Below are 57334 nucleotides of genomic sequence, written 5' to 3'. Positions count from 1 at the left end.
TGGTCATCTGGCCGAACGGGATGCCGGCGAGGCCCATGAACCCGAACGTCCAGACGATGGTCATCCCGAGGGCGACCAGTCCAAGCAGCAGGTCGATGGGGTCGCGATAGGCGAACAGCATAAACACGAGGATGAGCACGAGCGCGGCGGGCACGACGATGGCGAGCGAGTCACCGATGACGCCCGACAGTTCGCCGGAAGTGATGCCGCTGCCGAACACCGTGAATTCGCCGTCTGCGGCGTTTGCAATGTGTTCGACGCTCCGCTGGATGTCGGTGAGCGGACTCGTCCCGCTCGTGCCTGCCGACGAGGACACCCCGCCTGGAACCTCGTGGGTAACCGCACCGATTGTTGCGGAGGCGGTCGCCGCTTCGGCGTTGAAGTCGGTGCTCAGAAGTGAGGCGAATCCGGGCGCAGCGGCCGCCCGTTCGACGGCGGCATCGACTTCGCCGGGCGTCGCCAGTCGAATTGCCTCCTGCTGAGCCGACAGTGTCGTCGCGTTCGGGTCGAGTTGCCGGGCAACGATTTGCGCCGCGCTCGACGTCCCCGTGACCCGGAGGTCCTCCTGGGCTGCGATGCGCTCCTGTAGCGCGAGCATCCGGAGCAGTGCGGGTTTCGAGAGGACGTTTTCGCTCCGCTGGATGAGCTGGGTCGACCCGGTGTCCGTCTCGAACGCGCCCGGCCCGAACTCCTCGTTTACCTCCTCGAAGGCTTCCTGTGCGGGCACGCCGTCGAGGAACTGGCTCGTTCCGGCGTCGGTGCTCACGCCGCCGAGTCCGGCGGCGAGTACCGCTGTCACGAGAAGGAAGGCGACGACCACCGTCTTCGGGCGGTCGACGATCCACCGGTCGAGTCGTTCGAGAATCGAGTCTACAGACACCATCTATCGGTATCGCGTGTAGGCGAAGCCAATCGCGCCGAGTAACACGACGGCCACGCCGCCGATGAGCGTCATCGAGACGCCCCCATCGTCCGTGGCGGCAGTCAGCCGAATTGGCACCTGGTAGGTGTCAGAGAGGCGGGTGTCACCGTCCGGCTCGTCGTACTGGAAGTCGAGTTTGAGCGGGTAGGCCCGCTCGTCGGCGTCTTCGGTGGCCGAAAGCTCGAACTCGACGGTCGTCGATTCACCCGCTGCGAGCGACGGCACGTAGGATTCGTCGCTGTCGGCCGAAATCGGGTCGTCGACGAACGCTTTGGCGTTGATGTTCGTGAGGTTCTGGTCGCCGTTGTTCGAGAGACGGAGGGTGACGCTGTCGCTCGAACCCGCCGCGAGCGAGGTGTTGACCGGTTCGACGCTGAACACGTCACGCTGTCCGGCGACTGTGACCTGCTCGCTCAGCGTGCGGCTCTTTCGTTGCTCGCCGTCTGCGTTCTGGTACTGCACGACGACGGAGAACTGTCGGGGGCCGGCCTCACTGCCTTCGCTCACGGAAACCGGGAAGGAGAACGAGGCCTCTCCACCGGCTTCGAGCGACCCGACGGCGTACTCCGGGGATTGGGTGCTGATGCCCGTTCCAATCGGCTGGAGGACCACGACGGCGTTTTCGACGCCAACGGGTCCGTCGTTCACGAGCGTTCCCTGCACTCGTCCTTCGGTGTCCACGCGGAGGTTTGCAACGACCGAATCGAGCGCGAAGTCCTGTTCGTCACCGACCGTGACGCGGGTCATGAGCGGTGACGTCTGTCGGGATTCGTCGTCCGCGTTCTGGTAGTTGACGACGAACGAGAACTGTCGCGGGCCGGGTTCTGCGCTCTCTGCGACGCGGATTGGGTACTCGATGGTCGCCGATTCGCCCACGTCGAGCGTGCCGAGCGGCTGGCTCGGCTCGACGGGCACGACCGTCTCACCGTTCGGTTGCATGGCGATGGTGGCGTCGTGGAGCGGATTCGGCCCACGATTCGTCACCGTCGCGGTGAGCGTCCCTTTCTCACCGACGAAGAGGCGACTCGACACGTCGGTGAGTTGGGCGGTCTGTTTTCCGGCTGGCGTCACGCTCGTCGTGAGTTTCTGTGAGGTCTGTGTGATGCCGTCTTCCGTCTCGTAGGTCACGGTGACGTAGAGGGGCAGCGGCCGGGTTTCCGCGTCGGGAGTCGCCATCCCCTCGAAGCTCACCTGCTTCGTCTCGTCGTCGCCCCATTCGCCGACGTAACGCGAGGCGCTGGCGCTGTTGCCAAAGGCGATGGTCGGCGAGCCAGATTGCACCTCGACGACGGCCGAAGTGACCTCGTCGCCGACGTTTTCGAGGTCGAACGTGACGTCACCGCGTTCGCCGACGCTCACGTCGGAGCGAACGTCGTTCACCTGAAAGCGCGCCCCGTTTGCGACTTCGACTTCGATTTCTGGGCGAGCGGTTCTCGTGACGGTCTCGCCGTCTGCGTTCGTGTACTCGTAGCGAACGTCCACGTCAACGTCGTAGGTGCCCGGTTTCGCGTCCTCGTCTACGGTGATGGCGAACGTCGCGGGTATCGTCGCGCCGTTCGGGACCGACCCGAGTGGAATCGTCCCGGTCTTCACGTCGATGGGCGCGCCATTCTCGTCGAGAGAGACGCGGACGTTCCGGGCGGTTCCCGAGGCGTTACCCGCCCCGCTCGTGGCCGAATTAACGAGTTGGACGCCGAGTGAGGTCTGCGAACCCGGCTGGACGGTGTTGTCCGGTGCGTACGCAGAAAAGCCCGGTTGAAGTGTGGTCGCCGCCCCGAGCCCGGTCGCGCCAAGCGCGGACCCGACCAGCAACAGGACCAGGCCGACCGCAGCCGCCCGTCTCATCGATGGTGCCTCCGTATCGCCGACGAGGAGGAACCAGTTCTCGCCAGCACGTATGGGCTGAACATTTGTTCAATTCGTGGCTAACGGTCCCATCGCTAAAAGTGTTTGTACTATCCTACAAACAGTACTGGATTCCAGTATTCGGCCTTATGGTGTCGATTTTTCTCCGGAAAATTCGTTACTTTGACCGCGATACGAGCGGTGGACTTATCTTGACCGAGTGTTCAGTTAGGGTGTGCTATCGTCTCGCTTCTCGACCCAGTCGCGTTCGCTCGGGAGGGGCCGACTCCGCCCGCTGCCGCGAGCGGCCAACGCAGACACATGAGCGACCCAGATGGTCTCACGGCACTGCGCCGCCTCGGTCTGTCCACCTACGAGGCGAAGGTGTTCGTCGCCTTACAGCGTCTCGGTCCCGCGACCGCGAGCGACATCGACGCGACGACCGACGTTCCGCGCTCGCAGGTGTACGGCGCGGCGGACGACCTCGAAGCGAGAGGCCTCGTCGAGGTCCAACAGGAGACGCCAAAGCGGTACCGTTCGGTGTCGCTCGACGAGGCAGAACAGCGACTGAGAGACCGCCTCGACGTGGAGACGAATCGGGCCTTTTCGTACCTCGAAACCGTTCAGGGCGAGGGCGCTGGGGACGAAGCCCACCAGGAGAACATCTGGATGCTCCGGGGGTCGGCCACGATAACCGACCGCATCGAATCGCTGATTCGTGAGGCAGACCGACAGGTCGTCCTCGCCGTCGGCGAACGCCTGCACACCCCTGCCCTCGAAAACGCCCTGGCCGCGGCCGTGGCCCGTGGCTGTGTGGTCACGGTCATCTCGGAGGACGAGTCAGTCATCGAGTGGGCTGAGACAATCGCCGACGTTTCGGTCCACCGACCACCCCACGAAGTCGACACGGAGTCGACGATTGCCGGTCGCTTCCTCATGGTGGACGGGCGCACCATCATGATTGGCATCCTGAACGAGTCGTTCGGGAACCCCCAGGAGACGGGAATTCTCAGTTCGGATTCGGGTTTCGCCCAGATTTTCATCGGGCTGTTCGAATCGCATCTGCGCGGGTGACACACCGTTTTGGCTCCTCGCACGGGAAGGACGCACGAAGCCGTACGCTGCGAGAAAGACGAGTGAGCACGGCGGAAATCTGGCGGCGAAACGCTATTTCTTCACTATATTTCTATGTTGTCTTCATATAAAATTCAAAATACTAATTCGCTAAAATTTCTGGCGAAGCTTCGATGCCCCCGACAAATCAACCCAACGCCAGCGAAGACGAACCGGACGACGAACGACGCACCTTCCTCAAGACAATTGGCGGTACGGCGGCCGCAGCGACGACACTTGCTGGAACCGTGAGCGCAGAGCAGACCGGGGCGGACACTGTCCCCCTGACCCATGGGGTCGCGGCAGGCGACGTAACAGCCACGACAGCCGTCGTCTGGGCGCGGGCCGCAGACGAGGGCGTTCTTCACGTCGAATTCAGCGTCGACGACTCGTTCGACAGCGCACGCGAGCAGCGAACGACGGTCGATTCGACAACCGACTACACGGGGACCATTCGTCTGAGCGGACTCCAGTCAGGGACGCGCTATCATTACCGAGCGTGGGCGACGAACCGGAACGAGTCCGCCTCGGACGCTCCCGCCTCCGCACCGACTGGCACCTTCGTCACGCCACCGAAGGAAACTGACGCTGCGCCAGTCACTTTCGCCTGGACTGGTGACACGTGGGGGTACGGCACTAACCCTATCGAGCCGCCGTTCACGGGGTTGCAGACGATAGCTGATCTCGATCCCGAGTTCTTCCTCTACCTCGGTGACACCATCTACGCCGACGCCGACACGCCGGCCGGGAAGATTACCGACAACACGCCTCCCGGCGAAGCTCTCGACATCTACCGGGGGAAGTACAAGGAGATGCGCGACCCACCCGCTGAGATTGCAGACCGGTCTAACCTGATGCGATTGCTCGAATCGACGTCCGTCTACACCGTCTGGGACGACCACGAGGTCATCAACAATTTTGCGGGGCCTATCGAACCGCTCATGCCCGAGGGCCGTCGGGCGTTCGAGGAGTACTGGCCACTCGACCGAGGTGGGCGCGGAAAGGGTTACGAACACCGCCTCTACGACTCGTTCCGCTGGGGCGAGCACATGGAACTGTTCATCCTCGACACCCGCCAGTACCGTGACCCAAACATCGACCTCGATTCGAAGACGCTACTCGGTGCGGAGCAACTCGCCTGGCTGAAGGACGCGCTCTCCGACTCGGACGCGACGTGGAAAATCCTCGCCTCGCCCGCGCCGCTCGGCTATCCGTCCGACTCCTGGGCGACCGAGACTGAGCGGACCGGCTACGAGGCCGAACTCCTCGACGTGGTTGAACACATCCAGACCGAACCGATTTCGAATCTCGTTGTGGTGGCAGGCGACGTTCACAAGTCTGTCGTCGGCGCATACGACCCTGACGACGACGGCGAATTCGAGTTCTACGAAGCCATTGCCGGCCCACTGGGCGCACCCTCCGGCGAACCGGACGACCTGTACGCCCCGCTCAACCCGACGAAATTCTTCGCGAAAGGCGGCTACCTGAACTTCGGGACCATCTCGATTGGAGAGTCGGGTGAGACGCTCACCGTCAGCATCTTCGACGAGGACGGCGACGAGCAATTCGAGAAGACCATCGAGGCGTCAGTCCTCGAACCCACCGCGGTTCCGGCCCGCATCGAGAGCACCTTCGACGACGACCCAGAGGGCTGGCTCGTCTCGAAAAACGGCGGCAGCGACCGACCGGAATATCACGCCGAGGGCGGCAGCCCAGGCGGGCACGTCAGCGACGAGGAGAACCAGGGCGGCGTGGCGTGGTACTATCAGGCACCGTTCAAATTCCTCGGCAACCGGGAGGCGTTCTACGGTGGCACGCTCTCGTTCGACATTCGCCAAAAGCAAACTGACCAGCAGTTCGACGCCGACCCAATCGAAGGAGGAGATATCCTGCTCCAGAGTGGCGACCGCAAACTCGTCTACGAGTTCCGCGGGCCCGACTCGACTCCGGAAACGGAGTGGACGACGCTCGATGCCCCGCTTACCGCAGCAGCGACGTGGGTAGATATGCAGAGCGAGGAGCCACTCGCGACCGAGGAGGCGTTCCGCGAGGTGCTGTCGAATCTCGAATTGATTCGGATTCGGGGTGAGTATCGTGCTGGCGACGACCGAAGCTATCTCGACAGCGTCGTCCTCGAACGGGACTGAGCACCGTACCCAGCACACGCAGCTTTTCGGTCGGTGAGACAGGGCTAACCGTTCATCACGCTTACCTCAGTGAGGTGAAAGACGATGGATATCGCTGAGGTCATTTCGTCGGAGTTCGTCGAGTTCGATATCGGCGCGCCGCTTTCGAAGGTCGCTGGTGCGTTCGCAAATCAACAGCTTGACGCGGTCATCGTGACAGACGGAGACGAATATTGGGGCATCGTTACCCGCCGTCAACTGGCAGCGTCGTCCAATCACTCGTCAGCCAAAGTGGGGTCACAACTCCACCACGTGCCGACCGTCGAGCGGACGGAGGACGTCCGCGAAGTCGCCCGCCTCATGATCGGAAGTGGCGCGAAAACGCTCCCGGTGGTGGAGAATGACCACATCCTCGGCGTGGTAACCGCGAATGCGGTGCTCGAAGCCGTAAAACCGTTCCTCGACGTCGTGACCGTCGACGACGCCTACTCTGAGGAACTGTTGCGTGCAGCACCCGATACCACGCTTGGGGAGGCTCTCAACACGCTCCGCCGAGCCCGTATCACGCATCTGCCGGTCACCGAAGCAGGAACACTAGTGGGGATGTTGAGCCTGTACGATGTCATCGAGTTCACGACGCGCGGCGGGCGCAAGAGCCAGGGTGGAACGGCTGGTGATTTCGGTGGGCGCGGTGGTGGCGGGCAGAAAGCCGGTGGTACCCACGGTGGGTTCGGTGCACGCGAAGGTGATACAGACCGTATGCTCGACCTCCCCGTGCGTGATTTGATGACTGATGGAGTCGTTACGGTGAGCCGCGATGCTACCCTCGACGAAGTGGTCGAAACGATGTTCGACCGAGAAACCTCCTCGCTCGTCGTCACGGCTGACAGTGCGACCGAGCCGGTTGGAATCATCACGAAGACTGACGTCATCGAGGCGCTCACCTGGGAGGAAACGGGGCGACGTGGGGTGCAGGTCAGCGGCATCGAACTGCTCGACGACATGGACTACGAGGAGGTCTCGACGCTAATCGAGGGTCTCGACACAAAGTATCGCCAGATGAATGTCATCAAGGCGAGTATCGAACTCAAAGAGCACAAAGAGATGAGTCGGGGCGTGCCGCTGATTCTCGCTCGGATTCGATTGGTCACCGATAGGGGCTACTTCACGGCCGACGGCGAGGGCTACGGTGCGTCACACGCCATTCGCCTCGCGGCAAACGCCGTCGAACGCCAACTCCTCAAGGGAAAGACGTACGCCAGTTCGAAAAAACACCCAAGCCTAGCCGAGCAGGAGCGTCTCTACGGCTGGTGGCTCGGCGGTTGAGTGACCTCACGGCAGGGGAGGACGCCTCCTCTGCCTCATGTAGCCATCGTGTAGATTCGAGCCAACCGGTTCATCCCGCTCCTGCTGTGCGTTCTCTACCTTCACAATTGTTCATACAGTCTCATACAGCCCGTGTACTGCATACACACGGGTCATAACAACATTTTAACCCATAATCGCGTTTCGTGTGAACATGTCTCGCAAGAGGTGTAAGCAATGAACATCGTGGAACGACTCCGGGCAATCGGTCCCGGGGCGATGGTTGCAGCGGCATTCATCGGCCCCGGCACGGTCACGACGGCCAGCGTCACGGGTGCGCGCTTCGGGTACGCGCTCATCTGGACCATCGCGTTTTCGGTCGTCGCGACCATCATCCTCCAGGAGATGAGCGCCCGTCTGGGCCTCGTCACCCGCGAAGGACTGGGCGAGGCGCTGCGAAACCGCTTCGACAATCCTGCGCTCCGCTACGCGAGCATCGCGCTCGTCGTGAGCGCCATCGGCATCGGGACCGCCGCCTACGAGACGGGCAACATTCTCGGCGGTGCAGCGGGCCTCGAAACCGTGACCGGCGTGAGCGCCTCGCTCTGGGGACCGTTGATGGGCCTCATCGCGGGGGCGCTGCTGTGGACGGGTAAGTACAAACTCATCGAACGGGCGCTCATCGCGCTCGTGGCCATCATGGGCGTCTCGTTCCTCATCGACGCCATCCTCATCGGCCCGGACCTCGGCGCAATTGCGACCGGGTTCGTCCCGACCGTCCCCGAGGGCTCTGCATTCCTCATCACGGGCCTCGTCGGCACCACCGTCGTCGGCTACAACCTTTTCCTGCACGCGAGCAGCGTCCAGGAACGCTGGGGCGGCCCCGAGGACCTCGCGGCGTGTCGCACGGACACCATTGCCTCGATCGTCGTCGGTGGATTCATCACGCTCTCGATTCTCGTTTCCGCGGCCGCCGTCTTCCCTGTCGGGACGGAAATCTCGGACGTCGGGACGATGGCCGAGCAACTCGAACCCGTCGCAGGCACCTACGCGAAGGTGTTCTTCAGCATCGGCCTGTTCGCCGCCGGGTTCACCAGCGCGACGACCGCGCCGCTCGCGGGTGCCTACGCGACGGCCGGTGCTCTCGGCTGGGAACGCGACCTCACCTCGCGAAAGTTCCGCGCTGTGTGGATGACCATCCTCGCGACTGGTATCGTCTTCTCTGCCATCGGGCTCAGCCCCGTCAGAGCCATCCTGTTCGCACAGGTCGCAAACGGGATTCTCCTCCCGATCATCGCACTCTTCCTCATCCTGATAATGAATGATCGCTCCAAACTCCAATCCTACGTCAATTCGACTGCACAGAACGTCCTCGGCGGACTTGTCACGCTCATCGTCATCTGGCTCGGCGTCCGCAGTCTCCTCTCGCTCGCGGGGGTATTCTGAATGAACACGGGGGGCAACCAGCCGCCAGAAACGACCGTCGGCGTGGACGTCGGCGGCACGTTCACGGACGTGGTCCTGCTTCGCGGCAACGACCTCATCACTGCGAAGGTGCCGAGTACCGCAGACCAGAGCGTCGGCGTGATGAACGGCATCGAGAAAGCCTGTGAAAAGGCGGGCATCGCACCCGGCGACATCGACGACTTCGCCCACGCCATGACCGTCTCGGTCAACGCGCTGCTGGAAGAAGACGGCGCGAAGACGGCGCTCGTCACTACTGAGGGCTTCCGCGACGTCCTCGAAATCGGCCGCCAGGACCGGCCATCTCTGTACGACATCAACGCCGACAAGCCAGCGCCGCTCGTCCCACGCCGCCGTCGATTCACGGTCGGCGAACGCGCCACGACCGAGGGCGTCACCCAGTCGGTAGACGCTGCTTCGGTCCGCGAGGTGGCCGCCTCGATTCGAAACTCGGGCGTGGAGGCCGTCGCGGTCTGCCTGCTCCACGCCTACGCACACCCCGAAAACGAGTCGGCCGTCGCGGAGATTCTCGAAGGCGAACTCGACGTTCCCGTCTCCGTCTCCCACGAGGTGCTCGCAGAGTTCCGCGAGTACGAACGCACCTCGACGACCGTCGCAGACGCATACGTCACCCCGGCCATCGACGCCTACATCGGCCGGTTGGTCGAAAGAGCCGCGGACGCCGGCGTGCCCGAACCGCACGTCATGCAGGCAAACGGTGGCATCACCGACGCCACGACGGTCCGCAATCACGCGGTTCGGACGTGTATGTCCGGGCCGGCCGCCGGCGTGGTTGGCGCTCGGGCGAGCGTTAACGACGTCGCCGCAGACCGCGGTCTCGAAGGCCTCGTCACCTTCGACATGGGTGGCACGTCCTCGGACGTGAGTCTCGTCCGCGACGGCGCGGTGGAGCAGACCACCAACGCCAAAATCAACGGTCGCCCCATCAAGACGCCGATGGTCGACGTGACCACGGTCGGTGCCGGCGGCGGCAGCAAGGGCTGGGTTGACCCGGGGGGTGCGCTCCGCATCGGCCCCGAATCGGCCGGCGCGAACCCCGGCCCGGTCTGCTACGGACGCGGCGGCACCGACCCGACGGTCACCGACGCGAACGTCGTCCTCGGCTACATCGGGTCGAGCACCAGCCTCGGCGGCGAACTGTCCATCGACGTGGACGCCGCCCGCGACTCGCTCGCAGAACTCGCAGACGAGGCTGGCCTCGACGGCCCGCTCGCGGCCGCACAGGGGATGTACCGCGTCGCCAACGCGACGATGACTCGCGCCATCCGCGCGGTCACGCTCGAACGTGGCTACGACCCACGGAACTTCGGCCTCGTCGCCTTCGGCGGTGCCGGACCGATGCACGCCGCGGCTCTCGCAGACCGCCTCGACATCGGCACGGTGGTCGCCCCACGCGCCTGTGGCGTGCTCTCTGCGTTCGGCCTGCTCGCCGCAGACGAGAAACACGACGTGGTGCGGACGAACCGCCGACCGCTCGACGCAATCGACGTAGACGAGATGGAGGCCACCTACGCCGACCTCGAAGCGTCGGTGCGCGACGAGTGCAGCGACCCGGACGCGGCCGTCGTCACCCGCCGGGCAGACCTCCGGTACGCAGGGCAAAGTTTCGAACTCACCGTCCCCGTCGATACGCCGTTCGACCCCGAGGCCGCCGCCAAGCGATTCCACGCGGCCCACGAAACGGCCTACGGCTACCGGATGGACGAGGCGGTCGACCTCGTGAACGTCCGTGCCGAAGCAGTCGTCGAACGCGCAGACCCAGCAGTCACCTACGACGCACCCGGCGACGCCGTCGTCGACGAGCGCGAGGCACACTTCGCGGACGGAGCCTACACGACCACCATCTACGACCGGATGCGCCTGCCGCCGGGCGAGACGGTCATCGGCCCAGCAGTCGTTGAACAGGACGAGAGTACCGTCGTCGTGCCGCCACGATGGGAGGCGACGGTGCGCGTCGATGGAACCCTCGTCCTCACGGAGGTGGACCAATGACGAACAACGCCGTCCCTTCGAACGATGGTGCTGACATCGACGCCGTGACGCTCGAAATCCTCCGCAACCAGCTCGAAAGCGTCGCAGAGGAGATGGGTCAGGTGCTCATCACGGGGTCGTACTCCCCGAACATCAAGGAGCGCCAGGACTGCTCGACCGCGCTCTTCGACGCCAAAGGCCGAATGATTGCGCAGGCAGAGCACATCCCGGTCCACCTCGGCGCGATGCCCGAAGCCGTCGACGCCGTGCTGGAACGCGACCCCCAGCCCGGCGACGTGTTCATCCTCAACGACCCGTTCGACGGCGGGACGCACCTGCCGGACGTGACGCTCGTCTCGCCGCTCGCGCCCCGCGGTGAAGTCGTCGGATACGCTGTCTCACGCGCCCACCACGCCGACGTGGGTGGGATGACGCCGGGCAGCATGCCTGCCGGCGCGCGCGAAGTGTACCAAGAAGGGCTCAGACTACCCCCAACCCGACTCGTGTCAGGCGGCGAGGTCAACGAGGACGTGATGGGGCTCATCCTCGCGAACGTCAGAACGCCGGACGAACGTCGGGCAGACCTCCGTGCGCAGATTGCGGCGAACGACCGCGCCGAGGAGCGCCTCGGCGACCTGCTCACCGAACACGGCGACCTCGTGCTCGGGGCGTTCGACGCCGTTATCGACTACTCGCGCGACCGCATCGCCGCCGAGATTCGCGACCTGCCGGACGGGACGTACGCCGCCCGCGACGTACTCGAAGGTGACGGCGTCCTCGAACACCAGTCGGACGTGGATCCGGAAACGGTCGAAATCCCAATCGAGACGACGGTCACCGTCGACGGCGACGAGATTATCGTCGATTTCGAGGGGACGGCAGCCCAGGTGCCGGGCAACCTGAACGCGCCGCTCGCGGTCGCGAAGTCAGCGGTCTACTTCGTGGTTCGCTGCGTGACCGATCCCGAGATTCCGCCGAATCAGGGCTGTTACGACCCGGTCACGCTCAACGTACCCGACGGCTCGGTGCTGAATCCGAACCTACCGGCGGCCGTCGTCGGCGGGAACGTCGAGACCAGCCAGCGCGTGACCGACGTCGTCCTCGCCGCGTTCGCGGAGGCTGTCCCAGACCGCGTGCCAGCGGGCGGGCAGGGGACGATGAACAACCTCATCATCGGCAGTCGCACGGGGTCGTTCACCTACTACGAGACCATCGGCGGCGGATTCGGTGCCCGCCCGACCAAAGACGGGATGGACGGCGTGCAGGTCGGCATGACCAACACGCTCAACACACCCGTCGAAGCGCTGGAGACGGCCTACCCGCTCCACGTCGAACGCTACGGACTTCGCGCAGGAAGCGGCGGCGACGGCCGGTTCCGCGGGGGACTCGGCCTCGAGCGCTCGGTCACCATTCAAGAAGACGCCACCGTCTCGCTGCTGACCGAGCGTCGGCGCATCCCGCCGAAGGGGCTCGCCGGCGGCAAAGACGGCGCGGTCGGCCGCAACCTCATCGACGGCGAACCCGTCGCCGCGAAGACCTCGGTCGACGTGGACGCCGGAACGACCGTCACCGTTCTCACACCGGGCGGCGGGGGCTACGGGAACCCGGACGACCGGGACCCGGCACTCCGCGAACAGGACCGCCTCGACGAGAAGGCGGACGGAGACGAATGATGAACGACCCCACGACCCACGGCGACCGCCTGAAACTCGGCGTCGTCGTCCCATCCTCGAACACGACGGTCGAACCGGAGTTCGCCTACTGGACGCCCGCGGACGTGTCGGTCCACGCGGCCAGAATGCCGCTCGTTGACGTGACCGTCGAGGGGCTGGATGCAATGGCCGACGACGCCGTCGCCGCAGCCGAGCGACTGGCTGACGCCGAAGTCGACGCCATCGCCTACGCCTGCACGACGGGGAGTCTCGTCCACGGCCACGGCTTCGACGCGGACTTAGAAGCGCGACTCAGCGAGGCCGCAGGCGTGCCTGCCGTTGCGACGGCGCTCTCGGTGCGCCGCGTGCTCGACGCACTCGACGTGTCGCGAATTGCGGTTGCCACGCCGTACATCGCGGAGCTGAACGACCGAGAACGCGACTATCTCGACGAAGCCGGATTCGACGTGCGCCACCTCGACGGCCGGGGAATCGAGCGCAACACCGACATCGGGAGACTCACCCCGGCAGACGCCCGCGAGCAGGCGTCGGCGGCGCTCGAAGTGGCCCCGGACGCAGAGGCGCTGTTCATCTCGTGTACGAACTACGCGACGCTCTCGGTCATCGACGAACTCGGAGCAGGCGGCGTCCCCGTCTTCTCCAGCAATCTCGCGACGCTCTGGGACCTCGCCCGCGTTTCCGGCCTCGCCATCGACGGGTTGCCCGGTGGGCTTCCGGCTCCAGACGCTCGGTAAGCGTCCCCAGGGCTCCCTCCCCTCTCGCCTTCTTCCTACGAAATCGACCCTTTTGGCCGCTGTCCGCGCAACTCCTCGATTGTTTCGTCGTCGATGTACGTCTCCAGTTCCTCCCGCCGCAGATTTCCGAGGAGGTACTGCAACACGTCCGTCGCCGCGGGCGAGTAGAGCGGTCGGTTGTCGTTTCCGCAACGAACGTCCATCGTGCAGGCCGGACAGCCCTCGTCGCGGCCGCACGAGCAGTCGGCGATGAGGTCGTAGGCGCGACGCGCGACCGCCTCGAAGTGGTCGTAGATGGCGCGCGAAAAGCCCATCCCGCCCTCGACGCCGTCGTAGATGAACCAGCCGCTCGATTCGGGTGTCCCGGGCAGGCGGTTGGTCGCGAGGCCGCCGAGGTCGGTGGCGTCCACCTTGAGTTCGAGCGGTGCGACGCCAATCATCGCGTGTTCGACGGCGTGAATCCCGCCGAGGTAGCCGTGGAGGCGCGGCGGCAGGTCCGTACACTCGGGATTCTGGTAGTCGCTGTGCTTCGAGAGCATGGCGAGTTCGAGTTCGTCGGGGACTTCGACCCAGCACAGTTGGGTGCGCATTTCGAGCGGTGGAAGTCCCGTCTCGAGGCCGATGTCGTGGACGTCTCCCGACCCGATGTCGCGTTTCAGGTAGGAGGCGTAGTGGACCGACACCGTGCCGTAGCCCCAGTTGAGCCTGAACGGGCCAATCATCCGGAACTCTTCGACCTCGGTGTCGAAGATGTGGACCTGTCCCTGCGATTCGGTGTAGTAGCCGACGTTCACGGGTTCGAGTTCGACGAACGGCTGGGGTACGTCCTCTCGGAGCGTCGTGACCTGGTACTGGTCGCCCTGGTAGAGGACGGTCGCGCCCTCGTGGTAGTCCCGGTAGGCGCGGTCACGGCCGATTGGCTGGTGGTCGAACGACTCCCGTCTCGGACACCGAACGTCGAAGGCGTTGCCGCCCGAGGCGTAGAGGCTCACCGCGTCCTGCGGGCGGTTGCGGTGGGCGTACATGACCCCGCCGTCGAGCGTGCCTTCGAGCGTCCCGGTTCGTCGGCAGTACTCGACGGCGCGTTCGAGTCGCGACTCCCCACCAAAGCGGTCGGCGTCTACCCACGTCAGTGGCAACTCCTGGGCGGCGCAGTTGACGTTCTGAAGGTAAACCGGATTGTTTTCCAAATCGACGACGGCGCTCTCGTGGTCTTCCTCCAGCACGTACTCGGGGTGGTGGAGGATGTACTGGTCGAGCGTCGAGTGGTTGGGGACGAACACCGAGAGCGCCTCGCGCTCGTCGCGTCCGGAGCGGCCGATTCGCTGCCAGAACGACTGACGAGAGCCGGGATAGCCCATGAGCACCGTCCCGTCGACGCCGCCGATGTTGATGCCCACTTCGAGGGCACTCGTCGTGGCCACGCCGTCGAGCAAGCCCTTTTTCAACTGGTACTCGGTCGCCCGGCGCGACTCCTTGCCGTGGCCGGCGTTGTACGGTTCGAGCGCAGGCAGGTCGTCCGCCAGCGGGTTCGCCTCCCGGAGGAAGTTTTTGCCCCTGTCTACGGCGAGTTCCGTGAGTTTTCGCGAGGGACAGAACAACAGCGACTGGACGCCGCCGGCACAGAGGTGCGCCCAGACTTCGGGGGCTTCGACGGTCGCTGGCCGTTTCGCGAGCGGCGTCCACCCGGAGTCTTCGAGTCCGCTATCCGACTCACTCCCACTCTGTGGTGGGTCCCAGAACACGAGGTCGCGCTCGCCGCGTGGCGACCCGTCTTCTTCTACGACGGTTGCCGGCTGGCCGGTCAGGGCATGGGCGTGGACAGCGGGATTTCCGATGGTCGCCGTCGTGAGGGCGTACTGCGGGTCGCCGCCGTACCAGTCGACGACGCGCTGGAGGCGACGGAGAATCCACGCGACGTGCATCCCGCTCAGGCCGGTCCAGACGTGGGCTTCGTCCACGACGACCAGTTCGCAATTTGCGTGGAAGTCGGCCCACAGATGGTGACCTTCGAGGTACTGGTTGAGGCCGACGAAGTTCGTGATGACGACGTTCGCCTCCTCGCGGATGCGCCCCTTCTCGCTCGATTTGGTGTCGCCGTCGTAGACGCCGACGGTGATGTCGAGGCCGAGTGTGTCGAAGAGGTCGTTCAGTTCCTTCTCCTGGTCGCGACTGAGCGCCTTCGTCGGGTAGACGATGAGCGCCCGCGTCTCTGGGTTTTCGAGATATCTGCGGGCGATGTGGAGGGCGTAGACGAGCGTCTTCCCCGAGGAGGTACTGGTCGCGACACAGACGTTCGCTCCCCGGTCAAGCGCGGAGAGGGCCGTCGCCTGATGGGTCCACGGGTCGAACGGCAGGCGCGTGGCGAGTTCGGGCGGCAGACACTCGGTGGCCGGGACTGTTTGCGCCTCACGTGCGGGAATATTGAACTTCGCCTTGACCTGCCCCCGGTAGCGATTCGGTGGGTACGTCTCTGCGAGGTCGTCGCCGGAAAGCGCCAGTCCGTCTGTGGTGGTGTCGTCTTCGTGCATCTTAGAAGTCCGTGAGGCCGGTCTGCGTCGTCGAATCGTCGGTTGGTGCGTCTGCGCGTTCTCGGCCGGGTGTCGCCGCGGCGATTGCCTCGTACACGGCGGCGAGTTCGCGCACGTCTGCCTCGCAGTAGGCGCGGGCGGCCTCCCAGTCAAGTTCGCTTGCGAGGTCTGGCGACTGGAGCGCCCGACCGACTGCACGGGCGAGGGATTTTCCGTCGAGCGACGCGGCCTGTGCGCCCCGTTCGAGGCCGAGCGCGGCGGCCACGGCTTCGAGGCGGTTCGTGCGGCCGGGGAGGACGGCATTGCCCTGCCGAATCGCCCAGTCGTAGAGGTCGTATTCGAACACCGACTCGCGCCAAAACTCGGCGAACTCGGGGGCGTGATGGGCGATGAAGCTGTTCAGGTGCTTGAAGTCGAAATTGTGGCCGTTCCACGTCACGAGTGAGGGGCGGTCGTATTCGGCGGCCAGCCACTCGACGAACTCGCGGGTCGCCTTGCCCGGGTCGTCGTGGGACGGTGCGGTGTCCACGAAGTCCACGTATTCGTCCCGGGCGGGGTCGTACACGCCGACGAGCCAGATGATGGTCGGACTCAAGCCGTCGGTTTCGATGTCCACGAACAGCGGCGAGTACGTCGCTGCGGGAATTGGTTCGTCGGTCTGGCGGACGACGCACCCCTCGGCCAGCGCGCGGGCACTCTGTCGAATCGTCCGGGCGGTCGACTCGCCGATGCCGTGGATGGCCCGCAGGTCCGCTTCGCTGGCCTCCGCAACCGCCTCTCGGGTTTCGTAGCCAGCTTTCTTCAGCCGCAACGCGGTTGTCGACCCAACGTTCGAGAGCGCTTGCAGGCCGAATCGGTCTGCCGGGGCCGAGGTGACCGCAATGTTTCCCACTCCGTCGAACGTGAGACAGGCGAGTTCAGGGTGGCCGGACCGACGAAGCGGCGCGAGTCCGCGGACCGGCAGGCGAACCGCCTCGCCCTCGACGGTCGCCTCCCACACGTGGTCGTAACTCGCCTCGAACGCGCCGGTAAGAAACGTCGTCTGTCCGTCTGTAGACGCCTGAAAGCGGGTGACGTCCGCGAGACCGTCGAGGCTGGCCGCCAACGTGACGGCGTCGATCCGGGGTTCGAGGCCGTCGCAGATGACGTAGTCTGTGTCCCTCGGAATGCTCCCCCGGGTCGCGGCGTCTGCGATGAGGGCCGTCGAATTCACGAACGCGAGGGACACGCCGCTAACTGTCTCGGTGCGGATGCCACGCAGGCCGTCGGCGTGGATGACTGAGCAGTCACTCGCGCGCTTGAGTCGGCTCACGGTGCGCATGTCAGCTCGTTCACGGACGACGTAGACGAGGTCCGGGTCGAAGTGGGCGACGAGGTCACCGAGGGCGTCGCTCGCGAGCTCCGCGACGGCGTCACACCGAACTGCGAGCAGTCGTGCGCCCTGCCCCGTTTGCATACGTCCACTTGCGCGCTTTCGGCCATAAGATTTCGTCCTCGGTGTAACTCGTTCGAACGCCGTTCTCACGCGCGCTGACCGCCATAGCAACGCCAAAACAGCACGGCAACTGCGACTCTGAACTGACTACGGGACAGGAGATTTGTTCGGTTTGTACGTCCAAACTAGTTTGGAGCTGTCGCACCCTTAGAGTTAAGAGGCGATGTAAAGTACGCTTTACTGTAAAGCGAGCTTTACGGAATGCCTGTTTTACATCTGCCAATGACACAAACACAAACTCATCGGTCCCCACTCGCGAAACAACGCCTGTACCGCCGCCTGATGGTCGGATTCGTCATCGCTGGCACCGTCCTCGGCGTTGCCCTCAGAGAACTCCTCAACTACCCGCTGGTCGGCGAAGTGGTGTACTGGGGCGGCATCGTCGCCTTCCTCGCTGTCTGGCGTGGCTCCTCGGTCACGCTCTTCGACGAGCGAGACAAGGCGCTCGAACGACGGGCCAGCCACCTCACGATTACGCTGTTCGCGGTGGTGCTCGTCCTCGGCGCGTCCGCCGCCCGCATTGCCACGTACACCGACCTCTATGCGTTTCCCGCCGGCTTCTGGACGGTCCTCTGGGGGTACGTCGCGGTGTTCGTCACCTACGCCGTCGTCTACGGCTGGCTGCGCTACGTGCGATGAAGAACGACGTTCGCAGGCGACGCGAGGCAGCAGGTTTGAGCCAGGCCGACCTCGCGGCCGCCGTCGGCGTCACCCGCCAGACCATCAACGCCATCGAGCGACGTCGATACGACCCCTCGCTCGTACTCGCGTTCAAACTGGCCGCCTACTTCGACTGTGCGGTTGAGGACCTATTCGACCCCGAGTTGGACGGCGAAAAATAGGCTGCTGAGGTGTTTTTCGTTATGCCTGTGCGTGCGCTCCGGCAGTCTGCGTTGCTTGCGCACTGCTGAGTTGGTCGTAAATCGCGCCGAGGAATCCGAGCACGACGAGCGAGAGTGGCGTAGCGAAGATGCTCCCGACGACCGCGCCGACCGTGGGATAGCCCGCCGCTTCGGCGACGAGTGCGACGACGAACGAGAGGACGCCGCTGATGATGGAGAGCGCGACGATTGCGATGAGCAGGACGACGAAGATGCGAAGCCAGTTGCCTCGGGTGAGTTTCCAACTCTTCTTGAGCGCGGCGACGAAGCTCTGGTCTTCGACTGCGATGAGGACGGGCATCAACAGGAACGCGACGTACGCGATGATGCCGGGGACGAGCAGGAATATCGAGGCGATGCCGACGATGATGCTGTAGACGATGCCGCCGACGAGCGTGTTCGCGAGCACCCAGCCGATACGCCGGGAAAACGTTCCCTCCGGAATCGTCGTTCCCTTCCCGCTCACGACGATGCGGATGGTTACGATGCCGAGGTAGCTGAACAGCAGTAAGGCGAGTAGATTGCCCGCGACGAGGAGTGAGACTGGCGCGTCGAACGTCGGGTAACTCTCACGGAACGCAGCACCGAGTTCCCCGCTGAACACCTGGACCATGAGGCTGTTGAACAGGAACTGGTAGACGATGCCCGCGAGGGCGTAAACGCCAGCGATTGCGAGGCCGTACTTCGTCACGACCCGTTTGAGGCCGTTTTCGAGCGTGAAACCAATATCGAGGGACACGATGGTGCATCGCTGTTAGAACAAGTTAACCTTTGTTGAACAGTTGACAAATTTGCCGCAATCGACCTGTTTTACGCGAGACCTCCCTCTTCGTGCGAGGCTCCACAATAAACCTGGAAATTACGACCCGTCCCAAGCGAGTACGGGCGAGTCGCGGATTCTACTGCGAGAATCACTGTCACAAACATACGCGAGTTCACAATAATCCGGTTCAGGGAATGGCTATGCCCCTTCCAGCAGTCGGTCGACATATGCTCCTCGCTGGAACGACCGACGGCGTCTACACACTCACCGAGGTTGCGGGCCCTGCGCCGCCAGTCGCTGAGAAAGTTCTCGACGCATCGGACGTAACTCGCCTCGCGGAATTCGACGCTGTGGAGGGCGTGTTCGCAGCGACCTACGACGGACTGTTCCACTCTGTCGATGGCCGCGAGTGGACGAACCTTTCCCTCCCAGAAGCGCACGTGTGCTCGGTCGCAGTACACCCTGAAGGCGATACAAACAACGCGGGGACGAAGCCAGCACGCCTGTTCGAGGCGTCACTCGACGCTTCGCCTCGTCTCGATGACCTGACCTGGAGGGACGTTTCTGCGTTCGACGAACGGCGCGAGCGAAGCGACTGGAGTCTTCCCCGACACGACGACCTCGCAATCGTTCGCAGACTCTGTACGCATCCCGACGTTCCAGACCGCCTCGTTACCGGCGTCGAAGTGGGCGGCATCCACGTGAGCGACGACCGAACTGAATCACTGGAAACGCGCTCAGTGAGTGGCTTCGATGCTCCACACACGGACGATATCCACCACATCGAACTGGAAGACAGCGACACGCTCGTCGCCTCGACGGGCAGTGGCCTGTATCGCACGACAGACCTCGGGCAGACGTGGACGCGATTGGATACGGGCCACAACCAACGCTACTTCCGTGAATCGTTCGCTCACGATGGGAGTCTGTACGCCGGTGGCGCGCCGTTTCCCTCTACGTCGTGGGACGAGAAGTCCGACCACGCACTGTTCGAGTGCCACGATGGACGGAATCTCGAACGTGTGCCGTCGCAACGCCCGAAGAGGCTGCCGGCGGCTGGTGTGCAGTTGAGGGCACGATATTCGCATCGACGTACAAAGGTCCGCTCTTTCGACGGGAGACGGATGGTTGGGAGATTGCAGGGACGATTCCCAACCCCGAGGAGGTGCTCAATCGGTATCTTCCATTGATGGGGTTCGAGAACTGACCGTGGCCGTCAGTTGAACTAGTCTTCGTTCTCGTCGAGTTTGACCGTCGGTGTGTTGCTCAGGATGCCGTTCAGGTTCGTGAGCGGCTCGCCCACCTTCAGTCCGTGTTCGGTAATCTTGAACTCCCGGAGCATCCGCTCGAAGTCGCTCGTGCGCTTTTTGAGCACGCCGATGACCTTGCGCATCTCGGCTTGCAGTTCGAGGTGGCGCAGGAAAATGATGTTGTCCGCGAGGTAGCTGATGCCGACTTCCGTTGCGGTAAACTCGCCGGTTACCGTGCCGATCTCCTCGACGAGGATGACGGTGACGCCCATGTTCTTAAGGTAGCGACACAGCGAGTGGAGTTCGCGGACGAGGTCCGTCTCGTCGCCCTGCAACGAGAGTTTGTAGCCGTCGATGCCGTCTATCATCACGATTTGCGTGTCGTACTCTTCGACTTCGCTGCGCACCATGCTCGCAAATTCCCCAGCGGAGTAATCGAGTGCCTCGATTTCGTTGACGTACAGCGAGTCCTGTTCGAGCATCTCGCGGACGGGGATGTTGATTTTCTGACTGCGTTTGAGGAACGTGTCGACCGTTTCCTCGAACATGTAGACCACGGAGCGCTCACCCCGGCCCGCTGCTTCCTTCATGAACTGCGTTCCGGCCGTCGTCTTGCCCGCCCCGGTTGGCCCGCTGATGACGGTAATCGTTCCACGCTCGATGCCGCCGTTTAGCATCTGGTCCATCGCCGGGATACCGGATGGGACCGATTCTGACGGGAACTCGCGTTTATACTGGTTCGGGCGCAGTTTCGGGTACACTTCGATGCCGTCGTCGCGGATGCGCATCGAGTGAGAACCGCTCTGAACGTTCGACCCGCGGAACTTGGGGACGTTTACGTTGCGTCCGGCCTCCCCGGTCTCGATTTCGATGGTGCCGTCGCTCATGAACTGGAGGTCGTCGTCGGGAATCTCGCGGGTGTTCTGTGAGGTGAACACGACAGTTGCGCCCGCCTCGCGGAGGTACTGCATGAACGAGATGACCTGCTGGCGAAACTGGTGTTCGTCGGGGGTGAGGTGGCGCAACCGCGAGATGGGGTCGATGAACACGCGGTCGGGTTCGAGGGCTTCGACGCGACTCGTTACGGCCTCAGTGAGTGATTCTTGTTCGACTTCGCTCGGGGCGAAGATGTCGTACGACTGGTTGCGGGCGAACATCTCCGAATCGGGGCTCAGGTCGAGAAACTCGACGTCGGCTAAATCGACGCCGAGCGTCGCCGCGTTCGTCTTGATGTCCGCCGTTGGCTCCTCTAAGTTCACGTACAGGGCGGTCTCTCCCTGTGCGGTTCCCGCCTTCAGAAAGTGGATGCCGAGAATGGTCTTGCCGGCCCCAGGGTCGCCACGGACCAGGTAGCTACGATTTTTCAGCAAGCCGCCGTTTAGTACCTCGTCGAGTCCGCCGATTCCTGTGGAGATTCGCTCCGGCGTGCGTACACTCATCGCTGGTGATACGCAGAAGTGGCGCAGTGCGATGTGATAGGTGTATCGGTGCCGTGGAAATCGTGGCTCCATTCGGCTCTTTCGACAGGCGTTCTACCGCCCTCCTTCGATGGACACAGTTTGTCACTGACATAATTCAGATACTTACCACAAAGTTATTACCAGAACATGGCGATAGCTGAATGAGGTCATTCAGTGCATCTAGCAGACCGATCCATCCCTACACCGTGTGCTGGTCACCGCACCCTTACACAGTGTACCGCCCTCGATCCGCAAAGGCAGTTTCACGTACCTGTCGACGACCGGAATTGTTAACCGAGTGAAACTTACTGGACGGTCGCGTGCTGTCAGTTCACGTTCGACCACTCACCTGCACCTGGAGCCCCAATGACGACAGATACCCTCGACGACTCGAAGCTCGATGAAGCTTCGAATGTGCTCGTGCTCGCCCCCCTCACCCCAACTGGCAACGGTGCCTTCCGCGAGTTAGTGACGGCAATGAGCACGACTTCGGAGACGAACCTGGCGGCGATAACCTACACCCAACCGCCGGAATCGTGGCTCGAAGATTGGCAAACACACATCGGTTCGCTCCCCGCTTCCCTCTCGTTCATTCACGCGAATGGAGCAGCGGTCACCCACGAACCGGAAACCGTTCCGCCCCAACTCGAAGCCACCTCGATACTGAAGGTCAATCCGCGCGAACCGATGGACATCATCGCGCCGTTGACCAAATGTTTGATACAGTGGCAGACGACCGACCGCCAGTCGGTGGTGTCGGTCCAGACGCTCAGCATCCTCCTCGAATACGTCGATTTCGACACCGCGTTTCGCTATCTCCACGTTTTGACCCACCGAGTGAAACTCTACGCAACCGGATTCTACCAGATGGACCCCGACCTCCACGACGCGAAGACGGTGTACACGCTGAAGACGCTGTTCGACGCCGTCGTAGAACTCGACGCAGACGGCTGGCACGTCACGAAGACGTACACAAGCCAGCCAGAAGACGATTCGACCGCCGAGACCGACGGCCTGCTCAGCGCGATAAGCGGCGTCATCGACCGACTCTCCGCATTCGGCGGGGGCCGTGAGACGCCGGAAACGCCGGCCACGCCACCCGAGCCAACACCGCAAGCCAGCGCCTCCTCCGAGTTCACGAGCGACGCAGACCGTATCTGTGAACTGCTCTCTACGTACGGCGGGCGCATGAAGCAAGCCGATGTCATCTCCGAAACGTCGTGGTCGAAGGCCACCGTGAGTCGAAAACTCTCGAAAATGGAACTCGATGGCATCATCTCCCGCGTTCGCGTGGGCAGAGAGAACGTCGTGTTCCTCGCGGGATACGAACCGGCACCCGTCGAGACGGTGCGGTGAGTGACGAATGCGTTTCGCATCACCGCCGAGAACCGCCCACTCGACTTCCACTTCACCAGCAATTGCTGGCCTGCTGTGTGTACCGACGCAGAACGCCCGCACGACCCAACACCGAACCAGACCCCCGATAGCTGAACATGTCTAAGCAAGCGACAGTACTCATCGTAGACGACGAACGGCCGATTACCGACGCATTCGCCACGTGGCTCGAACCTTTCTACGAGGTCCGGGCCACGTACAGCGGTCCGGAGGCACTCGAACACCTCGACGCGGACGTAGACGTTGTGCTCCTCGACCGCCGGATGCCCGATATGTCCGGCGAAGAAGTCCTCTCGGTCATCCACGACCGCGGCCTCGACTGCCGCGTGGTGTTGGTGACCGCCGTCGAACCCGACTTCGACATCCTCGAACTGGGCTTCGACGACTATCTCGAAAAGCCGGTCTCGGACCCGTCTGTCCTCCACGACACCGTCGAATCGTTACTCCGGCGCTCGACCTACGATTCCCAACTTCAGGCGTTCTTCGCGCTCGCCTCGAAGAAAGCGGCACTGGAGACGAAAAAGAGCCGCGCCGAACTCGAAGCAAACCAGGAATATGGGTCGCTCCAGCGAGAGTTGGCCACGCTGCGGGCGGACCTCTCGACGACAACGAGCGCGCTCGACGACCAGGACCTCAGAGCAACCTTCAAGTCTCGCAGTTAGGGTCGCTACAACCTTCTTCACCCGGTACGGCTATGCGTCCCGGGTGTGAGTTTAGACCAAGAGAGAACCGTTCGCTTCTCCCGATTCGTTCGTACCAGTGTCTGAGGCGGTACCACGACGGCGAACGAACCACCAGTCCGTCTGCCGGCCCTGCCCGTCGCCCTCACAACAATGATCGAACACGACACCCTCGAACCGCCTCGCACACGAGCGACCAGCGGTCGAATCCTACTGGTCATCCAGAACGACCGAAACCGCTCGCTGCTCCGCGAGTTGCTCGCCCCCGCCTACGATGTCGCCGTCGCGGCCGGCCGTGACGACCTCGACGGCCCGTTCGACCTCTGTCTACTCGACGACCGCTCGTTTTCGCAACTCCGTGACCTCCTCGCGGCGCGCAAGGAGGCGGACCGTCCCCTGTTTCTCCCGTATCTGCTGGTCACCTCGAACGAATCTACAGACGGCTTCGAGACGGAGACGGGCGTGGACGAAATCGTTACCAAGCCGGTTCGAAAGGCGGTGTTACACGCCCGCGTCGAGGGGTTGCTCGACCGCAGACAGCTTTCGGTCGCGCTGGCTCGACAGAAGGCCCAGAGCGACCAGCGCTTTCGCACACTGTTCGAGACGAATCCGGACCCGGTATACGTCCTCGGTGACGACGGCAGCCTCTTGCTCGCGAACGCCGCGTTTCGTGACTTGCTCGAACAGGAAGCAGACGACCTGCTGGGGCGACCGCTCGCGGATTTCGCGGTATTCTCGCCCAAAACGGCGGCGACGCTCAGCGAACCACGCGACGGGGAGTTGGCGACTATCGAATACACCCCCCAGACAGGGCCGCCTGGGTACGCCGAGGTGAATACGGCGCGAATCTCGCTCGCCGGCGACCGGAGTGAACTCGTCGGTGTCCTGCGAGACGTGACCGAACGGCGTCACAGGAAGCGGGAGTTACAGCGACAAAACGAGCGCCTCGACGAGTTCGCGTCGATTCTCGCCCACGAACTCAGAAACCCGCTCGGTATCGCCCAGATGTATCTCGGAATGGCGCGAGCAGGTGACGGGGCTGCGTTCGAGCAGGTCGAAGACGCCCACTCGCGCATCGAGGAGATGATTAACACGCTGCTCGACCTGGCCAGAAAGGGTGAGACGGTGGGCGACGTCGAACCGCTCTCGCTCGCGGATGTGGTCGAACGCGCCTGGCTCGCGGTGGACACCAGTGGAGCGACGCTCTCTCGCGATGGAGTAGACCGCTCCGTGCGCGCGGACGCAGACCGCCTGCTCGAAGTGTTCGAGAACCTCTTTCGCAACGTCGTCGAACACGGCACAGACGGACAGGCTGCGGCGAATGCGAATTCGTCCCTGACCATCCGCGTCGGCACGACGGCGGCGGGATTCTTCGTCGAAGACGACGGAACGGGTATCCCGGCTGGACAGCGAAAAACCATCTTCGACCGCGGCTACAGCGCTGCAGACGACGGTGTCGGCATCGGATTGACCATCGTCAAACGAATCGTCGAGGCCCACGGCTGGTCGGTCGCTGTCACAGAGAGCGAGGCAGGCGGGGCGCGATTCGAGGTCACGGGCGTTACCTTTCAGTCGTCGAGCGTGGAGTGAGCCAGCCGGCCCCGTCGGAACCGGTCTCCGTGTGATATCTAATTACACCTAAGTTGAACGACAGATGGCGATTTCGGGCTGTTTTACGGTGGGAAAATCACGCGATGCTGGCTGCCGTGACGTAGCGCTCCGACTGACGCCACATTTGTGCTGCTTTGGGCACGAGTCATCTGTCATCACTGACACGTCCGTGGAGGTTCGAAACACGGTTTTCCCCAGCAGAAGTGGTGGACTATTCGAAACGAACGTGTCGTTTGGCGCGAGAACGAGGGTATGGTTGGGTCCATTGGGCTGATTTCTCAACGTTCCGAGCATCAAATGTGGGTGATGGCGTGGAATTTCGCGCTCAAAAGTTGGATGATTGACAACACTGCGCCGTTGGTGTTCGGGCGCTCTCGTCTATGTTGAACTACTGGTATGTTTTGTTTGGACAATCCCACTGGCGTAAGCTTTGTGGAACCACCAACTCTCGGATAACTCTCGGTCTCGATTACTAGATGTATCCCGAAATTGGGAGATAGAGGCATGGAAACGCCTTTGTGTGGGGGTCTGGACTATGGTGGCAGACAGTGATTCAGGAGCATATTACTGTCAGCAAATACGGAATGTATTGATTGCAAATATCTCTCGGGCTGGGGGCTGCTCTCCACATCCGGACGCACGTTCGGAAGACAGACGACCTACGGGTTATCTATGACCACGCGAGACACGATCCACACATCGGACTCGGCACACGAATCGAACGACACGAACACTTCCCTCGGGCGACGGACGTTCCTGGGTGCGGTCGGGGCGACTGCGGCGGGCGCGACGCTTCTCGGCACCGGGACGGCGACGGCTTCGTCGAGCCTCGAGGACAACTACGACCGCGTCGTCGACATGGTCGAGGACGCGGGGGCTGACAACACCGGCGAGGAGTCGATTACCCCGAAACTCGAACAGTACGCGGGTAACGACACGCTGCTCAAATTCCCCGAGGGCCGGTACTTCATGGATTCGCAGTTCCGGTTTACCAACTTCCGGAACTTCGGCATGGTCGGGGACAACGCGACGCTCGTCCCGGCGAACTACCACAACTACGACGGCCCACAGTACCGGATGTTCCGCCTCGGCGTCGATTACGACCCTGGCGTGGACCTCCACATCGAGAACTTCACCGTCGACCTGCGGGCGAACGACACCGGCATTCGGGCGTTTGAAGCACAGGTCAAAGACGGACTGTTCGTTGACAACATCAACATCGTCGGCCAGCACGACAGCGGGACGAAAGGCCCCGGCATGTTCGTCATCACCGACCCGGACGGCCACGGCATGGTCAAGCGGTTCCGGGCGAACGACGGCGGGGCGTTCTCAGAGAACGCGCCCGGCGACATCTGGCGTGGCCCATCCGGGATTTTCACGTCGAAGTACCACAAGGGGACCATCGAGTACAAAAACTGCGAGTTAGACGATTGGCCGGACAACAATCTCTACTGCCCGTCGAACGGCAGTATCATCGTCAACGGCGGGCGCTACGCCAACGGCGAAGCCGCGAGCATCCGCCTGCGCGGCCACGATTGTCTCGTGACGGGCGCGAAAGTCGTCGTCGACAAACAACGCGAGGAGAACGAAGGCCAGCGTGGCATCCGCCTCGATGGTGGGTCCGACATGCGCGTCACGGAGACGACTATCGAACTCGTGAAGCCGAACGGCCACGCCCTGACGGTGATGGACGACGTGAAGAACGCGAAGATAGACCACGTGAACGTCACCGTCGGCGACGAGGTGAACCACGCCTTCGTCGTCCAGCCCGGAGCTGGCCCGACGACGATTCGACGGTGCGACTTCCACATGGAACGCGGGGGCAACGCCATCCAGATTCGCGGCGACGACGCCGGAAAGGTCGTCTGTGAGCACCTCGACATCACCGGCGACGCCGAGGGCTACATCTGGCCGTCGGCGATTCGCAACTACCGCAACAACGTCGTGTTCCACAACGTCAACTTCCAGCAGCGCGGGGACGAGAACCGCAAGGCGTTCTGGCTCGACGGCGACGACGTTCGCGTCACCGGCGGCGGTCAGTACGCTACTCACTACCCAACCGTAGTGAACGGGAGCAACGTCGTCATCGAAGACATCGAGGCGGAGTCGGTGGACGGCTACGAAGCCATCCGCCTGAACGACGGCAGCAAGAACGTCACCATCCGCAACAGCTACATCAAGCGCGGTGTCGAGGACAACGGATGTGAGAACTTGGAGATGTACGGGAACGAGACCTAATCGGCTCCCGCACGCTGTTTTTTATGTGGACGGTGCATCCGCCAGGTTGCTCTCGACGAGCGTCGCGAAGTCCGTCGCGAACTCGTCGACCGCGTTCCAGTCGGTGTACTCGTAGTCGCGGGCGGTGTCCACGTCCCCAGTCGTCTCACGGGCGATTCGCTTCATCATGAGGCGCTTCAGGAACCCGTATCTGGTGTAGGCGAGCGCCCCGGCGAAACTCGTGATGCGGTCGGGTTGCCATCCCGTCCCGGCGACGAACTCGTCGAGATAGCTCTGCGCTTCAGCCCGCGACTCTGGGTCGGTTCTCGACGAGGCGAGACACACCTGGAAAAAGCCCGTCGGCAGGCCTAAGAGCGTCTCTCTGTTTGACGCCACGAACCGCCGCATCGCCCGCGAGTGTCGCCCGTAGTGGACCGAACTTCCCACGAGCACGCCGTCGACCCCCGTAAACGAGGTGTTCCGTGGCAGCGACGCCACGTTCGACAGCGTCACCTCGTGGCCCGCCGCACGGAGTCGGTTCCCGATGTAGGTTGCAATCTTCTCGGTTTGCCCCTCTTTCGTTCCGTAAATCACCTGAATCGATGCCATTTCTATCCCCACACTAGAATCGACGGGAAGCGAGATAACGGCACTTCCTCGGTCTCAGACGGAGAAACTGCCCGCAGAGACGGTTACGTCTGCTTTCGCTTCCACGTGAGCGGTCATCGTCATCAGGACTTCGCCCTCGCCGGTGCGGACCTCGGTGTCAACGTCGACCAGCCCTCGGGAATCAGTTTCCACGGATTTGTCGACCACGGTGGTGTGCGCAGAGAGGGTCTATCCTGGGCGTGTCGGCCGCCGCCATCGAATGTTGTCCACGCCGGGTGACCCGAGCGCCACCCACTCTGAGAAGAGCGAATCGACCGTCATCCGCATCCAGATGGCGGTGGTGTGCCAGCCACTCGCGATGAGTCCGCCGAACATCGACGCTTCTGCCGCCTGCTCGTCGACGTGAAACGGCTGGGGGTCGTACTTCTCCGCGAACTCCGTGATTTCCGCTGCTGTGACCGAATAATCGCCGTACTCCATGCTGTTACCGACCTCAATATCTTCGAATTGACATCCTCCCGCGCCTGAAGACGCGGGAATCCCACGGCACCGCACCGCTGGGTTGGGATATTAAGGTTCGCGGTTCACGACCTGTTCTCGTGGGGCGAAAACGCCCTCACTACGGTCGAACAGGTGAACCGCAGGCTGTGCCAACCAGCCGTTATCCCTATCACCGCCATCCGTGGCGAGACTCGGGAGTACCTTTTGCCGAATGTTCTCCGCACCGTTCACGTCAGCGTTCGCAACCGTCTCGCACTTCTCGCACACGTACAGGCCACGTTCAACTCGCTGGTTGTCATCGGTGTGACCGCACGCCGAACACGACTTCGACGTATCGCGTTCCGACACCACCTCAACGTCGATGCCCTCGGCTTCCACCTTGTAGTCGAGTAGCGTCGTGAAGCGGTCGAACGCCCACCCGTGTAAGTCGAGATTACCGTGGTCACCCCAATTCCGAGGTTCGCCATTTTCATCGTCTTCTCGGATACCGCCGAGGTCGCCAACAACGAGTTTACCGACACCCCGTTCGACGCACTCCTCTACGATTGCTTTCGAGAGGGCGTGCAAGAAGTGTGTCCGGCGGCCCGTTCGCTTCCGGTCAAGACGAGTGGCTTCACGGGACGAGGAATCGTCGCACTCAGCTTTCTTCTTCGTGAAGTAGTATTCGTCCTCTTTGAGTGCGCCACCCGGATACAACAACGACTCACCGCCGAACGAGACGGTGGCGAAGTTGCAAATCCCGAGGTCAACACCAGCCACCTCGCCGCCCGGCGGTTCCGGGTCGATAGTGGTGCGACAGACGAATTGAAGCCGCCACTCGTCGCGCTTGTAGACGGCGCGAACCTGTTGAATGTCCCACTCGGTCAGGTCAAGGTCCGGGCGCGTCTCATACTCGCACAGAATGAAGTCTGAACGGTGTTCTTTCAGGTTGCGGCCTTTCGAGAGGCGAACGCGGGTGAACTGTGCGTCGTGTTTGAAGCCAGCCGCTTTGAACGACACAGTTGAACGCGGGTGGGAGTCGCCGGTTTTTCGGTAGCCGGGCGGTCGGGCACGGTTGTCGCCGTTTCGACGCTTGCCGAACCAGCCGTTGAACGCTTCAGCGAGTTCTTCGAGAACGCGCTGACTGGATTGCGAATGCAAGTCCGTGTAGCGTTCGTGGCGTTTGAGTTCGGCTTTGAGTTCCCCGTCATCGGGAATCTCGCCCGTTTCATCCCACTGTTCTTGCGTGTAGTAGCGACCGACGTTCCAGAGTTTTGAGGCGGCCCATCCGAGTTGGTCGAGGTCGTCACGAACCTGTTGCTGGTTCGGTATCGTTGCCTCGAAGGTTCGGATGGTTCGACCCATTTTCTGGCTTCATAACCGGTTATGGACGCCGTTTTCTCAATAGTATTGATTGGCGTGGAATATCCAGCCGTGTCATCGACGGTGGAATATGGAGGAATTGTCGGATTCATCCTGGCCCTAAAGGGTCAGGTATTCTCCTCGATTCTGTATAATCTCGCGGTCGTTTCGCTACTCGCACATTACCCGGCGTCACCTGCGACCGTAGACGGCGTGTCTGCGGTTCGGGTGGTGTCTTCGACCTGCAATTTTTCGTCGATGGTCACCGCCAGCGTCTCATCGTCGAGCAAGATACGAACCGTGACGCGAAGTGGGTCTGTGGTGACGATGGTCGCGTACTCGCGGCTCGACGCCGGAACGCACCACGGGAGCGTCCAGAGTGGTTCTGCAATCAGGTCTCGGCCGTGGTCGCGGAAGAACTCGACGACGGCTGGTTCGAACAGCAGCGTCTCGCCCATCGTCAGGTAGTACCAGACGTCACAGTGTTCGCACTCGTAGACGACGCCGGGGCCGTGGATGGCGTCCATTGTTTCTGGAATCTTCACGTGCAGGATGTCCGCTGGCAGCGGGTCGGTAGGGCCGAGAACGGTTCGCCGATTCGTCCCGGTACAGCCCGGACAGACGCCGCTCATCGAGAGAAAATAGCTCGCTCGAATCCGTCGGTCGCTCGCCGCGAGCACCTCCGCCGGTGTTCGCCCGACGAGGCCCCCTGGCGAGAACACGGACAGGTAGTGAAGCAAGTTGCAATCCACACAGTTCACGAGGGCGAGTTCCTCCTCGTAGCGCGCCGAGAGTCCGCCGCCGCAGGCGACGCACGTTCCGTCGACGGGGAAGGGCGGAATCGTCGGGTTGTCGGTGAACGACCCTGCGGTGATGGCGCGGACGACCTGTGCGCCGGCCTGATTGATGTGAAAGCCCTCTGCGGTGCGTTCGGCGAAGTTCGGGATGAGTTTGCCGAGGTGGTAGTTGAACTGTGACCCGTCGCGCATTCCCACGCGCTTTCTGAGTTCGGTGAAGGTGAGCGGGCGGTTTTTCGCCGCGAGCAACTCCTGGAGGATGGCGAGGCGCGTCTCGTTACCGATGATTTTGAACGCCTCAGTCGGGTTGAGGTGTTCGCCCTCTCTGCGATTCCCTACGTGTCCCTGTCCTTTCGCACCCCTCCTCTCTCCTGGCATCTACGTACTATGACGCCGAGTCGCGGCAAAACCTTGCGTCCTCACTGCCCTGACAGTCAGGCTCCGGAGAGCGGAACGCCACCCGTTGGCGACTGGTTGAACAATCGCGAAAACTATCACGAATTTTCGCCAATCGCCCAATTGTTCACGCTTTTTCCTCCCAAACCCCGATATTTGCCACCGTCGGGGCACCTAAGTATGTTATGTGTGAACAACGTTCGAGATGGGTGCGCTACACGCCAGAGACGTCGAACAGGACGTTCGCGAACTCGGTGCCCTACTCGGCAACGTGCTCGCAGCACAGGCTTCCGAAGCAGCCTTCGAAACCGTCGAATCGGTCCGCAAACAGTCGATTTCCTACCGCCGCGGTGACGCTGAGACGCGAACGGCGCTCACGGAGACGCTCACAGACCTCCCGGCCGCCCGTGCGGGAGAGGTGGTGCGAGCGTTCACCACCTACTTCGAACTGGTGAACCTCGCAGAGGAGCGCGAACGCGCCCGCGCCGTCCGCGAAGCCGAACAGGACGGGACGCCAGCCGACTCGCTCGCGGCGGCCGTCGAGTCGCTCGTCGCCGCGGACGTAGACAGCGAAACGGTCCAGCGCCTGCTCGACGATACGCTGATTCAACCCACCTTTACCGCCCACCCGACCGAGGCGCGCAGGAAGACGGTGAAGGCGAAACTGCGCTCGGTCGCCGGCGACCTGAAGACACTTGACGAACAGCGACTCACCGACGCCGAACGCGAGCGCGTCGAACGGTCGATTCGTGCAGAGGTCACGAGCCTCTGGCAGACGCCGCAGGTGCGCGACCGTCGCCCGGAGGTCGCAGACGAGGCGCGAAACGTCCAGTGGTACCTCGAAAACGTCCTCTTTGACGTGGTCGGCGACGTGTACGACCAGCTGGACGCCGCGCTCGCAGCCCACTACCCTGACGTCACCGTCCCGAAACTGTTCGAATTCCGGTCGTGGGCGGGGTCGGACCGCGACGGCAACCCTTACGTCACCCCCGAGGTGACCGCTGAAACGCTCTCACGCCAGCGGTCGGTCGTCCTCGCGCGCTACCGTGGCGAACTGAAGCAGATCTCCGGCGTCCTCAGCCAGGACGCCGGGATGATGGGCGTCGGCGACGCCGTCTACCGGCGCATCGACACGCACGCGGCGGCCCTGCCGTACGTCGCCGAGGCGGCGAAGGAACGCTACCCCGACGAACCCTACCGGCAGTTGCTCAAACTCATGCGCGAGCGCATCGTCCGGGTGGACGACGTGCGACCCGGTGGGTACGTGGACGCCCGCGCACTCAGACGCGACCTCGAAGTGCTGGCTGCGGACCTGCGTGAAAACGGTGCAGAGAGCGTCGCCGCTGCCCACGTCGACCCGCTCGTCCGGCAGGTCACCACCTTCGGATTCACGCTCGCGAGCCTCGACTTGCGCGACCACCAGGAGAATCACACGCAGGCAGTCACCGAGGCGCTCGCCCGTGAGGGACTCGACTACGAATCGCTCGACGAGGACGAGCGCGTGGACCTGCTCACAGAGGCCATCCTCCAAGACGAACCACTCATCGACGTGGACGCGACCGATGACCTCTCTGAAACCGCAGAAAAGGTACTTACCCTGTTCGCGAACACTGCCGAGTGGCAGCGCCAATACGGCGAGGACGCCATCGACACCTATTGCATCAGCATGTGCGAGGAGCCGAGCCACGCCCTCGAAGTGCTGTTCCTCGCAGACCAGGCGGGAGTCGCGGACCTGCCCGGCCACTGTGGACTCGACGTGGTTCCACTGCTCGAAACCGAGTACGCCCTCTCCGGAGCGCGACGCATCATGGGGACGCTGTTCGAAAACGAAGCCTACGCCGCTGCCCTCGAGGCCAGAGGCGCGTCGAGTGGAGCCACCGAGTCCCCAGCTCAGGACTCGACCCGCGGCGTCCAGGAAATCATGCTCGGCTACTCAGATTCGAACAAGGAAAACGGCTATCTCGCCGCCCGGTGGTCGCTCTACCGCAACCAGAAACGCCTCGCCCGAATCTGCGACGATTACGACATCGAGATGCGCCTGTTCCACGGTCGCGGGGGGTCAATCTCCCGTGGGGGCGGCCCGATGAACGACGCGCTGCTCGCGTTGCCTCCCAAGACGGTGACCGGCCAGGTGAAGTTCACCGAACAGGGCGAGTCCATCGCCGAAAAGTACGCGAACCCGGAAATCGCTCGGCGAAACGTCGAACAGATGTTGAACGCCCAGTTACGCGCCCGCCATCGGGCGCTCGAATACGACGCGGAGACGGTTCCAGATGGCTGGCACGAGACGATGGAGACGGCAGCAGACGTCGCCCGCGACGCCTACCGCTCGCTGCTCGCGACCGACGGCTTCGTCCAGTATCTCGAACAGGCGACCCCCATCACCGTCATCGAGGAGTTGAACCTCGGGTCGCGGCCCGCTTCCCGGTCGGGCGAACGCACGGTCGAAGACCTGCGGGCGATTCCGTGGGTGTTCTCGTGGACGCAGACGCGGTGTATCCTCCCGGGCTGGTACTCGCTGGCCGCGGGACTGAACGCCGCCCTCGAAACAACCGACATTGAGACGTTCCAGGAGATGTACGACTCGTGGCCGTTCTTCCGGACGATGCTCGACAACGCCGCGCTCGCTCTCGCCCGGACCGACATGGACATCGCCCGTGAGTACGCCGCACTCGCAGAGGACGACCTGCAGGAACGGGTGTTCGGCCCAATCGTCGGGGAGTACGAGGCGACCGTCGAACTGGTGCTTCGGATTACGGGCCGCGACTCGCTCGTCGACCGCGAGTGGCTCGTAGAGAACTTAGACCGTCGGAATCCTTACGTGGACCCGCTCAACCTCATCCAGTCTGACCTGCTCGGGCGCGAGGACCTCTCGGCCGCGGAACGACGGACGCTCAGACTCACGGTGAAAGGCATCGCTGCGGGGATGAAGAACACGGGGTAAGTTCTCACCGCCACCTGGCGAGCGAGTCAGCGAGTCGCCACTCGGACGAACGCGCCGCTTTCTATCGAGTCGTAGAGCGCCGAAAGCGCGTACATATCGACGAGTCCGTGCGCGCCGTCCGCCTCCGGGTCGCGCCCCGATAGCAGGCAGTCTGCGAAGTAGGCGAATTCCTCTTCCATTTCGTCTACCTGCGGTGCGTCGAAGGACACCTCCCGACCGTTTCGGGCGACCGAGAGGCCACACTCCATGTGGAAGGCGGGTTCGAGGCGAATCCGGCCCTCGGTGCCAGTAATTTCGAGAAACGAGTCGTTGTAGGCGTGCTGGCTGGTGGTACACGCACCGAGCGTGCCGTCGTCGAATCGGAGATTGAAGGCCGCCCGCTCGTCGGGCACGTCGTCGAACGCCTCGTGGGTTGAGTCGGCCATCGCGCTCACTTCGACGGGGTCGGCACCGAGTAGGAACCGGGCGGTGTTCAACGAGTAGATGCCGAGGTCCATGAGCGACGTGCCGTAGCCAGTCAACTCGGGATCGAGTCGCCACTGGTTGGAGTTCGGAATCATCTCCAGGAGGCGCTGGGAATTGTGGCTGCGGACGAATACGGGATCGCCAATGAATCCCTCGCGGAGGAGTTCTCGCGCCCGCCGAACCGCGGGTTCGGTGTGCATCCGGTAGGCAATCATGAGCGTCACGCCTTCGCGCTCGCAGGTGGCGACGAGTTCTTCGGCCCGTTCGGCGGTCGCTTCCATCGGTTTCTCACAGAGGACGGCCTTCCCCAGCCGGGCAGCGGTTTCGACGTAGGGCAGGTGTAGCGCGTTCGGGGTCGCAACGTAGACCGCGTCGTAGGCATCGGCGTGGTCGCCGTCGTGGAACTCGTCGTAGCTCATCGCATGAGAGACGTCGTTTTCGGCCGCCACGTCCGCCGCCTTCTCGCGGGTGCTGCTCACGACCACCGTCGTCTCGCAGGCGTCGGTGGCTTCGATGGCCGGAATCGCCTTGTCCACGGTCCACCAGCCGAGACCGAGGAGGGCGAAGCGAACGGTTCCGTCGGCCCCAGTCTCCCAGTCGCGGGCGGTGAAGTCGTCCAGAGCGGTGGCAACGTCCATGTCTTTCCCTATCACGCTCGGTCCCTAAGTGTTGGCCGTCGGTAGGTATTTGGGCGACTAGTGGGAGTTCGTAGCATGCCAGAGATTCACGACTACGAACTGTACGAAGTACCGCCGCGCTGGCTGTTCTTGCGCCTCGAAACGAGCGACGGCCTCGTCGGGTGGGGCGAACCCGTCGTCGAGGGCCGAGCGAAGACGGTGCGGGCGGCCGTGGAAGAACTCCTCGATACGTACCTCCTGGGCGAGGACCCCGCGACCATCGAGGACCATTGGCAAACGATGTATCGCGGGGGGTTCTACCGCGGTGGCCCGGTGTTGATGTCGGCGATTGCGGGCATCGACCAGGCGCTCTGGGACATCAAGGGAAAACGATTCGGCGCGCCCGTCTACGACCTGCTCGGCGGCCCGGTCCGCGAGAAGGTCAGAGTCTACCAGTGGATCGGCGGCGACGAACCTGCGGACGTGGGCGAACAAGCCGCGAAAAAGGTCGAAAACGGCCTCACCGCGGTGAAGATGAACGCGACCCCCGAACTGGAGCGCATCGACACGCCCGCAGCCATCTCCGACGCGGTCGACCGCATCGCGGAGGTCCGGGAGACGGTCGGTTCCGAGGTGGGCATCGGGGTGGACTTCCACGGGCGAGTCTCGAAACCGATGGCCAAACGCCTCGCCGCCGCGCTCGAACCCTACGACCCGATGTTCGTCGAGGAACCACTGCTCGCAGAACACAACGACGCGCTCGAATCACTCGCTGTCCACACCACGACGCCAATCGCGACGGGGGAGCGAATGTACTCTCGGTGGGACTTCAAGGAACTCCTCCACGACGGGCACGTAGACGTCATCCAGCCTGACCTCTCGCACGCCGGGGGGATTACCGAGGTCCACAAAATCGCGGCCATGGCTGAGGCCTACGACGTGGCGCTCGCGCCCCACTGCCCGCTCGGCCCCATCGCGCTCGCCTCGTGCATTCAGGTGGACGCCTGCGCGCCGAACGCGTTCATCCAGGAACAGAGCCTCGACATCCACTACAACGAGACGAACGACGTGCTCGACTACCTCGCCGACCCGAGCGCCTTCGCCTTCGACGACGGGTTCGTCTCGCTGCCCGAAGGCCCGGGTCTCGGCGTCGAAATCGACGAGGAATACGTCGCAGAACGCGCAGAACAGGCGGTCGACTGGCACAGTCCGGTCTGGCGACACGCAGACGGCAGCGTCGCCGAGTGGTAACGAGCGAAGCAGGTCGACAGACTGAAGCGCGCGGCGGCGTCCACTCGACGAGTGGTGGGCAGACGCGTCGATGCCAGCCTTTTTCCCTGCCAACCCCGTTCGGTCGGTATGTTCTTCTCTGCTGCTTGGCTGGTAGCCCAGACTGCCGCTCCCGCTGGGGTGACGATCGACATGCTCGTCGTCTTCGTGGTGATTCTCCTCGCCCTCTTTCTGTTCGCGACCGAGTGGTTCCCAATCGACGTCACCGCCATTCTCATAATGGTCACGTTGATGGTGCTCGAACCGTGGACCCAAATCTCCGCACAGGAGGGGATTTCGGGCTTTTCGAGCCCAGCGACCATCACCGTGCTGGCGATGCTCATCTTGAGTACGGGCATCAACCGGACGGGCATCGTCCAGCTCATCGGTCGAAAGATGTCCGAGTTCGCCGGCACCGACCAGCGCAAGCAACTCGCGGCGACCATCGGCGTCACCGGCCCCGTCTCCGGGTTCATCAACAACACGCCGGTCGTCGCCATCCTCGTCCCGGTCATCGCCGACCTCGCGCACAAGGGAAAGACGTCGCCGTCGAAACTGCTCATGCCCCTCTCGTTCGCGTCGATGTTCGGCGGGATGCTCACACTCATCGGAACGTCCACGAACATCCTCGCAAGCGACATCTCCGCCCGACTCGGGGCGGAATCGCCCGAGTCCGGCCTGCACGCCTTTGGCATGTTCGAGTTCACGCAACTCGGCATCGTCGTCTTCGCCGTCGGGGCGCTCTACCTCATGACGGTCGGCGTCTGGTTGCTCCCAAAGCGCGTCCCCGCAGAGGAGGACCTCGTAGAGGAGTACGCCCTCCAGGAGTACCTTGCGGACGTCATGGTTCCGGAAAACTCCTCTCTCATCGGGCAGACCGTAGAGGAGGCGCTGGGGGCCGATGCCCTCGATATCGACGTCCTCGAGTTGATTCGCTACGGTGAACGTTTCGCAGAGCCGCTTGCCCGCAAGGAAATACACGAAAACGACACGCTGCGCGTCCGGACGAACCGCGATACTTTAGAGGAAATCATGGATGCAGAGGGGCTTCGCTTCGTGGGCGGTCCTCGGTCCCAAGACGACCTCGATCCCGGCGACGAGGAGCCTGTCCTCGTCGAAGTGGTCATCCCCTCGGGGTCGTTCCTCGTCGGCGAAACCCTCGCCAGTTCGACGTTCCGCCAGCGCTATGACGCGAACGTCCTCGCATTCCGAAGTCGCGGGAAGGTCGTCCGCGACCGATTCGAAGACATCCACATTCGCGTCGGCGACACGCTACTCGTCCAAGCCCCACCAGACAGCCTCACCCGGCTCGTCCAGAACGAGGACTTCATCGTCGCCCACGAGTTCGACGACGTCGAGTACCGAACGGAGAAGATTCCGTTCGCCATCGCCATCATCGCCGGCGTCGTTGGCCTGCCCGCCCTCGACATCCTGCCCATCGTCGTCTCCGCGCTTGGCGGCGTGGCCGCGATGATTCTCTCAGGTGTGCTCAAACCGAACGAACTCTACCAGTCCGTCGAGTGGAACGTCATCTTCCTGCTCGCGGGCGTCATCCCGCTCGGCATCGCCCTCCAGCAGACGGGAGCCGCCGCCCTGCTCGGGAGTGCGGTCGCCTCGACGGCCGCGTTTCTTCCCGCGATTGGCGTCCTCTGGATACTCTACATTGCAACGGGACTGCTCACGAGCGTCATCAGCAATAACGCAAGCGTGGTGTTGATGATTCCCGTCGCCGCCACGGCCGCCCAGTCAATTGGGGCGAACGCCTTCGCGTTCGTCCTCGGCGTGACGTTCGCCGCCTCGACGGCGTTCATGACGCCCGTTGGCTACCAGACCAACCTGTTCGTCTACGGGCCCGGTGGCTACCGCTTCTCCGACTTTATCCGCGTGGGAGCACCGTTGCAGTTGCTCCTCTCTGTCGTGACGGTGGTCGGGATTGCCTTCTTCTGGGGCATCCGCGTCTAACGCGCTTCTCTGAATCGAGACGAACCGTTTTGGCGCTGTGTGACCGAGTAACTGGTATCCCGTGTCCTCGCCTGCGCACCAGCCCGCCCGACGCAACAACTCGTCTCTGAGCGCCACGTTCTTTGGAAACCCCGTCGTCGAGACGCTCGTCGCGATGACCGTCGTGACCTTCCTCACGTGGGTGAGTTTTTTCACTGGCCTCGGCGGGTTGTTCGTCCTCGCCCAACCGCTGCTCAATCCACCGTGGGCGCTCGTCACGAGCGTCTACGCTCACGCGGGCGTTGGCCACCTCATCTCGAACGCCATCATCGTCGTTCTCGCGGGGAGTCTCGTCGCGTGGTCCACGACCCGCCTGCGCTTTCACGCGTTTTTCGTCACGACGGGCGCGCTCGCCGGCGTCGCAGAAGTGCTCATCTCCGGTCTGCTCGGCCAGCCAACGGCCGTCCTGGGCGCGAGCGGCGCGGCCTTCGCGCTCGTCGGCTACGTCCTCGCGGCGAATCCCGCCTCGACCGTGCTGTTCGACCGCCTCAACCTCCCACCTCGCGTGCTGGTCGTGCTCGTCGCGGCCGCTGGCCTCGTCCTGACGTTCCTCTTCAGTGCTCCCGGGAGTGCGCTCATCGCCCACCTCATGGGCGCGATGCTCGGCCTCGTCGCCGGCAGAATGCGCCTGCTTCGCGTTCCGAAACGGTAACTCAGCGGCGTTCCGCGTACGACACCTGCTTTTCCTCGAATCCGAGGTTTTCGTAGAACTCGCGGGCTGGTTCGTTGTCCCACTCGGCGGAGACGGTGATGTAGTCGCAGTCCTCGGCGTCGGCGACGGCCCGCGCCTTCTCGACGAGTGCCGTGCCGAAGCCCTCGCCTCGGTGGCCCTCCTTGACGTAGAGGTCAACAATCGAGAGAAACGCGCCAAGACGCCGCGAGGATCGCACGCCGGTTTCGACGAGGATGTAGGCGACGTCCTCGCCATCCGCTTCGAGGAGGAATACACGGTGAGTGTCGTTTTTCAACAGTCGTCGAAACCCGTTCTCTGCATGCTCTCCGGCGTCCGCTCGCAGGTGGTTTAGCTCGGAGTACGCCTCCATCTCCTCGGCGAGTGGCACCCAGAACTCCGTGGCGATGAACGCTGCGTCCCCCACGTCCGCCTCTCGAATCTCCATAGGGTGGCTTACTCGAATCTTGAGTTAAGTGTTCGGCCCGCTCATCTCCCGAACTTCCTCGGCTTTCGGTCGGTCACTACGGCAGGTCGAAAATCTGGGCGAGGTCGGCCTCGTCGTAGTTGATGAGGAGGCGGTCTTCGTTCTTGAAGGTGCGAAGCACGATATTCGTGTTCGAGTTCTCGACGCCTTCGGTCTGGATGATTGCCTCCATCAGTCGCTGAAGGTGTTCGTGGTCGCGAACCCGCGAGAGGACGTAGAAAGACATCTCGCCGAGCATGAAAAACACCCGCTGGACGCCCGAGAGGTTCCCGAGCGTCTCTGCGATTTCCTCGTAGCCCGGGCCATCGTAATCGGCGTCGATGCGCGTGATGGCCGTCAGTTCGAGGCCGAGGGCCTGCGGGTCGAGTTGCGAAATTTTCCCTTTGAGAATTCCCTTCTCGCGGTACTTCTCCAGTCGGTAGTAGATAGTCGAGGTGCTCACCTCGAGTTCCTCGCTCACGTCGTCTACGTCGATTTCACCCTGTTCGTCCAGCAATCTGAGAATCTGGAAGTCCACATCGTCGAGCGTGACTTCAGCCATACAGACGACTTGGCAACTGGTACATTAATAGGTTGGCTTCCTTCCAATCTTTGAAGCTGGAATTTGGAACTCTCACAAATCTCCTGTCGCGTGGCTCAGTCGATGCGGAGGGACGCGTCGTCCGTGGGGCGGTCCTCGCGCAGCGGATTTCGGTCGCGTTCTGCCGCCACGACGCCCGGGTGGAGGGTGACGCGGGCTTGCCCCGCCGCGTCACCGAGTTCGACGATTCTCGCCCCGTCGGGTTCGATGACCGTACTCTTCCCACAGAAGGTGTTTCCGGCCTCCGTCCCGGTGCGATTGCACCCGACGACGTAGGCCCCGTTTTCGACGGCCCGCGCGGGGAGCAGTCGCTGCCAGTCGCGCTCCATCTGGGCGGTCCACGCCGAAATATTGACGACGAGGTCGCACTCGGCGCGGGCGAGGGCGGCACTCGCCTCAGGGAAGGTGAGGTCGTAGCAAATCTGGACGCCGACGCGCCCGAACGGCGCGTCCACCGCGAGGTACTCGTCGCCGGGAGTGAACACTTCTCGTTCGCCGCCCCAGCAGTGGCGTTTGTCGTATCGCGCCCGCACCGACCCGTCGGCCGCGAGCCAGACGGCGCTGTTGTAGACGGCCCCATCTTCGAAAACGGGCATCCCGAACAACACCTCTACGTCGGCCGCCCTCGCCGCCTCGCCGAGACGCTCCGTCGTCGGTCCCGGCACTGGCTCCGCCACGTCCGCGAGCTGGTCGAAGACGTGGTAGCCCGTCGTCGCGAGTTCGGGGAAGACCACGAGGTCGGCGTCGGCGCGGTCGATGGCCCGCTCCATCCGCGAGAGCGTCTTCTCGTCGGCCGGCCCGAGGCTGGCGTCGAACTGGACGACGCTGACCGTGAACTGCTTCATCGCCCCTCGAACTCCGGTTCGCGCTTCTCCTGGAATGCGGCGACCGCCTCCTGATGGTCGAACGTTTGCGAGCAGACACGCTGGGCGCGGGTTGCTGCCGTGAACGCAGCCTCCAGGTCGCCGTCGAAACTTTCGTTGACCAGTCGCTTGCTCTTGCCGAGCGCGACGGGTGGTTGGCTCGCCAGTTCCCTCGCGAATGCGTGGGCGGAATCGAGGAGGTCGTCGTCCTCGACACACTCGCGGGCGAGGTCCCACGCGACGACTTCCTCACCCTGCAGCTTTCGCCCCGTGAAGATGAGTTCCTTTGCCCGTGCCTCGCCGATGAGTCGAGGCAGGAGGAACGCCCCACCGTCGCCGGGAACGAACCCCACGTCGATGAACGTCTCGCCGATGACGCCCGACTCGCCGACGACGCGGAAATCACAGGCGAGGGCAGTGTCACACCCCGCACCGAGGGCGTAGCCGTTCACCGCGGCGACGACGGGCGTCTCGATGCTTCGGAGCGTTCGCACGACGTTCTGAAACAGGCCGAGGCCCGCCTCGTAGTCGGCGAAATCCATCTCCGGGGTCAGGGGCATATCGTTCAGGTCCACCCCCGCACAGAACCCCTTGCCTGCCCCCGTGAGGACGATTGCCCGTACCTCGTCGTTCGCGTCGAGGGTCTCGAACACCTCGACCGCGCCCCGAAGGAGGGCCTCGTTGTAGGCGTTCATCGCATCGGGCCGGTCGTAGGTTACGCAAGCGACGTATTCTGAGAGTCGTTCGACCTGAATTGGTGCGTCAGTTTCAATCATTGCTGATTCCCTCCAGAGAAGCGGTCGGCTTAGAACCCCCACGCGTCCCGTCTCGGAGGCTGATTGCGGCATCCACGATTTCGACGCCCTCCGCATCCGCAAACACGGGATTCAAGTCCAGTTCCTCGACTGTGGGATTCGCTTCGATGAAGGCCGAGACAGATAGCAACAGGTCGATGACGGCCTCGCGGTTCACGGGTGGGTTGCCCCGCGCTCCGTCGAGCAGCTCCTGGGCGTCGAGGTCGGCGAGCATGTCGCGGGCGTCGCGTTCGGTGAGTGGAAGCGCCCGAAACGCCACGTCCTCCATCACTTCGACGAACACGCCCCCGATACCGACCATCGCGACGGGACCGAACTGGGCATCGTCCACAACGCCGACGATGAGTTCGACGCCCGCTTCCCGCATCGGCGAGACGAGCACGCCCTCCACGTCGGCGTCCGGGTCATAGTCGTCGGCCGCCTCGCGTACCTGTTCGAACGCCTCTTCGGCACGCTCGGTATCCACGTCAAGCGCAACGCCGCCCGCGTCCGACTTGTGGACGATGTCGGGGGAGACGATTTTCATGGCGACGGAGCCGTCGAACGAGTCGGCCGCCTCGCGCGCTTCTGCCCGGGTTGTCGCCAGTTCGAACGGCGTCACGGGGAGCGAAGCCGCGTCGAGGGCCTGTTTCGAGGTGAATTCTGAGAGCTGACCGCTTGCCGTTTCCGTCAGTGTCACCCCGTCGGTCGTCTGCTCGAAGCGGAAATCGCTCTTCGACGCTACGGCGTCCACGTGTGCGCCGTACTCGGCGAGCGCTGCGACGCTTCCTGTCGCGACGTCGAGCGATTCGACGACTGGAATGCCCCCGTCGCGGAGGATTTGGTGGGGTTCGGTGTCGAAGCCTTCGTAGGCGCTCTGGACGACGATTGGCGTTCCTTCAGTTGCTGCGAGCGCGACGAGGTCGTCTGCGACTTCGACTTCGACCTTGGTGTACTGTTCTGCGAACCGAATACCGTAGCCGCCGAACAGCCCGGACATGAGCAGCACGTCCACGTTCGGGTCGCTGACGAGGGCCTCCGCGCACTCGTAGAACACGCGCTGGTCGTCGTCGGTGCCTCCGGCCACATCCACCGGATTGACCACGCTGGCCGCCGCGGGCAGAATTTCGCGGAGTTTCGCATTGGTCTCCTCGGTGAGGTCGGGAACCGAGAGGCCACGGTCGGCGAGTGAATCGGCGGCGAGCGTGGCGTGCCCGCCGCCGTCTGCGAGGATGGCGACGTTCGGGCCGTCTGCCGGTGGTTGGGAGGAGACGGCGTTCGCCACCGAGAGGAGTTCGTCAGAGCGTTCGACGCTCAACACGCCAGCCTGTTCGAAGACGGCGTCCGCGACGGCGCTGTTGCCAGCGAGCGACCCGGTGTGCGAGGAGGCAGATTGCTTGCCAACCGCAGAGCGCCCGCTTTTGAGCGCGACGATGGGCGTCTCACGGGTGACCTTGTGAGCGGCTTCGAGGAACGCTCGCCCGTCGCTCAGCCCTTCGACGTAGCAGACGATGGCGTCGGTTTTCGCGTCCGCGTTCAGGAAATCGAGGTACTCGTGGAACTTGAGGTCGGCTTCGTTACCGACGCCGACGTAGTGGCTGTAGCCCACCCCGTCGCGGGAGGCAGCCTCCGTGAACAGTGAGATTGCCATGTTCCCGCTCTGACAGAGCAGGGCGAGGCTGCCCTCGGGGACGACGTCCGTCCCGACGAGGTTCAGCCCCTGATGGACGTTTATCATCCCGGACGTGTTCGGCCCGATGAGTCGGATGTCGTGTTCACGGGCGAGTGAGACGATTTCCGATTCGAGTGCTTCGCCGTCTTCGCCCGATTCGCCGAAGCCGACGGCGATGACCACCGCGCCAGCGAGGTCGGTCTCAGCACAGTCTTCGAGCACGGTCGGGACGATGTGTGCGGGCGTGACGATGAGCGCGAGGTCAACCCGAGCCGGGATGGCAGAGACGGTTTCGAAGACGGGCAGGCTGCGAATCTCCTCGGCGCTCGGGTTGACGGGGTAGATATCCCCCTCGTATCCGCCTTGCTGGAGCGTCTCGATGGCCTGGTAGCCGCGTTTAGTCTCGTCGGTGGAGGCTCCAACGACGGCGACCGACTGCGGATTCAAAATGCGGTCGATGTCTTCGGCCACGATTACTCCCCCACGAACTGCGGCTCTCTGTCTTCGGCGAACGCGTCGACGCCCTCTTGCCAGTCGTCCGTGCCCATACAGGCGAGCAGGGCCTCTGCCTCTGCGGTGAGCATGTCGTCGCGTGACGTGGTGGTGACTCGGCCAAACTGAGATTTGGCGAACTGCATCGGAATCGGGGCATTTCCGGCGAGATTCTCGGCGAGGTCGGTGACCTCAGCTTCCAGGTCGGCCTCGGGAATCGACCGAGTGACGACGCCCTCGGCTGCGGCTTCCTCACCGGTGAGCGTCGCCGCGGAAAGGACGAGTTCTTTCGCCCGTGCGGGGCCGACTCGCTGGGCGAGCGTGTAGGTGACGCCGCCGCCGACGTAGGTGCCGATGCTCACCTCGGGCAAGCGCAGTTCCGCCTCGGCTTCCATCAGGATGAAGTCGGCGCTGAGGGCGAGTTCTGCGCCCGCCCCGATGGCGTAGCCCTGCACCTTCGCGACGATGGGCAGGGGATGGGTCTGGATGGCTTCGCAGGCGTCCTGTGCCCGCCAGACGTACTCGCGGCGCTCCTTCGCAGAGCGTTCTTCGTCGTCGTGATTCTGCATGTCCGCCCCGGCGCAAAACGCCCGTCCTTCGCCTTCGAGAACGACGACGCGAGCAGCGTCCTCGCGGGCCTGTTCGAGGCCAGCTTCGATGCCCGCGTACAGGTCGGGGGTGACCGCGTTGAGTCGGTCCGGACGGTTCAACCGGATGCGAGCGACGTGGCCGTCGATGTCATAGACGACCGGGTCGTCGGTCGTCGAATCGGCTCGTGTCATGGTGGTGTGTTGGCTAAACTCTGTGAACTCAGCCACATAAGCTTTTGCAGATTCCTAATCTGAGACTCGAAATTAGAAATACATACAAAATTTATCGCGAATTTATAGAATTTTCTGGGATAGATTCTTATAGGAGCATGCGTAACACCCGCATGGTCATGTCGAGAAAGTCGAAACACAAACGACGTGCATTCCTCAGTGCAGCGGGTGCAGGAGCGCTCACGGCACTGTCCGGTTGTTCGAGCATATTCGGCGGTTCGGGCGGCGGTGGCAGTGGCAAACTCCGATTCATCGGATTCGGCGGCAACACCCAGAAGACACAGATGGAAGTGTTCGACGGGTGGGCCGAGGAATCCGGGACGAAAGTAGAGGGCACGTCCGCGGGCGGCACGACGGAGATGATATCGCTCATCAAACAGAATCCGGGGTCGTTCGACCTCGTCGCGCTTAACGACACGGGGATGGCACGGGCCCAACAGGAGGACGTCCTCGAACCTGTGGACCTCTCGCTCGTCCCGAACTACGAGAAAAACATCACGGAGTCGGCCCGTTCGCTGTCGTTCAATATGGCAGACGGCGACACGATGGGCCTGATTCGCGAGAACGGCGCGACCGGCTTTGCGTACAACACGGACAAGGTCGACGCCGAACTCACCTCGTGGGACGACCTGAAAGACCCGGCCTACGAGGGCAAGGTGTCGCTCATCGACCGCACCATCGACCGCCTGTCGAACGCGGCGGCCGCTGCGGACCTGAACGTGAACGAGGTTCCGGGCGACCAGGCGAAGGTGGACAAGATGTTCGAGGAGGCGAAAGCCGAAGACAAGAACGTCTTCTCTTACTGGGGCGACGGCGCGACGTCGATTCGCTACCTGCGCCAGGAGAACGCCTGGATTTGCGAAGCGTGGGGCGGGCGCATTCTCGCCTTACAGGAAGAGGGCTACGACAACATCGAGTACGTCATCCCGAAGGAAGGTGCAATGGGATGGGCCGACAACCTCGCCGTCGTCAAGGGCACGGAGAGCAAGGAGGCGGCCCACGAACTGCTCGATTACACCTATCAGCGTGAGAACCTGCTCTCCATCTCCGAGGGCATGAACTACACCGTCCAGGTGAAAGACCCACCCGAATCGATGAAGGAACTGCCTGACTACGCGCCCGCAGAGGACCTCGCGTTCCGCAACTGGGAGAAACTCTTGCCGAAACAGGACGCGTGGGCAGAGCGCCTCGACACCATCAAACAGAGCTAACCTCCTTCATTCATGCTCGAAATTCGAGATTTTACCAAGTACTACGGTGACCTCTGTGCGGTCGACGACCTCTCGTTCCGAATCGAGGAGGGGGAGTTCGTCACGCTGCTCGGCCCTTCCGGGTGTGGCAAATCGACGACGCTTCACGCAATCGCGGGCCTCGTCGAACCCACCGAGGGCGAGATTCGCCTGCGCGGCGAGGACGTAACCGACCTGCCGCCCGAACAGCGAAACATCGGGATGGCGTTTCAGTCCACGGCGCTGTTCCCGCACATGACCGTCCGCGAGAACATCGCCTACGGCCTCAAGATGCACGGCTACGAGAAAGCCGCCGTCGAAGAACGCGTCGAGGAGTCACTCGCTCTCGTGGATATGCCCGACCACGGCGACCACAAACCGGGCGAACTCTCCGGCGGGCAACAACAGCGCGTCTCGCTCGCCCGCGCACTGGCCTACGAACCGGACATCCTCCTCCTCGACGAACCGCTCACAGGCCTCGACCGCGTGTTGCGCGAGGAGATGCGCGGGTGGCTCAACCGCATCCAGCGGGAGGTGGGCGTCACGACGCTGTACGTCACCCACGACCAGGAAGACGCCCTCTCGATGTCGGACAAAGTGGTCGTCCTGAACGATGGCCACGACGAGCAAATCGACAGCCCAGAGCGAATCTACGAGTCACCCGCCACCCCGTTCGTCGCGGAGTTCGTCGGCAAGTCCACTCACTTCTCGGGAACCGTCTCGAAGGCGAACGGGCGCGCCGTAATCGACCGCGGCGAATCGACGATTTCCCTGCCCCGTGACGACCTCGACGCGGGCAAGTCGGTGTCTGTCTACGTCCGCCCGGAGGACATCGACGTGTCCCGCGAGCGAACCGACGCACCGAACGAACTTCGCGGGACTGTCGTCGACATCGCGACGCTCGGCAACCGTGCTGAACTCATCGTCGAACTCGCGGACGGGACAGAGGCGCTCGCCCACACCGGACGATTCCCGAACCTTGACGTCGGCGACGACGTGTCGCTGTGCTTCGACGCGGACAAGGTGGTCGTGCTATGAGCGTCGCGGGTGGCCCGCTCTCCAGTCTCACCTCCTCGGTCGGGCGAGCCCTCGATGGCCGAGTCGCGAACAAACATCTCGCGTGGTTCGGTCTCGGCTTCGTCGGGATTTACTTCATCCTCCCAATCCTCCTCCTGATTCCAGAGAGCCTCGCGCTCGGGACCGGCAACCCGCTCGAATCCTACGTGCGGGCGACTGGGGGCATCTACGTGAACGCCTTCGTTCGGTCGTTCCTCTATGGCCTGCTCACGACTGCGGTGACGCTCACGCTCGCCTACCTCCTCGCCTACTACCTCGCGTTCGCCACCGACCGCGTCCGGCTCGGCATGACGCTCATCATCGTCCCGCTGTGGATTGCGTACATCGTCCGGTACTTCGGCATCCTGTTGTTCTTCTCGCCTGCCGGCCCGCTCACCGACCTCACGGGCATCGACACTGGTATCCTGTTCACGACGCCCGCGGTCATCATTGGCCTCGCGAACGTCTACTTGCCGTTCGCGGTGCTCCCGATTTACAACTCGCTCAACGCCATCGACCGCGAGTTGATTAGCGCCTCGCGCGTCCTCGGGGCCGACCAATGGAAGACCATCGCGAAGGTCGTCTTCCCGCTCAGTCTGCCCGGTCTCGTCGCCGCCGGTCTCATCGTGTTCATTCTCGCTGCAGGATCGTTCCTCGGCCCGGCCGTGCTCGGTGGGCCGAAGCAGACGATGATTGCGAACGTCATCGCCCAGGCGTTCCTTGAGAACTTCAACATCCGCTTTGCCTCCGCGCTCGCCATTCTCTACACGCTGGCGCTCGGGTGTCTGCTCGTCGCGTTCAACACCGTCTTCGACTTACAGGAGGTGTTGGGGAACATATGAGCCCGAACCTCCGACGTGCCACGCTGCTCGGCATCGTGACCGGCGTGTTCGCGTTCGTGCTGTTGCCCGTCGTCATCGTCGTCCTCACCTCGTTTACGCCACAGAACTTCCCGACGATTCCCCAGCAGGGACTCTCCTTCGAGTGGTACGGCAAACTCCTCGCAGACGAGAAACTGCTCGGGTCGCTCAAAGTAAGTCTGATCGTCGCCACGAGTTCCGCGATTCTCGCGGCAATCATCGGGACCATCACGGCCTTCGGGTTCGTTCGCGGTGAGTTCCGGTTCAAAGAGCAGGTTTCGACGGTGATGCTGCTGCCGATGATCATCTCGCCGGTCATCACGGGCATCGCGCTGGTGCGGTACTTCGGGACAATCGAACTGCCTTCGGGGTATCCGGCGTTGATTCTCGGCCACACCATCCTCTCGCTGCCGTACGTGTTCCTGCTCGTACGGTCGGAACTGGTCACCTTCGACCGGGACTTAGAGCGCGCCTCGCGGGTTCTTGGAGCAGACCCGGTGACGACGTTCCGTCACGTCACTGGCCCGCTCATCTCGCCGGCGATTCTCGCCGGGTCGTTCATCGCCTTCGTCGTCTCCTTCGGCGAGTTCACCGCGACGCAGTTCCTCATCTCGCCCGATACGAGCACCGTCCCGGTGGTCATCTACACGATGCTCCGGACGGGGCTGACGCCGACGATTAACGCCCTCTCGGTGGTGCTCATCGTCGTCATGCTCGTGGTGGCGCTGAGCAGTCGGCGTCTCTCCTCGTCCTGACGCTCTCGCTGTTCTTGACTGCGAAACGTTGTTTCTCGCGTTCTCAGGGTTTCGAGCGCAGGTAGCCGCCGACACCCAGCGCGATGACGCCCCCGACAACTGCGCCGAATCGACTGAGTCGTGCGGGGTGGGTCGCGCCCGGTTCCTGGGTTCGAACCTGCATCACGTCGTATTTCGCAATCTGCTGGCGATACTCTTCGACGGTCGGGCCGTCGTCTGTGCCGCTTCCGCTGTCGCTTTGGCTATCGCTTCCGCTGTCGCGGCCCGCTTCGCGTCTCTGTTCTCGCTCCCGTTCGAGATGCTCCGCGATGTGCGTGGGTTCGTCTGCGGGCGGCAGTGTCGAGTTTGCAGGGCGCTCGATGACGATGTACGACAGGGAATTTCGCTCTTGGTGGTCGCTTGCTTCGCTCAGTTCTTCGCCCGTCGCGTACGGGAAGTCGGGTGCGCCCTCGCTGGCCGGGACGGTGTAGCGCCCGCCGTTTTCGAGCGTCTTGACGTAGAGTTCCTGCCCGCGGTCTGAGAGATTCTCGTAGGCGATGATCTGGTAGCCTTCGCGTTCGAGGGCGGTCGCGTTCCCGCCGTTTCCGGGGTGGGTGTTGTGGTACTTCACCGGTTCGACCGGGACGAACGCGGGGGTGATGAGCAGGGCCAGGCTGAGGACGACGAGGAGGTTCGCGAAGGTGGCGTGTCGGGACATTGGCTTATTCTAAATCCGCGCGGTCGAATCGTCGGTAGCCGAGCGCGAGCGGGACGGCCACCCAGAGGGCGAGGACCACGAGTGAGAATTCGTCGGTGAGGTACACGGGCAGTTCGGCGTTCGCCTCGGCGGCCCGCCTGAACACGACGGTCTGCTGGTCGGGTGGGAAGACGAGGTTGGTCGCCTTCTGGTAGGCGATGTACGGGCTGAGGTGGGTAAGGCCGTCGTAGAGATTCGGCGTGGCCTCGAAACCGAGGACGTTTTCGTGGACCATTCGCAGGAGGTCGGTGATGCGGATGGCGACGAACGACATCACGAGGACGAAGTAGAGGCCAAACGCTCCGGCGATGGCGCGACTCCGGGTGGCGAACGCCGCAGAGAGCGCCACGCCAACGCAGACGAACGCCGCGCCGTAGACGAGCGAGACGACGAACAGGCCGCCAATCGTCCCCAGCGGGAACGCGCCAAAGCGGGTGAGCGCGATGCTCGCCGCGGTGAGGAAAGCGACGCCGAGGCCGACGCCCAGCAGAGTCAGGCGACTCGCCAGCTTGCCGACGAAGACGTCGCGGCGCGTGTTCGGAACCGAAAGCAAGAATTTGATTCCACCGCTCCGGCGTTCGCCTGCGATCGCCAGATAGCTCGCGAGCAGCGCGACGATGGGGAGGATGAGGCCGAGCGTGAACGCGAGCGTCTGGAAGATATTCGTGACTGACTCGGTGGCCGAAAGCTGGTAGCCGCGGATGGTGTAGGCTACGAGCGCGACGAACAGCGTGAGCACGACGCCTGCCGCCCAGACGGCTCGCGAGCGACTGATGCTCGTGAGGTCGCGTTTGGCGACGCTTACGAGGTTCACGAGGAAGCCTCTTGGGTGGCTATCTCGCCACGTTCGTGGCGATTGCCAGTGAGTTCGTTGAACAGTGATTCGAGCGAGACGGTATCGGAGAGGATGTCCCGAACCTCGGCCTGGGCGGCGACGTGGCTCACCACGTCAACCTTCACACTCGGGTTGGTGCAGGTGGCGACAAGGGTGTTCTCCTCGACTGAGACTGCGGCAACGCCTTCGATGGTTTCGACGCCGAGAGTGGTCGGTGACGTCGCGCAGGTGAGTTCGATGGTCGCCTGTCCCCCGGTGGTCTCGCGCAGGCCGTCGATGGTGTCGACGGCGACGAGTTCGCCGTCGTTCATCACGCCGACGCGGTCGCAGATGGCTTCGACTTCAGAGAGGATGTGACTCGAAAAGAAGACGGTCGTCCCGGCTTCCGCACGTTCGCGGATGAGTTCGCGCATGTCCTGCATCCCATTCGGGTCTAAGCCCGAGGATGGTTCGTCGAGGATGAGCACCTCTGGGTCGCCCGCGAGCGCCATCGCGAAGGCGAGGCGCTGTTGCATCCCCTTCGAGTACGATGAGGCGAGGCGTTCGGCGTCTGCCGACAGGCCGACTTGCGAGAGGAGCGCGTCTGGGTCGTCGGCCGCCGATTTCGTCTCGATGGCCCAGGCGACGTGTTCGCGGCCGGTGAGTGAATCTTCGAAACCGTAGCCCTCGGGGAGCACGCCGACACGCTCTCTGACGGCTTCGGGGTGCTTCTGGGCGTCGATGCCGAGGACTTCGACCGTGCCCGCCGTGGGGCGAATGAAGTCGAGGATAAGGTTGATGGTCGTCGATTTTCCGGCCCCGTTCGGCCCAAGAAAGCCGAACACCTCGCCCTCGGGGACGGTGAGGTCGAGGTCCGAAACGGCGACGAGGTCACCGAATTGTTTGGTCAGGCCACGTGTCTGGATGGAGGACATATCCTGGTTTGAACCGCAAACCTCAATCGAATAAGTTTTGTGCTGGATTCGCTGAACTAACAGGGCAACGTCGGATTGTTCTTTTCAATCAGGCAATGTTTATCCCATCTTTCGCGGAATGGTTCGTGGTCACGAGTTTGTATTATTCGACCTCCTGACAGGGGTTTGAATCGAACAAATGTTAATTTCGAATGTATATTTGCCGATATTTTGAGTAAGTGTTTTAATACATGACGTATGAAGCCATATAGCATGGCAGCAAACTTCGGGGCATTATCACTAGCGCCACCGCTACTCGCCATTGCGTTGGCCATCATCACACGTCGGGCAATGTTGTCACTGTTCGTCGGCGTCTGGGTAGGCGCCGTCATCTATGCGGGCAACATCGGCGTTGCACAGACTTTCACCTGGATTACAGAGGCAATCGGTGCCAGTACGTTCAACGCGACGATTCTCATCTTCACCATGCTGCTTGGTGCAGGAATTGCGCTCCTCTGGAAACTGGGCGGCGCGATGGCGATTACCAGATTCGCCACCAAACGCATCGACTCTCACCGGAAAATCGGCGTCACGACGTGGTTGCTCGGCATCCTCTGGAACTTCGACGACTACGCGAACAACGCCATCGTCGGCAGCTCGATGAAGAACCTCGCTGACGAACTGAAGATGTCTCGCGAGAAACTTGCGTACATCCTCGATTCGACGGCCGCACCCGTCGCAACCATCGGAATCTCGAGCTGGGTCGCCTTCGAAATCGGGCTCATCCAGTCTCAGTACGAGAACATGGGTATCACCGACCAGGTGCCTTCTGCGGCAGCCACCTTTATCCAGTCGATTCCGTACAACATGTACTCGATTCTCGCGGTGGCGATGGTCGGCGTCATCGTAATCTCCGGGCGTGACTTCGGGGAGATGCTCGACGCGGAAAATCGCTCGGTGAAGACCGGGAACGTCATCCGCGAAGACGCAAATCCACTCCAGAACATCAAAGACGACCTCGGTGAACCGGTCACCGACGACGCGCCGCTTCGTGTTTTCACGTTGCCAGTGACTGCACTCGTCCTCACGGTTATCGGCGGGGCAATTTACATGGGCTACGCGCCCGACCGCACACTCATCGAAATCGTCGAAAACACCGGCGTTGCAACGGCCCTCGTCTGGGGGTCGTTCGCGATGGTCGCTACCGCCGTGCTCATCGGCGTCGGCGAGAAGATGATGTCCATCGGGCAAGCCATGGAGACCGTCTTAGACGGTTTCGCGACGATGCTTCCAGCAGTCAGCATCCTCGTGCTCGCGTGGTCGATTGGCTCGGTCGCCACCGCACTTGGGACGGGCGATTACGTCACGCAGTTCGCAACCGGCGTCGTCTCACCGATGATGGTACCCGTGGTCGTGTTCGCTACCTCGGCGTTCATCGCCTTCGCCATCGGAACCTCGTGGGGGACGATGTCCATCATGACGCCAATCGTGATTCCGATGGCGTGGACCATCGGAAGTCAGTCGCCGCAGTTCATCGCCGTCGCCGTCGGCGCGATGTTCAGTGGCGCGGTGTTCGGCGACAACTGCTCCCCAATCAGCGACACCACGGTGCTGGCCTCGACGTTCTCCGGGTCGGACCACATCGACCACGTCCGGACGCAGATGTACTACGCCTTTACCGTCCTCATCGCGACGGCCGTCATCTACCTGCTGTACGGTATGACGAACCTGAGTCCGCTCGTGCTCCTGCCACTCGGCGTGCTCGTGCTCGTCGTGTTGGTGTACGGGTTCTCCGAAATCGACGCCAGCCGCAAGGACCTGGACGCACAACCCGGTCGGGCCCGTTCGTCGGGTCGGACGCTCACGAGCGACGACTGAACACTCACACCACCGTTTTTCATTTTTCGTTAGGATAGTGACTACTCCTGGTGATTTTGTGGGTTTTGACCGTCAATATTTTTGTACACCTGCACAGAAAGAAAGTAGCACATGAGTACCCGCTCTGATTCTCGGCTGGACGCGTTGAAACAGCCGGCGTACACGGGCGAGAATCGCTGCATTCCCTGCACACTGGTCAATCTCGTCATCGCCGCCGTAGTGAGCCTCGGCGTCTACGTCGCCGCCGCCGCTCCGGGTGTCGCGCTCGTCGTCTTTGCGCTCTTTGTCGTCGCCATCTACTTTCGCGGGTACCTGATTCCCGGCACGCCGACGTTCACGAAGCGATACTTCCCAGACCGCGTGCTCGCGTGGTTCGACAAAGTTCCAGAAACTACCATCGACAGCGACCTCGACGTCGAAGCCCAACTCGCCAGTCTCGGCGTGGTCGAACCCGCAGCAGACGACGTGTACCTCGCCCCCGATTTCGAGCGCGAGTGGTGGGCGAAAATCGAGCAGGTGGACGCCGACTTACCCGCCCATCTGGCAGACCAATTCGCGGTCTCCGACCTCGAAATCCACGACGAAGAGGACCGCCTCGTCGTCCAAAACGAGACGGTGGTCGCTGGCCAGTGGCCCTCTCGCCCCGCGCTGGTCGCGGACATCGCCGCCCTATCACTGCTTCGCGAACGCGCCGCGAACTGGGAGGACCTCTCGCTCGACGCCCAGTCTCAACTCGTCTCTGGCCTGCGTATTTTCCTCGACTCCTGTCCCGCGTGCGGGGGTGACCTCTCGTTTTCGGAGGACGTCGTCGAATCGTGCTGTCGGACGACGGACGTCGTCACCTACGACTGCGACGCCTGTGGGGCCCGCCTGTTCGAAGCCCGAGTGTAACCCTGAATATTCCTGCTTGAATATATATACGAGCACGAATTACTTCTGCCCATGACAGTGAAACAGCCACACGTCGCCGTGACCGGCGCGGCTGGCTACATCGGCAGCCGTGTGGTTCGCGACATCTCCGAGGCCCATCCCGACTGGACGGTGACGGCCCTCGACAACTTCTATCGCGGGCAGGTTGAGGAAATTGGGGACGTTCCGGTCGACCACGTCGATATTCGCGACCGTGACCGACTCGAAGACACACTCGCGGGGGCGGACATCGTCATGCATCTCGCGGCGATTTCGGGCGTGAAAGACTGCGACGAGAACCCGGACCTCGCCTACGAGGTGAACGTCCAGGGCACGACCAACGTGGCGTGGTTCTGCAAGAAAACGGGTGCGGGGCTCATCTTCCCGTTCAGCATGGCCGTCGTCGGCGACCCCGAGGCGTTCCCCATCACCATCGAAAACCCACGGGACCCGATGAACCTCTACGGGCGGACGAAACTCCTGAACGAGCGCACTATCGATACGCTCGCGGAGGGGGCGTTCCCGGCCCACCTCTTTCTGAAATCGAATCTCTACGGTGCCCACGAAATCGGCGAGACGCGCGTCTCGAAGCCGACGGTCATCAACATCTTCGTGGGGCGTGCCCTGCGCGACCAGGACCTGACGGTTCACGAACCCGGCACGCAGGCGCGAAACTACGTCCACGTCAAGGACGTGGCACGTGCCTACGTCCGCAGTGCAGAGCGACTCCTCACCGAACTCGACGCGGGCGAGACGGGCGTCTCGAAGTTCGAACTCGCGGGCGACGAGGACCTCTCGGTCATCGACGTGGCCGAACTCGTCCAGTCACAGGCCGCCGAGGTACTCGACTCGCGTCCCGACCTCGTCATGCTCGAAAACCCCCGCGACGAGACGCTCGTCGAACGCTTCGACGTAGAGACGAGCAGAACAGAAGAGGAACTCGGCTGGGAGCGCCGTCACTCCATCAAGCGTGCGATTCGAGCGGACCTGAAACGCCTCGCCGCAGGCAAAGAAAAACCACCGTCTCCCTAATCAGTCGACTCACGCTTCCGATTGGTAAGCCCGAGCAGGTCGGTCACGGTGAACAGTCCGGGCATGCCGTCGTACACCCAGACCGTAATTGCAATCGCCGTGATGCCCAGTTCGATGGCGAAGAACGTAGACCAATCGAGCGCGAGGAGATGTTCTACGATGCTCCGCGACTCGTTCTCGTAGGGCGGCAGCGGGAGAAGCGGCCACCCGAGATAGGTGAGAAACTCGAACTGGCCGAGGACGAAGGGCTGGAAGCCGTCTGCGGCGAGGTGCGAGAGGTAGCCAAGGCTGAACACCCAGGCCACGCGCTCGCGGTCGAATCGCCGTGCGATGGCGACGACGATTGCGATGACGACGAGCGCCGTGATGAGCGAGTGGGCGAGCGACCGGCCACTCGGCAAGAGTGCGAGGTCCCAGCCGAGGGGTTTGTCCACGAGATCTGGAAACTGCGTGCCGAAGGCGACGGCGAGCGCTTCGTGCCCGCGAAGCGACGCGTCGCGCCACCGTGCGCCGAGCGAATAGGAGAGATAGCCAACCGCGAGATGTCCCCAGGGCCACATGGAGGTGGCTTGCGGGGACGCGGATAAAGACGCTTCGTTCATCCGATAGTTTCTAACCGCCCGCCGTGTAACCGCAAGCAAATGGCGACCCAGCACAGACAGCGGTTCATCGTCGGGCAAACGGCGTGGATGCTCGCGACGATTCTGTGTCTGGCGTTGCTCGATAGCCTCTCGCTCGAACTCTACTTCGTCGTCTCGCTCATCGGCTTTCTCGTCGTCGTCGAACTCACCGCACCCTTCGCGGTCACGCCCACCTGGCGCGCCCGTCTCAAGTGGATCATCCTCATCGGTCTCGCCGGGTTCGCCTACGTCGTCGTCAAACGCATCCTCGAAATTCTGCCTCCGGGGGTGTTCGGGTGAACTGGCGCGACCTCGACATCCCACGGGTCGTCCTCGTCGTCCTCGTCGTGCTCACGGCGAGCGCCGCCGTCGTCGGCGCGAGCACCTCGACGGCCTCGTTCGGCGTCTACAACCCCGCGTGGGACGGGGCCTCCGACCTCCGCGGCGTGGCCGACGACACGGGCACGAAGACGACGCTCGTCCGGAACACCTCTCGCTACGTGGCGTTCGCGCCGAGCGAGACGGTGGCGTTCGTGCTCTCGCCCGACGACGCCTACACGCCCGCCCAGCAGGCCCGTCTTCGCGCGTTTGTCGAGGGTGGGGGCACGCTCGTGGTCGCGGAGGATTACGGCATGCACTCGAACGACTTGCTCGCGGGCCTCGGCGCGACTGCCCGCTTCGACGGGACGCCCGTCCGCGACGAACGGCGCAACTACCAGTCGCCCGCCATCCCCGTCGCGAACAACGTCTCCGCCCACCCACTCGCAAACGGAAGCAATGCCCTTGTACTGAACCATGGGACGGTCGTCGAGGCGAACAACGCGACGGTGCTCGCCCGCACCTCCGAGTTCGCCTATCTCGATGCGAATCGCAACGACGCACTCGACGAAACTGAGTCGGTCGGGACGTACCCCGTCGCCACCGTCGAACAGGTCGGCGCGGGACAGGTCGTCGCGGTGAGCGACCCGAGCGCGTTCATCAACGCGATGCTCGACCGCCCCGGAAACCGGGCGTTCGCTGAGGCACTCGTCGGCGCACACGACCAGCTCCTGCTCGATTACTCGCACGCAGACCAGTTGCCGCCGCTCGCCGTCGCCGTGGTCATCTTGCGTGAATCTGCGCTGGTGCAAGCCCTCGTCGGGTCCCTCGGACTGGGCGCGGTGTTGCTCGTCTCCCGGCGCGTAGTCGGTAGTGAGGACGAACCCGCAGTAGACCGGTCGGTCGGCCTCACGAGCGCGGAGGTGGAAGCTTATCTCGCCCGTCGCCACCCCGACTGGGAGTCGCGGCGAATCGAGCGCGTCACACAAGGGATTATAGTGACAGAGGAGGAAGCGGAAGAAAGATGACTGACTCCGCGTCGCTCTATTCTTCCTTGCAGACAGAGATGGAGCAGGTGCTCATCGGGAAAGAGCAACTCGTCGAACGCCTGACTATCTCGCTGCTGACCCGCGGGCACGTCCTCTTAGAGGGCGTTCCGGGCGTAGCGAAGACCACGATTGCGAACTTGTTCGCGCAGGCTTCTGGCCTCGGGTACAACCGCATCCAGATGACGCCCGACACGCTTCCCGCAGACATCACGGGCACGCACGTCTATCGGGAAAACACCGGGCAGTTCGACCTGAACCGCGGTCCCATCTTCGCGAACATCGTCGTGGCTGACGAAATCAACCGGGCGACGCCAAAGACCCAGAGTGCGTTGCTCGAAGCGATGCAGGAGAACAACGTCACCGTCGAGGGGACGACGCTCACCCTGCC

Annotated in this window: 50 protein-coding genes (2 of these 50 cut by a window edge); 28 read left to right on the top strand and 22 right to left on the bottom strand. The window is 63.0% G+C overall.

Annotated elements, in window-relative coordinates; translation table 11 throughout:
- Both P0648_RS18800 and P0648_RS18795 read right to left on the bottom strand, forming a co-directional pair.
- Window positions 1-883 carry the beginning of an RND family transporter gene (locus P0648_RS18800; RefSeq protein WP_276275018.1) on the bottom strand. The gene continues 1565 nt to the left of window position 1, outside the view, so only the first 883 of its 2448 coding nucleotides appear in the window; the start codon lies at window positions 881-883; the stop codon falls past the left edge of the window.
- Window positions 884-2767 (bottom strand): CARDB domain-containing protein, encoded by a 1884-nt coding sequence (locus P0648_RS18795; protein ID WP_277506411.1) that lies wholly within the window; start codon window positions 2765-2767, stop codon window positions 884-886.
- 321 nt (window positions 2768-3088) lie between these two features.
- On the opposite strand from P0648_RS18795, the gene P0648_RS18790 reads away from it, so the two are divergent.
- From P0648_RS18790 to P0648_RS18760, 7 genes are all read left to right on the top strand, one after another.
- On the top strand, window positions 3089-3841 hold the full coding sequence (locus P0648_RS18790) for a TrmB family transcriptional regulator (protein ID WP_276248719.1): 753 nt from the start codon (window positions 3089-3091) through the stop codon (window positions 3839-3841).
- A 173-nt stretch (window positions 3842-4014) separates the two neighbouring features.
- Entirely contained in the window at window positions 4015-6027 is a 2013-nt protein-coding gene (locus P0648_RS18785) for an alkaline phosphatase D family protein (RefSeq protein ID WP_276275021.1), read from the top strand.
- Between the two features lie 84 nt (window positions 6028-6111).
- Entirely contained in the window at window positions 6112-7332 is a 1221-nt protein-coding gene (locus P0648_RS18780; protein ID WP_277506410.1) for a CBS domain-containing protein, read from the top strand.
- A gap of 216 nt (window positions 7333-7548) precedes the next feature.
- Window positions 7549-8757, top strand: a complete 1209-nt coding sequence (locus tag P0648_RS18775) for an Nramp family divalent metal transporter (RefSeq protein ID WP_277506409.1) — start codon at window positions 7549-7551, stop codon at window positions 8755-8757.
- Window positions 8758-10788 carry a hydantoinase/oxoprolinase family protein gene (locus tag P0648_RS18770; protein ID WP_277506407.1) on the top strand — a complete coding sequence of 677 codons (2031 nt, stop codon included), beginning with the start codon at window positions 8758-8760 and terminating at the stop codon, window positions 10786-10788.
- Entirely contained in the window at window positions 10785-12440 is a 1656-nt protein-coding gene (locus P0648_RS18765) for a hydantoinase B/oxoprolinase family protein (protein ID WP_276248715.1), read from the top strand. The genes P0648_RS18770 and P0648_RS18765 overlap by 4 nt, the downstream gene beginning before the upstream one ends.
- A complete protein-coding gene (locus P0648_RS18760) occupies window positions 12440-13174 on the top strand; it encodes an aspartate/glutamate racemase family protein (protein WP_276275214.1) in 735 nt (244 codons plus the stop codon). The genes P0648_RS18765 and P0648_RS18760 overlap by 1 nt, the downstream gene beginning before the upstream one ends.
- 35 nt (window positions 13175-13209) lie before the next feature.
- Here the strand turns inward: P0648_RS18760 and P0648_RS18755 are convergent, their stop codons facing one another.
- The gene (locus tag P0648_RS18755; RefSeq protein ID WP_277506406.1) at window positions 13210-15705 is read right to left on the bottom strand and encodes a DEAD/DEAH box helicase; all 2496 of its coding nucleotides are present in this window, start codon (window positions 15703-15705) and stop codon (window positions 13210-13212) included.
- 1 nt (window position 15706) lies between these two features.
- The gene (locus P0648_RS18750; protein ID WP_276248713.1) at window positions 15707-17161 is read right to left on the bottom strand and encodes a ribonuclease H-like domain-containing protein; all 1455 of its coding nucleotides are present in this window, start codon (window positions 17159-17161) and stop codon (window positions 15707-15709) included.
- Window positions 17162-17422: 261 nt separating this feature from the next.
- Here P0648_RS18750 and P0648_RS18745 point away from each other — a divergent pair, with 261 nt between their 5' ends.
- Both P0648_RS18745 and P0648_RS18740 read left to right on the top strand, forming a co-directional pair.
- Window positions 17423-17839: a DUF2178 domain-containing protein gene (locus P0648_RS18745; RefSeq protein ID WP_277506404.1), complete on the top strand. Its 417-nt coding sequence runs from the start codon at window positions 17423-17425 to the stop codon at window positions 17837-17839.
- Complete coding sequence (locus P0648_RS18740; RefSeq protein ID WP_276248711.1) at window positions 17836-18042, top strand: helix-turn-helix transcriptional regulator; 207 nt, start codon at window positions 17836-17838, stop codon at window positions 18040-18042. Before P0648_RS18745 ends, P0648_RS18740 begins: the two co-directional genes overlap by 4 nt.
- 19 nt (window positions 18043-18061) lie before the next feature.
- Here the strand turns inward: P0648_RS18740 and P0648_RS18735 are convergent, their stop codons facing one another.
- On the bottom strand, window positions 18062-18820 hold the full coding sequence (locus P0648_RS18735) for a hypothetical protein (protein ID WP_276248710.1): 759 nt from the start codon (window positions 18818-18820) through the stop codon (window positions 18062-18064).
- Window positions 18821-19071: 251 nt separating this feature from the next.
- Here P0648_RS18735 and P0648_RS18730 point away from each other — a divergent pair, with 251 nt between their 5' ends.
- Complete coding sequence (locus tag P0648_RS18730; RefSeq protein ID WP_277506402.1) at window positions 19072-20034, top strand: WD40 repeat domain-containing protein; 963 nt, start codon at window positions 19072-19074, stop codon at window positions 20032-20034.
- Between the two features lie 35 nt (window positions 20035-20069).
- Here the strand turns inward: P0648_RS18730 and P0648_RS18725 are convergent, their stop codons facing one another.
- Window positions 20070-21533 carry an ATPase domain-containing protein gene (locus P0648_RS18725; protein ID WP_277506401.1) on the bottom strand — a complete coding sequence of 488 codons (1464 nt, stop codon included), beginning with the start codon at window positions 21531-21533 and terminating at the stop codon, window positions 20070-20072.
- A gap of 387 nt (window positions 21534-21920) precedes the next feature.
- Here P0648_RS18725 and P0648_RS18720 point away from each other — a divergent pair, with 387 nt between their 5' ends.
- The 4 genes from P0648_RS18720 (at window position 21921) to P0648_RS18705 (ending at window position 27478) form a co-directional block, all read left to right on the top strand.
- A complete protein-coding gene (locus tag P0648_RS18720; RefSeq protein WP_277506400.1) occupies window positions 21921-22910 on the top strand; it encodes a MarR family transcriptional regulator in 990 nt (329 codons plus the stop codon).
- A 137-nt stretch (window positions 22911-23047) separates the two neighbouring features.
- Complete coding sequence (locus P0648_RS18715; protein ID WP_277506399.1) at window positions 23048-23611, top strand: HalX domain-containing protein; 564 nt, start codon at window positions 23048-23050, stop codon at window positions 23609-23611.
- A gap of 171 nt (window positions 23612-23782) precedes the next feature.
- Window positions 23783-25219, top strand: a complete 1437-nt coding sequence (locus P0648_RS18710) for an ATP-binding protein (protein WP_277506398.1) — start codon at window positions 23783-23785, stop codon at window positions 25217-25219.
- A gap of 693 nt (window positions 25220-25912) precedes the next feature.
- Entirely contained in the window at window positions 25913-27478 is a 1566-nt protein-coding gene (locus tag P0648_RS18705; protein ID WP_277506396.1) for a hypothetical protein, read from the top strand.
- A 21-nt stretch (window positions 27479-27499) separates the two neighbouring features.
- Here the strand turns inward: P0648_RS18705 and hemG are convergent, their stop codons facing one another.
- The 5 genes from hemG to P0648_RS18685 all read right to left on the bottom strand — a co-directional run bounded on the left by hemG (window position 27500) and on the right by P0648_RS18685 (window position 31083).
- Window positions 27500-28066 (bottom strand): menaquinone-dependent protoporphyrinogen IX dehydrogenase, encoded by a 567-nt coding sequence (hemG, locus tag P0648_RS18700; protein WP_276275032.1) that lies wholly within the window; start codon window positions 28064-28066, stop codon window positions 27500-27502.
- A gap of 54 nt (window positions 28067-28120) precedes the next feature.
- Entirely contained in the window at window positions 28121-28258 is a 138-nt protein-coding gene (locus P0648_RS20630) for a hypothetical protein (protein ID WP_369685695.1), read from the bottom strand.
- Window positions 28259-28294: 36 nt separating this feature from the next.
- The gene (locus P0648_RS20625) at window positions 28295-28546 is read right to left on the bottom strand and encodes a MaoC/PaaZ C-terminal domain-containing protein (protein WP_369685694.1); all 252 of its coding nucleotides are present in this window, start codon (window positions 28544-28546) and stop codon (window positions 28295-28297) included.
- 90 nt (window positions 28547-28636) lie between these two features.
- The gene (locus tag P0648_RS18690) at window positions 28637-29911 is read right to left on the bottom strand and encodes a transposase (RefSeq protein WP_277506394.1); all 1275 of its coding nucleotides are present in this window, start codon (window positions 29909-29911) and stop codon (window positions 28637-28639) included.
- A 179-nt stretch (window positions 29912-30090) separates the two neighbouring features.
- On the bottom strand, window positions 30091-31083 hold the full coding sequence (locus P0648_RS18685) for a helix-turn-helix domain-containing protein (RefSeq protein WP_277506392.1): 993 nt from the start codon (window positions 31081-31083) through the stop codon (window positions 30091-30093).
- A 223-nt stretch (window positions 31084-31306) separates the two neighbouring features.
- On the opposite strand from P0648_RS18685, the gene ppc reads away from it, so the two are divergent.
- Complete coding sequence (ppc, locus tag P0648_RS18680; RefSeq protein ID WP_277506391.1) at window positions 31307-34045, top strand: phosphoenolpyruvate carboxylase; 2739 nt, start codon at window positions 31307-31309, stop codon at window positions 34043-34045.
- A 26-nt stretch (window positions 34046-34071) separates the two neighbouring features.
- Here the strand turns inward: ppc and gfo6 are convergent, their stop codons facing one another.
- Window positions 34072-35148: a D-xylose 1-dehydrogenase Gfo6 gene (gene gfo6 / locus P0648_RS18675; protein ID WP_277506390.1), complete on the bottom strand. Its 1077-nt coding sequence runs from the start codon at window positions 35146-35148 to the stop codon at window positions 34072-34074.
- A 75-nt stretch (window positions 35149-35223) separates the two neighbouring features.
- Between gfo6 and dgoD the strand changes: the two genes are divergently transcribed.
- The 3 genes from dgoD to P0648_RS18660 all read left to right on the top strand — a co-directional run bounded on the left by dgoD (window position 35224) and on the right by P0648_RS18660 (window position 39049).
- Complete coding sequence (gene dgoD, locus P0648_RS18670) at window positions 35224-36378, top strand: galactonate dehydratase (protein ID WP_277506389.1); 1155 nt, start codon at window positions 35224-35226, stop codon at window positions 36376-36378.
- Window positions 36379-36549: 171 nt separating this feature from the next.
- Entirely contained in the window at window positions 36550-38358 is a 1809-nt protein-coding gene (locus P0648_RS18665) for an SLC13 family permease (protein WP_369685699.1), read from the top strand.
- A 61-nt stretch (window positions 38359-38419) separates the two neighbouring features.
- Entirely contained in the window at window positions 38420-39049 is a 630-nt protein-coding gene (locus P0648_RS18660) for a rhomboid family intramembrane serine protease (protein ID WP_277506386.1), read from the top strand.
- A gap of 1 nt (window position 39050) precedes the next feature.
- Here P0648_RS18660 and P0648_RS18655 read toward each other — a convergent pair whose 3' ends face one another.
- From P0648_RS18655 to P0648_RS18630, 6 genes are all read right to left on the bottom strand, one after another.
- Complete coding sequence (locus tag P0648_RS18655; protein WP_277506385.1) at window positions 39051-39515, bottom strand: GNAT family N-acetyltransferase; 465 nt, start codon at window positions 39513-39515, stop codon at window positions 39051-39053.
- Between the two features lie 76 nt (window positions 39516-39591).
- Window positions 39592-40095 (bottom strand): Lrp/AsnC family transcriptional regulator, encoded by a 504-nt coding sequence (locus P0648_RS18650; RefSeq protein ID WP_277506384.1) that lies wholly within the window; start codon window positions 40093-40095, stop codon window positions 39592-39594.
- Between the two features lie 95 nt (window positions 40096-40190).
- The gene (locus P0648_RS18645; protein ID WP_277506383.1) at window positions 40191-40979 is read right to left on the bottom strand and encodes a carbon-nitrogen hydrolase family protein; all 789 of its coding nucleotides are present in this window, start codon (window positions 40977-40979) and stop codon (window positions 40191-40193) included.
- Window positions 40976-41773 (bottom strand): enoyl-CoA hydratase/isomerase family protein, encoded by a 798-nt coding sequence (locus P0648_RS18640; protein WP_277506382.1) that lies wholly within the window; start codon window positions 41771-41773, stop codon window positions 40976-40978. Before P0648_RS18640 ends, P0648_RS18645 begins: the two co-directional genes overlap by 4 nt.
- Window positions 41766-43934, bottom strand: coding sequence for an acetate--CoA ligase family protein (locus P0648_RS18635; RefSeq protein ID WP_277506380.1), 2169 nt, complete (start codon window positions 43932-43934; stop codon window positions 41766-41768). Before P0648_RS18635 ends, P0648_RS18640 begins: the two co-directional genes overlap by 8 nt.
- 2 nt (window positions 43935-43936) lie before the next feature.
- On the bottom strand, window positions 43937-44737 hold the full coding sequence (locus P0648_RS18630) for an enoyl-CoA hydratase/isomerase family protein (RefSeq protein WP_277506379.1): 801 nt from the start codon (window positions 44735-44737) through the stop codon (window positions 43937-43939).
- Window positions 44738-44874: 137 nt separating this feature from the next.
- Between P0648_RS18630 and P0648_RS18625 the strand changes: the two genes are divergently transcribed.
- From P0648_RS18625 to P0648_RS18610, 4 genes are read left to right on the top strand one after another with little or no spacing between them, the layout of a single operon-like run.
- Entirely contained in the window at window positions 44875-45987 is a 1113-nt protein-coding gene (locus P0648_RS18625) for a PotD/PotF family extracellular solute-binding protein (protein WP_277506377.1), read from the top strand.
- Window positions 45988-45999: 12 nt separating this feature from the next.
- Complete coding sequence (locus tag P0648_RS18620; RefSeq protein WP_277506375.1) at window positions 46000-47043, top strand: ABC transporter ATP-binding protein; 1044 nt, start codon at window positions 46000-46002, stop codon at window positions 47041-47043.
- Window positions 47040-47903 carry an ABC transporter permease gene (locus P0648_RS18615; protein WP_277506373.1) on the top strand — a complete coding sequence of 288 codons (864 nt, stop codon included), beginning with the start codon at window positions 47040-47042 and terminating at the stop codon, window positions 47901-47903. The genes P0648_RS18620 and P0648_RS18615 overlap by 4 nt, the downstream gene beginning before the upstream one ends.
- Window positions 47900-48676: an ABC transporter permease gene (locus P0648_RS18610; RefSeq protein WP_277506372.1), complete on the top strand. Its 777-nt coding sequence runs from the start codon at window positions 47900-47902 to the stop codon at window positions 48674-48676. Before P0648_RS18615 ends, P0648_RS18610 begins: the two co-directional genes overlap by 4 nt.
- 43 nt (window positions 48677-48719) lie before the next feature.
- Here P0648_RS18610 and P0648_RS18605 read toward each other — a convergent pair whose 3' ends face one another.
- The 3 genes from P0648_RS18605 to P0648_RS18595 are packed head-to-tail and all read right to left on the bottom strand — an operon-like array spanning window position 48720 to window position 51161.
- Window positions 48720-49373, bottom strand: coding sequence for a hypothetical protein (locus tag P0648_RS18605; RefSeq protein ID WP_277506370.1), 654 nt, complete (start codon window positions 49371-49373; stop codon window positions 48720-48722).
- 4 nt (window positions 49374-49377) lie between these two features.
- Entirely contained in the window at window positions 49378-50226 is an 849-nt protein-coding gene (locus P0648_RS18600; RefSeq protein ID WP_276248692.1) for an ABC transporter permease, read from the bottom strand.
- Window positions 50223-51161, bottom strand: a complete 939-nt coding sequence (locus tag P0648_RS18595) for an ABC transporter ATP-binding protein (RefSeq protein ID WP_276248691.1) — start codon at window positions 51159-51161, stop codon at window positions 50223-50225. Before P0648_RS18595 ends, P0648_RS18600 begins: the two co-directional genes overlap by 4 nt.
- A gap of 252 nt (window positions 51162-51413) precedes the next feature.
- Here P0648_RS18595 and P0648_RS18590 point away from each other — a divergent pair, with 252 nt between their 5' ends.
- From P0648_RS18590 to P0648_RS18580, 3 genes are all read left to right on the top strand, one after another.
- Entirely contained in the window at window positions 51414-53018 is a 1605-nt protein-coding gene (locus tag P0648_RS18590; protein ID WP_276248690.1) for a Na+/H+ antiporter NhaC family protein, read from the top strand.
- 111 nt (window positions 53019-53129) lie between these two features.
- On the top strand, window positions 53130-53909 hold the full coding sequence (locus tag P0648_RS18585; protein ID WP_277506367.1) for a hypothetical protein: 780 nt from the start codon (window positions 53130-53132) through the stop codon (window positions 53907-53909).
- A gap of 51 nt (window positions 53910-53960) precedes the next feature.
- Window positions 53961-54959: an NAD(P)-dependent oxidoreductase gene (locus P0648_RS18580; protein ID WP_277506365.1), complete on the top strand. Its 999-nt coding sequence runs from the start codon at window positions 53961-53963 to the stop codon at window positions 54957-54959.
- Here P0648_RS18580 and P0648_RS18575 read toward each other — a convergent pair.
- On the bottom strand, window positions 54956-55519 hold the full coding sequence (locus P0648_RS18575; RefSeq protein WP_276248687.1) for a metal-dependent hydrolase: 564 nt from the start codon (window positions 55517-55519) through the stop codon (window positions 54956-54958). The genes P0648_RS18580 and P0648_RS18575 overlap by 4 nt on opposite strands.
- Before the next feature lie 81 nt (window positions 55520-55600).
- On the opposite strand from P0648_RS18575, the gene P0648_RS18570 reads away from it, so the two are divergent.
- The 3 genes in view from P0648_RS18570 to P0648_RS18560 are tightly spaced (each overlapping or abutting the next) and all read left to right on the top strand, a layout consistent with a single transcriptional unit that may run on beyond the window.
- The gene (locus tag P0648_RS18570) at window positions 55601-55879 is read left to right on the top strand and encodes a hypothetical protein (RefSeq protein WP_276248686.1); all 279 of its coding nucleotides are present in this window, start codon (window positions 55601-55603) and stop codon (window positions 55877-55879) included.
- Window positions 55876-56925: a DUF4350 domain-containing protein gene (locus P0648_RS18565; RefSeq protein WP_277506363.1), complete on the top strand. Its 1050-nt coding sequence runs from the start codon at window positions 55876-55878 to the stop codon at window positions 56923-56925. The genes P0648_RS18570 and P0648_RS18565 overlap by 4 nt, the downstream gene beginning before the upstream one ends.
- On the top strand, window positions 56922-57334 hold the start of the coding sequence (locus P0648_RS18560; RefSeq protein WP_276248684.1) for a MoxR family ATPase. It continues 583 nt past the right edge of the window; 413 of the gene's 996 nt are visible here — the first part of the coding sequence; its start codon is at window positions 56922-56924; its stop codon lies beyond the right edge, outside the window. Before P0648_RS18565 ends, P0648_RS18560 begins: the two co-directional genes overlap by 4 nt.

The organism is Haladaptatus sp. DYSN1 (genome assembly GCF_029489995.1).
GTDB lineage: Archaea > Halobacteriota > Halobacteria > Halobacteriales > Halococcaceae > QDMS2.
This window is presented reverse-complemented; position numbering and strand designations above follow the sequence as displayed.

Excerpts from the sequence above, each read along its gene's own strand:
- P0648_RS18795 (WP_277506411.1), bottom strand. The coding sequence starts at position 2,767 with ATGAGACGGGCGGCTGCGGTCGGCCTGGTCCTGTTGCTGGTCGGGTCC.
- P0648_RS18790 (WP_276248719.1), top strand. The coding sequence starts at position 3,089 with ATGAGCGACCCAGATGGTCTCACGGCACTGCGCCGCCTCGGTCTGTCC.
- P0648_RS18785 (WP_276275021.1), top strand. The coding sequence starts at position 4,015 with ATGCCCCCGACAAATCAACCCAACGCCAGCGAAGACGAACCGGACGAC.
- P0648_RS18780 (WP_277506410.1), top strand. The coding sequence starts at position 6,112 with ATGGATATCGCTGAGGTCATTTCGTCGGAGTTCGTCGAGTTCGATATC.
- P0648_RS18775 (WP_277506409.1), top strand. The coding sequence starts at position 7,549 with ATGAACATCGTGGAACGACTCCGGGCAATCGGTCCCGGGGCGATGGTT.
- P0648_RS18770 (WP_277506407.1), top strand. The coding sequence starts at position 8,758 with ATGAACACGGGGGGCAACCAGCCGCCAGAAACGACCGTCGGCGTGGAC.
- P0648_RS18765 (WP_276248715.1), top strand. The coding sequence starts at position 10,785 with ATGACGAACAACGCCGTCCCTTCGAACGATGGTGCTGACATCGACGCC.
- P0648_RS18760 (WP_276275214.1), top strand. The coding sequence starts at position 12,440 with ATGAACGACCCCACGACCCACGGCGACCGCCTGAAACTCGGCGTCGTC.
- P0648_RS18755 (WP_277506406.1), bottom strand. The coding sequence starts at position 15,705 with ATGCACGAAGACGACACCACCACAGACGGACTGGCGCTTTCCGGCGAC.
- P0648_RS18750 (WP_276248713.1), bottom strand. The coding sequence starts at position 17,161 with ATGCAAACGGGGCAGGGCGCACGACTGCTCGCAGTTCGGTGTGACGCC.
- P0648_RS18745 (WP_277506404.1), top strand. The coding sequence starts at position 17,423 with ATGACACAAACACAAACTCATCGGTCCCCACTCGCGAAACAACGCCTG.
- P0648_RS18740 (WP_276248711.1), top strand. The coding sequence starts at position 17,836 with ATGAAGAACGACGTTCGCAGGCGACGCGAGGCAGCAGGTTTGAGCCAG.
- P0648_RS18730 (WP_277506402.1), top strand. The coding sequence starts at position 19,072 with ATGCTCCTCGCTGGAACGACCGACGGCGTCTACACACTCACCGAGGTT.
- P0648_RS18725 (WP_277506401.1), bottom strand. The coding sequence starts at position 21,533 with ATGAGTGTACGCACGCCGGAGCGAATCTCCACAGGAATCGGCGGACTC.
- P0648_RS18720 (WP_277506400.1), top strand. The coding sequence starts at position 21,921 with ATGACGACAGATACCCTCGACGACTCGAAGCTCGATGAAGCTTCGAAT.
- P0648_RS18715 (WP_277506399.1), top strand. The coding sequence starts at position 23,048 with ATGTCTAAGCAAGCGACAGTACTCATCGTAGACGACGAACGGCCGATT.
- P0648_RS18710 (WP_277506398.1), top strand. The coding sequence starts at position 23,783 with ATGATCGAACACGACACCCTCGAACCGCCTCGCACACGAGCGACCAGC.
- P0648_RS18705 (WP_277506396.1), top strand. The coding sequence starts at position 25,913 with ATGACCACGCGAGACACGATCCACACATCGGACTCGGCACACGAATCG.
- hemG (WP_276275032.1), bottom strand. The coding sequence starts at position 28,066 with ATGGCATCGATTCAGGTGATTTACGGAACGAAAGAGGGGCAAACCGAG.
- P0648_RS20625 (WP_369685694.1), bottom strand. The coding sequence starts at position 28,546 with ATGGAGTACGGCGATTATTCGGTCACAGCAGCGGAAATCACGGAGTTC.
- P0648_RS18690 (WP_277506394.1), bottom strand. The coding sequence starts at position 29,911 with ATGGGTCGAACCATCCGAACCTTCGAGGCAACGATACCGAACCAGCAA.
- P0648_RS18685 (WP_277506392.1), bottom strand. The coding sequence starts at position 31,083 with ATGCCAGGAGAGAGGAGGGGTGCGAAAGGACAGGGACACGTAGGGAAT.
- ppc (WP_277506391.1), top strand. The coding sequence starts at position 31,307 with ATGGGTGCGCTACACGCCAGAGACGTCGAACAGGACGTTCGCGAACTC.
- gfo6 (WP_277506390.1), bottom strand. The coding sequence starts at position 35,148 with ATGGACGTTGCCACCGCTCTGGACGACTTCACCGCCCGCGACTGGGAG.
- dgoD (WP_277506389.1), top strand. The coding sequence starts at position 35,224 with ATGCCAGAGATTCACGACTACGAACTGTACGAAGTACCGCCGCGCTGG.
- P0648_RS18665 (WP_369685699.1), top strand. The coding sequence starts at position 36,550 with ATGCTCGTCGTCTTCGTGGTGATTCTCCTCGCCCTCTTTCTGTTCGCG.
- P0648_RS18655 (WP_277506385.1), bottom strand. The coding sequence starts at position 39,515 with ATGGAGATTCGAGAGGCGGACGTGGGGGACGCAGCGTTCATCGCCACG.
- P0648_RS18650 (WP_277506384.1), bottom strand. The coding sequence starts at position 40,095 with ATGGCTGAAGTCACGCTCGACGATGTGGACTTCCAGATTCTCAGATTG.
- P0648_RS18645 (WP_277506383.1), bottom strand. The coding sequence starts at position 40,979 with ATGAAGCAGTTCACGGTCAGCGTCGTCCAGTTCGACGCCAGCCTCGGG.
- P0648_RS18640 (WP_277506382.1), bottom strand. The coding sequence starts at position 41,773 with ATGATTGAAACTGACGCACCAATTCAGGTCGAACGACTCTCAGAATAC.
- P0648_RS18630 (WP_277506379.1), bottom strand. The coding sequence starts at position 44,737 with ATGACACGAGCCGATTCGACGACCGACGACCCGGTCGTCTATGACATC.
- P0648_RS18625 (WP_277506377.1), top strand. The coding sequence starts at position 44,875 with ATGCGTAACACCCGCATGGTCATGTCGAGAAAGTCGAAACACAAACGA.
- P0648_RS18620 (WP_277506375.1), top strand. The coding sequence starts at position 46,000 with ATGCTCGAAATTCGAGATTTTACCAAGTACTACGGTGACCTCTGTGCG.
- P0648_RS18615 (WP_277506373.1), top strand. The coding sequence starts at position 47,040 with ATGAGCGTCGCGGGTGGCCCGCTCTCCAGTCTCACCTCCTCGGTCGGG.
- P0648_RS18610 (WP_277506372.1), top strand. The coding sequence starts at position 47,900 with ATGAGCCCGAACCTCCGACGTGCCACGCTGCTCGGCATCGTGACCGGC.
- P0648_RS18605 (WP_277506370.1), bottom strand. The coding sequence starts at position 49,373 with ATGTCCCGACACGCCACCTTCGCGAACCTCCTCGTCGTCCTCAGCCTG.
- P0648_RS18595 (WP_276248691.1), bottom strand. The coding sequence starts at position 51,161 with ATGTCCTCCATCCAGACACGTGGCCTGACCAAACAATTCGGTGACCTC.
- P0648_RS18590 (WP_276248690.1), top strand. The coding sequence starts at position 51,414 with ATGGCAGCAAACTTCGGGGCATTATCACTAGCGCCACCGCTACTCGCC.
- P0648_RS18585 (WP_277506367.1), top strand. The coding sequence starts at position 53,130 with ATGAGTACCCGCTCTGATTCTCGGCTGGACGCGTTGAAACAGCCGGCG.
- P0648_RS18580 (WP_277506365.1), top strand. The coding sequence starts at position 53,961 with ATGACAGTGAAACAGCCACACGTCGCCGTGACCGGCGCGGCTGGCTAC.
- P0648_RS18575 (WP_276248687.1), bottom strand. The coding sequence starts at position 55,519 with ATGTGGCCCTGGGGACATCTCGCGGTTGGCTATCTCTCCTATTCGCTC.
- P0648_RS18570 (WP_276248686.1), top strand. The coding sequence starts at position 55,601 with ATGGCGACCCAGCACAGACAGCGGTTCATCGTCGGGCAAACGGCGTGG.